Raw genomic sequence first — 57671 nt, forward strand, 5'->3', positions numbered from 1 at the left:
CCATGACACCCAGCCGCTGCAGGCCCTTGAAGCTCCGGTGGAACCCTGGTTTAAACCGCTGGCTTACGCGCTGATTTTACTGCGTGAAAATGGCGTGCCGTCGGTGTTCTATGCCGATCTGTTCGGCGCAAGCTACGACGATGAAGGTGGGGACGGCGAAACTTATCATATCGACATGCCGGTCATTGAGCAGCTCGACGATCTGATTCACGCCCGTGAGCTTTACGCCCACGGCGTACAGACGCTCTATTTCGACCATCCCAACTGCATCGCCTTCAGCCGCAGCGGCACAGACGAAGCGCCGGGCTGCGTCGTGGTATTGTCCAACGGTGATGAGGGTGAAAAAACCATCGAGCTGGGGGATAACTACGGCGGAAAAAACTGGCGGGACTATCTCGGCAATCGCGAAGAGACGATCGCAACCGATGAAAAAGGCACCGCCACCTTTACCTGTAACGGCGGCAGCGTCAGCGTATGGGTGATAGAAGAGGTGCTGTAGCCAAAAAGTTGTCGTCAAAAAAAGCGGGTGTCGCATGATCACCCGCCCTGATTTGTCGATAGCAGGCTGGATAAGCGTATGCGCCATCCACCGCAAAATTATTGGATGTCGCTGTCCAGCGGATGCTTATCCAGGTAATCCGCGCATTCCTGCGTCAGGCGGTCAACGCGTTTCAACGTCATACCCGCATACTCCAGGCGATCGCCTTCACGTTCGATATCATAGATCTCACGCTTATTGGTGATGTTGTAGAGCGTGTCTGAGCGCAGGGTCAGCCTGCCCGGCACCGCAATCACGCGCTGCCACTGGCGGCAATCCAGCGTATCCCCTTGCGGCGTCACCACGAGCGTCGCGATAGCTTCCGGGCTCACCATTTCACTTTGCGGTCCTTCAGACTGCCAGTATCCCGCAAAGCCTGCCGGTGCCGGCGCTTTGACAACTTCACGATAATCATCAACCTGCACGCAACCGCTCAGCGCGAGCAGTGCCACTAAACCTGCAACCTTCTTCATCGTCTATCCTGACTGCGGAGAAAAAAGAATTTTGGCATTAAAGCCCTCTGGCTGCCAGTGTTTCTGCCGCAAACTCCTCACTATACCGCGAGCCTTCTCGTTTTTGTTCTACCCAACTTTTAAGATTTCTGGTCGGTCTGCCACGAAAGTTGCTCTTCCTGCGTCAGCAGGGAATCGTTACCCCCCTCCCGAAGCAGGAGCCCTGATTTGAGTACGGCGTTGCCACGCCAGAAGCTTATCCCGCCTCTTTCTTCAATAAGCAAGATTGGCTATCGAGGTGAAATAATAGCCCGCGATGCGGACCTGAATGAAACTGAAAAATTGAAGCAACTAATATATTTGTTGTGCTTCAGCAGAACGTTCCTGATAAATATTAATAATTTTTCTTGCAATATCAGCACATGCTCTGGTGTTATCCGTTTCGAATAATGTTCTCGCAAGGCTGTCTCTTTTATCAGCTTTTGAATCGCGATAAAACATTTCACTCAGCGTGTCGACAAGATTATCATGGTTAATTTTATAGCGGTATTCATCGTCCCCAGGAATAAGAGAATAATCGAAATCCTCACCTTTATTGATATCAATGGTGGCAACAGGCTTCCCGGTTAATATAAAGTCATAGGCTATAGACGAATAGTCAGTGATCAGCGCATCAAAAGCACTGAGATGTGGGTAGATATCCACATCCGATGGCAGGTTGTACAGGTTTGAGCTTATAATATCATTTATCCCATTATCCTTTATGAAAGGATGCAATTTAATAAATGCCGTTATATTATTTTCCTGACAAAACATAACTATTGCGGATAGCATAGCGATGTTATTTAACCCTGCATTTTTCTCCCAGGTGGGAGCCAGCAAAACCTTTTTATTTTCTTTGTTATATAAAGCCCGGTAGGTGCTTTCATTCAACTCAGAACCTAACAACTCTTTGTCACACGCAGCTCTCAGCATCAGTTCATTTCTTGGATATCCTGCTCTAAGGATTTTTTGTGCACCAAAAAACTTCCGCCATTTTGAATCTATAAAAACAGATGAACTAATGTAATACTCAGGAGATGTTGCACCCAAAATGGAGCGGGTGACATTTATATTTGAGATATCTTTTAATTCAGTCAATGCTAAATCAGCTTCTTTAGGGCCAATGCCATGCCACATTTGAAAGGTCAACGCCCCACGTAAAGATGCCAGCAGCGCCATATTACCGCCAACACTATCCAGAGGGTTGACACAAAATATTGCAATTGCAGACTCTAATAAAAAATCCATTGATTTTCTGGTGTTTTTATTCAAATTGAAACATGGAAGTTCGTTCTTAACCATGTCTTCAATCAAACTTTCATTCGTCGAGCACCATTGTATATCTAAATGACTGTATTCTTTAATCATATAAAGATACAGGTATTTACAATTATCCGAAAACGAGTCCCTGCCAAAAAACAGAATTCTTGTTTTTTTCTGCTTTTTAACTGAAATTTGTTCGATATCTCTGCACAATTCCAAAAACAACTTAACGTCGCTCATTTTTCATCCTGCATATTTTATATTTGATTGATGTGCTAATAATACTAATTCTGAACAGGAGGGCAATGTAAAAGAAGATAGAAGCCTGCGATGAAAACGCGTTAAATAGCCAGGTTGACGCCAGGTCACGATAATCTGAATAACATCGCCGGCCCCCGGAACAGTGCCCATACAGACAGACTGTTAACATGGCAGGGTTTTCTCATGCCCCATCAGGCAATGGCATGGTTGGGAAGTCCCCTGATACTCCACATCAAGCTGAGCTGCTGCACACCTACCCTCATCTGTCTTTTTCGGATCGTCGTGCATGAGCAGCCCGTTAAAAATCGGCTCAGGTGGTCGTCGCTCCAGCCGTTTGCAACAGGCAGCAAGGGCGTTTTCATCAGGGGATCATTGCCAGTTCGGCGGGAAACGTCAGAAGCGTTCATTCCACTATGGGAAAAACGATTAGTCCAAAAGATAGGGGGCTCGCGGGCGGCGAAGTAATACGCCTGGCAGGCGGTGCGATATCGAAAACCTAATCACTCCTGGCGCGCCTGCGCATACTGGTCAATTCGGGTTGGAACAAACCCACATTTCAACGTGTGACAAATGAACCCATCAACTGCACGGATGGATAAAAAAACGACAGTTTGCCATTTGGGACATCAAACTATCATCATTTTCCCATCCCTGCCCTGCGCAAAAGCCGTTTGATAAACCCCATGGAGAGACCAAACAGCCTGATGCACTACACCTGCATATTCATCACTTCTGAGTAAGCTGACACCAGCTTATTACGTACCTGAAGACCCATCTGTAATGACACCGAGGATTTCTGCAAATCGACCATCACATCGTTAAGGGCGACGCCCGGCGTACCTAATGCAAACTTTTGTGCCTGAGTCCGTGCGTTGGTCTGCGTTTCGCTGATGCGGCCGAGGGCAGACTGTAGCTCCCCCGCAAAACTGACCTTAGGTTCATAGCTTTGCGTTTGATTTCCTGCACTTAGCGCCGTTGCCTGTAGCTGCTGAAGAACACCTTCAATTCCCTGAATTGCCATTTTTCTGCTCCAGTGTTGTTAGACGCAGCAAGATTACCATCTTGTCAATAGGACTAAGGCGCTAAATAGACGCAAAAAATAGAGCTAATTCACCAATCGAAATTATCTGAAACGAAAATAATGAATTCGCAATCTATCAGGAACTTTTGTCGTGTTTGTCGACCCGGGAGCTCGTTTTGTTTATCAGTTACACGAATTATTCTCTCTATGCTAAGCCGCGAGGTGCGTTATGACCGCATCGGCTCAAACACAAACACAAACATCTCCTGGTAAAGCACAGGAGTGGCTGGCACGCTTTCGAGCTAACCCTAAACTCCCCTTAATCGTCGCAGGTTCAGCAGCCATCGCTATCATGGTGGCCTTAACCCTGTGGGCCAAACAGCCCGACTATAAGGTGCTTTATAGCAATCTGGCCGACCAGGATGGTGGCGCAATCATTACCCAACTGACCCAAATGAATATTCCCTATCGCTACTCCGACAACGGTACGGCGATAGAAGTCCCGGCAGAAAAAGTTTACGACCTGCGCCTGCGCCTTGCTCAACAAGGTCTGCCAAAAGGCGGTGCGGTTGGCTTTGAGCTGATGGACCAGGAAAAATTTGGTATCAGTCAGTTTAGCGAACAAGTGAACTACCAGCGTGCGCTGGAGGGCGAACTCGCCCGTACTATCGAAACACTAGGCCCGGTGAAGAGCGTTCGCGTTCATCTCGCCATGCCAAAACCCTCGTTGTTCGTCCGCGAACAGAAATCCCCTTCTGCCTCCGTGACCCTGAACCTTGAGCCAGGCCGCGCGCTGGATGAAGGGCAAATCAGCGCCGTGGTGCATATGGTATCCAGCGCCGTTGCGGGCCTGCCGCCGGGTAACGTGACGCTGGTGGATCAGGGCGGCCATCTGCTGACCCAGTCCAATACCGCAGGGCGCGATTTGAATGACGCTCAGCTGAAGTACGCCACCGAAGTGGAAAGCCGTTACCAGCACCGCATTGAAGCCATCCTTGGCCCTATCGTCGGGAACGCTAACGTTCACGCGCAGGTTACGGCCCAGATCGATTTCGCCAATAAAGAGCAGACCGAAGAGCAGTATCATCCGAACAACGACCCGGCTCAGGCTGCGGTTCGTTCGCGCCAGCTCAATCAGAGTGAACAGGTCAACGGCCGTGCGCCGGGCGGCATTCCGGGCGCCCTCTCCAACCAGCCTGCCCCACCGAACAATGCGCCTATTACCACGCCGCCGCCGCAAAACCAGGCTAACGGGCAGCAGGCCGCGAACGGTGGTCAGACGCGAACAGCTTCTACCGCTTCCCAGACCGGTTCGAGCAATACCCAGCGCGATGAGACGACCAACTATGAAGTTGACCGCACTATCCGCCATACCAAGCTGAACGTGGGTGACATTCAGCGTCTGTCCGTGGCGGTCGTGGTCAACTATCGACAGCTGAAAGACGGCAAGCCGCTGCCGCTAAGCAAAGAGCAGATCAAACAGATTGAGAACCTGACGCGTGAAGCGATGGGCTACTCGGAAAAACGTGGCGATACGCTCAACGTCGTGAACTCACCGTTTACCGTCAGCGAAGAGACAGGTGGCGAACTGCCATTCTGGAAGCAACAAGCCTTCTTCGACATGTTGATGTCCGCAGGCCGCTGGTTACTCGTACTGATTGTTGCCTGGCTGCTGTGGCGTAAAGTCGTCCGTCCACAGATTCAGCGCCGTGAAGAGCTACAGAAAGCGCAAATCGAAGCGATGAAGCAGCGCGAAGAGCAGCAGGAAGCCGTCTCGGTACGCCTGAGCAAAGACGAACAGCAGCAGCAGCGTAAAGCTAATCAGCGCCTGAGCGCAGAAGTCATGAGCCAGCGTATCCGCGATATGTCTGATAACGATCCGCGCGTTGTTGCGCTGGTTATCCGCCAATGGATGAGTACCGAAATATGAGTATTACCGGAACAGAAAAGAGCGCCATTCTGTTAATGACTATTGGCGAAGACCGCGCCGCCGAGGTGTTCAAACACCTCTCCCCGCGTGAAGTGCAGCATGTCAGCGCAGCGATGGCGAATGTCCACCACATCTCCAATCAGCAGCTGACTGATGTGCTGGCCGAGTTTGAGCAGGAAGCCGAACAGTTCGCCGCGATGAGCGTCAATACCAACGACTACCTGCGTTCGGTCCTGACTAAAGCCCTGGGCGAAGAGCGTGCTTCCAGCCTGCTGGAAGATATTTTCGATACCCGCGAAACCACATCGGGTATGGAAACGCTCAACTTCATGGAGCCGCAGAGCGCCGCGGACCTTATTCGCGACGAGCATCCGCAGATCATCGCCACCATCCTGGTGCACCTCAAACGCAGCCAGGCGGCGGATATTCTGGCGCTGTTCGAAGAGCGTCTGCGCAACGACGTCATGCTGCGTATCGCCACCTTTGGCGGCGTTCAGCCTGCCGCGCTGGCGGAGCTGACCGAAGTGCTCAACAACCTGCTCGACGGCCAGAACCTCAAGCGCAGCAAAATGGGCGGCGTAAGAACGGCCGCAGAAATTATCAACCTGATGAAAAGCCAGCAGGAAGAAGCCGTTATTACCGCGGTGCGCGACTTCGACGGCGAACTGGCACAGAAAATTATCGACGAGATGTTCCTGTTCGAAAACCTGGTGGCCGTGGACGACCGCAGCATCCAGCGCCTGCTGCAGGAAGTGGAATCCGAGTCCCTGCTGGTCGCCCTGAAGGGTGCCGAGCAGCCGCTGCGCGAGAAGTTCCTGCGCAATATGTCCCAGCGTGCGGCAGATATCCTGCGCGACGATCTCTCCAACCGTGGCCCGGTTCGCCTGTCTCAGGTGGAGAACGAACAGAAGGCCATCCTGCTGATTGTTCGTCGCCTGGCAGAAACCGGCGAAATGGTCATTGGCACCAGCGAGGATACCTATGTCTGATTCACTGCCATGGAAGGCCTGGATGCCGGACGATCTGGCCCCCCCTTCCGTACCCGAGTTCGAAAGAATTACGCTGCCGGAAGGCGAGCACGATGCGGATGAACCGCGAACAGAGAGTGAGCCTGATTTACAGCAGACGCTGGCGATGATGCAGGCCCAGGCCCGGGAACAGGGCCATCAGGCAGGTTTTGACGCCGGCCGCCTGGCGGGCATTGAAGAAGGTCGTAAAGAAGGTATTGAACAGGGTCTGGAGCAGGGCCTCATTGAAGCCCGCCAGCAGCAGGCCCCCGTTCATGCCCGCATGCAGCAGCTGGTGAGTGAATTCCAGAACACGCTGGACGCGCTGGACAGCGTCATTGCCTCACGCCTGATGCAGATGGCTCTGGAAGCAGCACGTCAGGTCATTGGCCATACGCAGGGTATTGATAACTCGGCGCTGATTAAACAGATTCAGGGCCTGCTTCAGCAGGAGCCGCTCTTCAGCGGCAAGCCGCTGCTGCGCGTGCACCCGGACGATCTGGAGCGCGTGGAAGAGATGCTTGGCGCGACGCTCAGCCTGCACGGCTGGCGCCTGCGCGGCGATCCGAACCTGCATCAGGGCGGCTGTAAAGTCTCCGCTGACGAAGGCGATCTGGACGCCAGCGTCGCCACACGCTGGCAGGAACTCTGCCGCCTCGCCGCACCGGGAGTGGTGTAATGACCGCCCGCCTGACGCGTTGGCTCAACACGCTCGACAGCTTTGAAGAGCGTATGTCGCAGCTCCCTGCCGTGCGCCGCTATGGCCGCCTGACCCGTGCCACGGGCCTGGTGCTGGAAGCGACCGGCCTGCAAATGCCGCTCGGCGCCACCTGCATCATTGAGCAGCACAGCCGTGAAGTGGAAGCCGAAGTGGTTGGTTTTAACGGCGACAAACTGTTCCTGATGCCGCTTGAAGACGTGGAGGGGATTTTGCCGGGTGCGCGAGTTTACGCCCGCTCATCCAGTGAAGACGGCCTGCACGGCGGCAAACAGCTCCCCCTCGGCCCTGCCCTGCTCGGTCGCGTACTCGACGGCAGCGGCCGCCCGCTGGATAGCCTGCCCGCGCCCGAGACGACAAGTTTTGGTGCGCTCGGAGCCGCTCCGTTTAACCCCCTCCAGCGAACGCCTATCGAGGATGTGCTGGATGTCGGTGTTCGCCCAATCAACGCCCTGCTCACCGTTGGCCGCGGTCAGCGTATGGGCCTGTTCGCCGGCTCCGGCGTCGGTAAAAGCGTGCTGTTAGGCATGATGGCGCGCTATACCCAGGCCGACGTGATTGTCGTGGGCCTGATTGGTGAACGTGGCCGCGAAGTCAAAGATTTTATCGAAAACATTCTGGGTGCCGAAGGCCGCGCCCGTTCAGTGGTTATCGCCGCCCCGGCGGATGTTTCCCCGCTGCTCCGTATGCAGGGTGCCGCGTACGCCACGCGCATCGCCGAAGATTTCCGCGACCGCGGTCAGCACGTCCTGCTGATCATGGACTCCCTGACCCGCTACGCCATGGCACAGCGTGAAATTGCCCTGGCTATCGGCGAACCTCCGGCAACCAAAGGCTATCCGCCTTCCGTGTTCGCCAAGCTTCCCGCGCTGGTCGAGCGCGCCGGTAACGGCATCCACGGCGGCGGCTCCATCACCGCGTTTTACACCGTACTGACCGAAGGGGATGACCAGCAGGATCCCATCGCGGACTCCGCGCGAGCCATTCTCGACGGCCACATCGTTCTGTCACGTCGCCTTGCCGAAGCCGGACACTACCCGGCCATTGATATCGAAGCGTCGATAAGCCGCGCCATGACCGCGCTTATCAGCGATGAACACTACGCACGAGTCAGGCAGTTCAAACAATTGTTATCCAGTTTCCAGCGTAACCGCGATCTGGTGAGCGTTGGAGCATACGCCAAAGGCAGCGACCCGATGCTCGATAAAGCTATCGTGCTCTGGCCACAGCTGGAAGCCTTTTTACAACAGGGAATTTTTGAGCGCAGCGGGTGGGAAGACGCCTGCACGGCGCTCGATCTTATCTTCCCTACAGTGTGATGAGAGGTAGCCATGAACCAGAGCACGGCGCTGGACACTCTGCACGAGCTTGCGGAAAAAGATGTCGATGACGCGGCCATTCGATTAGGTGAAATGCGCAGGGGATTCCAGCAGGCGGAACAGCAGCTGAACATGCTGATCAACTATCAGTATGAGTACCGCAACAACCTCAACGACAACATGAGTCAGGGGATTGCGAGCAGCCGCTGGCAGAACTATCAGCAGTTTATTCAGACGCTCGAAAAGGCTATCGACCAGCACCGCCAGCAGCTGATGCAGTGGACGAATAAAGTCGATCAGGCGCTGACTTTCTGGCGGGAAAAACAAAAGCGGCTACAGGCGTGGCAAACGCTTCGCGATCGCAAAGCAGCTGAAGCGCTGCTGGTGGCAAACAAGCTCGATCAAAAACTAATGGATGAATACGCCCAGCGGGCAACGATGAGGAAAAGCTAATGATCAAACTGCCTCTGGTGACCACCACCGCCGCAGCCGATGCAGACTCCGGTCTGACAACGGCGGTGACGGGTAAAAGTGGTAAAGGCGCTAATGGAGCAAGCGACGATTTTCTGAGCCTGTTCGGCAAGGCCCTGCCGGGTCAGGTGACTCTTGAAGATGGTCAGACGCTCTCCCTGAGCGCTGCGCTACAGAAAGTGACCGGCAAAGATACGGGTGAGGAAGGCGCCGATAAAGGCAAAACGACCCTCGCCGACCTGCTCAACAAACTGGATACCGACAAACCAGAGGCGCTGTCCGCCCTGTTGGCCAACGCGGGAAAAAACGGTCTTAAAGACAAAACGGCGGTGACCGATGCAGCAAAAGACGGCGCGCATGAGTTAAGCAGTGCAGACATGCAGGCGCTCAGCGCGTTGTTTGCCATGTTGCCGCAGCAGACGCCGGCAACACCTGCCGCGACGTTAGCCAATGCCGCCACGGGTAAAGAGAGCGATGAAACGTCTGCGCTCAGCGCCCTGCTGGGCGGCGGCGCTGCGCAAGCTAAAAACACGACGGGCAAAACGGATAACGATCCGGGCGCGGCCGGCACCGCGAATGACGGCAAGTTTGCGCTAAAAACGACGCCATCTTCTGCGCAGCAGGCAGCAGAAGACTCAGCCTTGCCTGCGGCAGCCGTCGATAAAGACAGCCGCGACAACGCTATCAGCAATAACACCACGCCAACGGTGACGGCTACCCCTACGCTCAGCAGCGCGACCGTCAGCACACCGGTGAGCACGCAGGTCGCCGCACCTGTCGCACCGCAGATTAGCGCCCAGCTTGGCAGCCAGGAGTGGCAGCAGGCGGTCAGCCAGCAGGTCACGATGTTTACCCGTAACGGCCAGCAAAGCGCCGAGCTGCACCTGCACCCTGAAGATCTGGGTCAGATCCAGATCAGCCTGAAGCTTGATGATAACCAGGCGCAGCTGCAAATGGTCTCGCCGCACAGCCACGTCCGCGCCGCGCTTGAGGCTACCCTGCCAACACTGCGTACTGCCCTGGCAGAGAGCGGCATCCAGCTTGGCCAAAGCAATATCAGCGGCGGCGACAACTTCGCCCAGCAACAGCAGCAGTCCAACCAGCAGCAGCCTTCTCAGCGTGCGAACGGCAGCTTCCCGTCGTTTGGCGGTGAGGCAGAACCTGTCGTTGTACCGGCAAGCATCCAGCGCCTTGCTACGGGAAATAACGCCGTCGACATCTTTGCCTGAGCGATGTGACTTAAGTCAAACGTCCGAGGTAGCAACAAATATCCCGTGTTTTCCAGGCTTTGAAGGCCGGGAGAAAACGGGATAATCAGCCAATATGCAGTACCGATAAAGGAATAACGAGTAATATGACCGACACCGCTCAGACCAAAGGCCGCAAGCGCTCCATCTGGATGCCGTTATTGGTCCTGATCACACTCGCCGCCTGCGCCACCGCGGGTTACAGCTTCTGGCGGATGCAGGAACACCCGGCTGCACCTAAGGCTGCACAACCTGCCCCGCCGCCAGCACCGGTCTTTTTTGCCCTCGATACCTTCACCGTCAACCTCGGTGATGCTGACCGCGTGTTGTATATCGGTGTCACGCTGCGCCTGAAAGATGATGCCACTCGCCAGCGCCTGAGCGAATTCCTGCCTGAAGTCCGCAGCCGCCTGCTGCTGCTGTTCTCCCGCCAGGACGCCACCGCCCTTGCTACCGACGAAGGTAAGCAGAAACTGGTCGAAGCGATTAAAACGACGCTGGCACCGCCTCTGGTTGCCGGTCAACCTCAACAGGTGATCAGCAACGTGCTGTTTACCGCCTTCATATTGCGGTAGGGCCATGGGCGATAGCATTCTTTCACAGGCCGAGATTGATGCGCTGTTAAACGGTGATGCCGATAACAGCGATGAACCCAAGGCCGGGGCGGCGACGGAAACCGACATTCGCCCCTACGATCCTAATACCCAGCGTCGCGTGGTGCGCGAGCGCCTGCAGGCGCTGGAAATTATCAACGAACGTTTTGCGCGTCAGTTCCGTATGGGCCTGTTTAACCTGTTGCGTCGTAGCCCGGATATTACCGTTGGCGCGATCCGCATCCAGCCCTACCATGAGTTTGCGCGCAACCTGCCGGTGCCGACCAACCTCAACCTGATGCACCTGAAGCCGCTGCGCGGCACCGGGCTGTTCGTCTTTTCACCAAGCCTGGTGTTTATTGCCGTGGACAACCTGTTTGGCGGTGACGGACGCTTCCCGCTGAAAGTTGAGGGCCGTGAGTTTACGCATACCGAACAGCGCGTCATCAACCGCATGCTGAAGCTGGCGCTGGAAGGCTACAGCGACGCCTGGAAAGCCATCTATCCGGTCGACGTCGAGTATGTGCGTTCGGAGATGCAGGTGAAATTCACCAATATCACCACGTCGCCAAACGACATCGTGGTGAACACGCCGTTCCATGTGGAAATCGGCAACCTGACCGGTGAGTTCAACATTTGCCTGCCGTTCAGCATGATCGAACCGCTGCGCGAACTGCTGGTGAACCCGCCGCTGGAGAACTCCCGTCAGGAAGATCAGAGCTGGCGCGACACGCTGGTGCGTCAGGTACAACATTCCGAGCTGGAGCTGGTGGCAAACTTTGCCGAAATCCCGCTGCGGCTTTCCCAGATATTGAAACTAAAACCTGGCGACGTACTGCCTGCCGACAAGCCGGATCGTATTCTTGCGCACGTCGACGGGGTACCGGTGCTGACCAGTCAATACGGCACGCTCAACGGCCAGTACGCACTGCGCGTCGAACACTTGATCAACCCGATACTGAATTCGCTGAATGAGGAACAGCCCAAATGAGTGATATTAACGACCCGTCCGACGACAATGCAGGCTCCGTGGACGATCTGTGGGCTGATGCGCTAAATGAACAGAAAGTCTCCACGAAAAGCTCGACCGATAACATCTTCCGCGCGATGGAAAGCGGTGACATTGCAGGCTCTATGCAGGATATCGATCTCATCATGGATATCCCGGTCAAACTGACCGTCGAGCTTGGCCGTACCCGCATGACCATCAAAGAGCTGCTGCGCCTGTCACAGGGTTCCGTTGTCGCCCTTGATGGCCTGGCCGGTGAGCCGCTGGATATTCTGATCAACGGTTATCTGATAGCCCAGGGTGAAGTTGTTGTGGTGGCCGATAAATACGGTGTCCGTATCACCGATATCATCACGCCATCGGAACGTATGCGCCGCCTGAGCCGTTGATGCGATGAAGACCCAGACCGCTGTTCAGCAACCGGCCGTCAGTGCCAGCGCCTCTCTCGTGCAGGTGAGCGGGGCATTAACGGCCATCATTCTGTTTATTCTGCTGGCAGCGTGGCTCGTGAAGCGCTTTGGTTTTGGCGGCAAAGTCGGCGCACCAAAAGGCCTGAAAGTCAGCGCGAGCACAAGCGTAGGGCCGCGCGAGCGCGTAGTGATTATCGATGTGGAGGACGCCCGCCTGGTGCTGGGCGTCACCGCTTCACAGATTACGCATCTCCACACCCTGCCCCCGGCAGCGGTGAGCCAGGAGCCTGCTTCTTCTGAGCAGGTTGATTTCCAGAGCGTGATGAAAAATTTGCTTAAACGTAACGGGAAAGCCGAATGAAACGTTTGTTGTCCTTCTCGTTAATGGGTCTGATGGTCAGTTTGTTATTTGTCACGCCGCAGGCGCTGGCACAGCTGCCAGGCTTAGTGAGCCAGCCGATGGCCAACGGCGGCCAGAGCTGGTCGCTGCCGGTTCAGACGCTGGTGTTTATCACCTCGCTGACCTTCCTGCCGGCGATCTTACTGATGATGACCAGCTTTACGCGCATTATCATCGTCTTTGGCCTGCTGCGAAATGCGCTCGGCACCCCTTCAGCCCCACCTAACCAGGTGCTGCTTGGGCTGGCGCTGTTTCTGACCTTCTTTATTATGTCGCCGGTCTTCGACAAAATTTACGCCGACGCCTATTTGCCGTTCAGCGAAAGCAAGATAGAGATGCCGGAAGCCATTGATAAAGGTGCCCAGCCGCTGCGCGAATTTATGCTGCGTCAGACGCGTGAAGCAGACCTTGCGCTGTTTGCTCGCCTGGCCAATACGCCGCCGCTGGAAGGCCCGGAGGTGGTGCCCATGCGTATCCTTCTTCCTGCCTACGTCACCAGCGAACTGAAAACTGCCTTCCAGATCGGTTTCACCGTCTTTATCCCCTTCCTGATAATCGACCTGGTTGTCGCAAGCGTACTGATGGCGCTGGGGATGATGATGGTGCCTCCGGCCTCCATTGCCCTGCCCTTCAAGCTGATGCTCTTCGTGCTGGTCGACGGCTGGCAATTGCTCATCGGCTCGCTTGCGCAAAGCTTTTACAGTTAAGGAAAGACGATGACTCCTGAATCGGTCATGATGATGGGTACGGAGGCGATGAAAGTGGCTCTGACCCTCGCCGCCCCGCTGCTGCTGGTTGCTCTGGTGACGGGGTTAATTATCTCTATGCTGCAGGCCGCGACCCAGATCAACGAAATGACGCTGTCGTTTATACCTAAGATTCTGGCGGTTTTCGCGACGATGGTCATCGCCGGACCGTGGATGCTTAACCTGCTGCTCGACTATATGCGCACCCTGCTGACCAATTTACCGACGATGATCGGCTAACGGGATGATCCACGTTGACAGCACGCAGTGGCTAAATTTGCTGAGCATGGGCTTCTGGCCCTTTCTGCGAATTATGGCGCTTATCAGCACGGCCCCGATTCTTAGCGAGCGCTCTGTTTCCAAAAAAGTAAAAATCGGCCTTGGGCTGATGATTACCTGGATTGTGGCCCCCACGCTGCCGCCAACCGACGTAACAATCTTCTCCGCAGGCGCCATCTGGCTTGGGGCGCAGCAAATTCTTATCGGTATCCTGCTTGGCTTTACGATGCAGTTCGCCTTTGCGGCCATTCGTATGTCGGGTGAAATTATCGGTCTGCAGATGGGCCTGTCGTTTGCCACCTTCTTCGATCCCGCAAGCCACCTGAACATGCCCGTGCTGGCCCGCCTGATGGATATGCTGGTGATGCTGCTGTTCCTGACCTTTAACGGACATCTGTGGCTGATATCCATCCTGGTCGATACTTTCCACACCCTGCCCATGGGCGGCGACCCGATTAACAGCAATGTCTTTATGGCCCTCACCCGCGCGGCCTACTTAATCTTCCTCAACGGGCTGATGCTGGCGCTACCGCTCATCACCCTGCTGCTGACCTTAAACCTCTCTCTCGGCCTGCTAAACCGTATGGCTCCGCAGCTTTCGGTGTTTGTCATTGGTTTCCCGGTGACGCTTTCTATTGGCATGCTGGTCATGGCGGCATTAATGCCGCTAATTGCTCCCTTCTCGGAACATTTATTTAGCGAAATATTTGACTTACTTGCTGATATCGTCAGCGAGATGCCCGCAACATAATCCACACTCTTATTAATGCCTCTCTGAGGTTAATCCTAAAATTAATATTGAATAACATTCACCAGGATATCCCTGACGCGGGATATATGTTTTTATCCACCTCACACATCCAAAAGTTCACATTATTTTGAGATTAGTCTTAGCAAACAATACATAACTTTACGGGATAGTAATCCCGCTCAAAATTACTTTCGAATGCGTAGCCTATGGCTCAACATTCTGGAGTATTAAGGCAGGGTGATTTAGCAGCAGGCGATCGACTCCGATCGCCATAACGAAATGTACACTTAGTGAGGGTTTGCTATGTCAACGATTATTATGGACTTATGCAGTTATACCCGGCTGGGGCTCACCGGTTATCTGGCCAGCCGCGGAGTCAGAAAGCGGCATATAACCGATGTGCAGGACGTGGACCAACTGGACGAAGCCTGCCAGTCGCAGACGCCCAGCGTGGTGTTTATTAATGAAGATTGCTTTATTCATGACCCCCAGAGTAGCCTGCGAATTAAGCAGATCATTAATCAGCATCCGGGTACCTTATTTATTGTTTTCATGGCCATTGCCAATATCCATTTTGACGAATACTTGCTGGTCAGAAACAATCTCTTAATCAGTTCAAAATCTATTAAACCAGAATCGCTAGACCAAATTCTGCAAGAGTATTTAGCAAAAAATGCGCAATGCATTGGCCATATTAATTTACCCACACTTTCTTTAAGCCGTACCGAATCCAGCATGTTAAAAATGTGGATGTCCGGACAGGGTACGATTCAAATATCCGATCAGATGAACATCAAAGCGAAAACAGTTTCATCCCATAAAGGCAATATTAAGCGCAAAATAAAAACACATAATAAGCAGGTGATATACCATGTCGTCCGCCTGACGGATAACGTCACCAACGGGATATTTGTTAATCTTCGTTGAGTCGTCGACCAGACCTCTTCCCTACGTTTTATCGGCTTGCTGTCATTCCTGTACGGTGGATAAACAAAGCGTCATCCACCGGGAACACTGTCAGATGCGGCGGAAGCCCTGTGCTTATCCGCCAACGAACGCCAGAGACTATTCCTGCTGCTCGACGAAAATACCGTCCGGATGCCCAGTCTCGTTAAAGAACCAGATCCCCAGCGGATAATCCTCAAGCGAGACCAGATACATGGTGCCTTCGCTGAACTCCTCTACCGCTAATACTACGCCCGGTCGGCGTGGACCCCCATCGGTCTTAACAGTCACTCGGTCATTGATATGCATAACAAAAAGCCTCCTGATTCATTGTGCCCAGTGTAGATCAAAAACGACTCATTCGCATTGCACAACGCCACCCGCGATGCATTTTCCTGAGCGTCTATACTTAGGGGTGTTGAGTTGCAGGAGGATAACGCATGAAGACCGCAAAAGAGTACAGCGAAACGGTACATCGTGAAATTGGTATCGATGTCGATGCCCTGCTGGCGGCCATCAATGAAATCAGTGAGAGTGAAGTCAAACGTGCGGGTGACGAAGAAGATCCGCACCGGGTCAGCGTCGATGGGCGAACGTGGCATACCTATACCGAACTGGCGGAAGCCTTTGAGCTGGATATCCACGATTTCAGCGTCAGCGAGATTAATCGCTAGCGATTAAACGGCGAAAAAGCATCCCGGCCGGGGAGCCGGGATGTAAAAAGCATGAATCATGCAAGAAGCATTTGAAATTCGCTACATCAGGAAATCTGATGGCGACACTCACCTTACTGCAAATTTTTTGTAAGACAAGGATATATTTTTAATGGATATGAATTGGGCTGCCTGAATTTGATCCACTAATGCCCGGCGAAAACTGGAAAATGAGGAAGGATAATGCCGCACCTGCAAGACTCGTTACTGATTGCCTCCGATCTTGATGGCACTTTACTGGACCATCACACCTACCGCTGGGAAGCGGCAAGCGGCTGGCTGGGCCTGTTTAAGCAGCGCGACATCCCCGTTGCCCTGTGCAGCAGCAAAAGTGCCGCAGAAATGATCGAATGGCAAAAAGAGCTGGGCCTCAGCGGCCAACCATTTATTGCGGAGAATGGCGCTGTCATTCAGCTTCCGGAAAGCTGGCAGGATCATGAAAACGCCCCCCGAATATTGGTAGGGGTGCGCCACGAAGAATTAATCGCCATGCTGGACAATTTACGCCGCCAGTCTGGTTTTAAATTTATCTGTTTTGCCGACGTTGACGACAACACCGTCAGCGAATGGACGGGGCTGACCCGTAAGCAGGCGTCGCTTGCGCGTCTGCGTGAGGCCTCGGAGGCTTTCATCTGGCGTGACAGCGAAGAGATGTTCCGCGCTTTTGCCGCGCAGATTGCTGACCTTGGCCTGACGCTGGTTCAGGGAGGCCGCTTTTGGCACGTTGTGGACAAACAGAGTGATATTGGACAGGCGCTGCGCTGGCTGCTTCAGGAGTACCAGCAGCGGGACGGTGTTACCTACACCTCCATCGGCCTGGGTGATGGACCAAACGACACCACCCTGCTGGATAACGTCGATTACGCGGTGGTTATTAAAGGCTATAGCCGACAGCCCATCGTATTACGTAATGATAACCCCGAGCGGGTCTATCATTCCCTTCACTACGGCCCGGAAGGCTGGAAAGAGGGGCTGGACCATTTTATTCCCACCGAAGCATGACTGATTAATCCTGCGAACAGACCTGGTTACGCCCGTTCCGTATCGCCTTACGCAGAGGTTGACGACTTTTAAAGGCTTTTGAAGCGGCTGACGGCACGCTGCAGGGCTGTTCCTGACACTCCACGCCCCCAATTAGAAACCCGATTCGTTACCTGATTTTTCCGTAAGTGCTCTCTGATTTCGTCCCCGAAGCAACGGCGGGTATTATGCCCGTAATCACAAGTTTTCACCCTGAATTCGCCGTAAGGATCATTTTAAATTGAGGATTTCGCCATGGCGACACTGAACGCTCATCAGGCGCTGGTTTTATCGCTGTGCGAATGGATTGAAAAGCATCTGGATTGCGGTATTGCATTGCCGGAGCTGGCGGCACTGTCTGGGTTTTCCGTGTGGTACATGCAGAGTGTATTTCGTGCCACTACCGGGATAGCCATCGGCCGCTACATCCGCGAGCGCAAGCTGACGGAGGCCGTGTATAAGCTGCGGGAAACCGAACTGCGAATTCTCGATATTGCCGTAGAGTTCGGCTTTAACTCGCAGTCCCAGTTTACTACGTTATTTAAAAAATATTATGGGATAACACCTCAGGCCTGCCGCCAGAACCCCAACCTCGTGTTGCGCCTCACGCCGCCACTGGCCCAGATAACCGCTGACGTGGCATAAAAAAATACCCGGCATATATATATACACCGGGTATTTTTGTTTAACTCTGCTGCTGTGCTCGCGTTGCCGTAGGGGCCAGATCATCCTCACGGAAAGCCTCACGTTTAACGCCAAAACCATCATACCAACGACACTCAACCATGCCGCTGGAAAACCCGGTAACGATCATCCTTGGGCCACCTGTCTTAGGCTGGACTTCATCGCTGACCACATAGACCATATCTGCCTCCGGTATCAGGGTGAAAACTTTTACAGGTATAGCTAATACGCCGCAGTTTTGCCCAGTCGCCAGCGCAAATTTAGGTAAATTCTTAATGTGCCTTCTTGCCACGCAGGTGGTTTATTCCGTTTACAGCCAGCAAAACGATCCCTCCGACAATAAAACCAAGCACGAGATTGGCAAGCGTTGGCCCAACAAGATGCGCCACACCGCCGAGCTGCTGTGCAAAGTTTTCAATGGCGTGGTGTAAAGCTGGAATGCCGTGCACCAGAATACCGCCCCCCACGAGGAACATGGCCAGCGTGCCGACAATAGACAGGAATTTCATCAGCAGCGGGGCCAGTACCAGCAGCGCCTTACCGATCCCTTTCGCCAGCGCAGAGCTTTTCTCCACCAGCCAGAAGCCCAAATCGTCCAGCTTGACGATCATCCCCACCAGGCCATAAACGCCGACGGTGACCAGAATCGCAATGCCGGAGAGGACCAGGACCTGGGTCAGCAGCGGCGCATCGGCCACGATGCCAAGCGTGATAGCGACGATTTCTGCCGACAGGATAAAATCGGTGCGAATAGCCCCTTTCACTTTATCCCGCTCATAAACCATCGGATCCTGTTTCGCTACGGCATCCAGGCGAGCTTTTTTCTCTTCAGGCGTCTCTTTGTGTTTGCGGGCCTGAAGGCTGTGCACGACCTTCTCTACCCCCTCAAAACACAAAAATGCCCCCCCCACCATCAGCAACGGCGTGATTGCCCAGGGTGCAAAGGCGCTGATAATCAGCGCCAGCGGAACCAGAATCAATTTATTAAGAAACGATCCTTTGGCAACGCTCCACACCACCGGCAGTTCACGGTTTGCCCTCACGCCTGACACCTGCTGGGCATTGAGCGATAAGTCATCCCCTAACACCCCGGCGGTCTTTTTTGCCGCCAGCTTGCCCATCAGAGAGATATCGTCCAGCAGCGTGGCAATATCATCGAGAAGCGTTAATAAGCTACTTCCAGCCAAAATTATCATCCTTATTTGTCGGTTTGCTTTTCAGTATGGAGCAAAACGGGAAACACGAAAATCAAAGAGCACCGTCAACTGCAATTAACGGGCTAATCACAAGTCAATTTGTCGGCGGGAGTTGGGCTGCTTAGCCCCGCCGCGCAGACGAAGGAAGAACGAATATGCATACCAATCGAAAAGGAATCAGACAGGAGGCGAGGATTGTTGTCCCTGCACCTCTCTTTCGTGGATCCCGGCGGTATCAATTTCCGCAAAGCGCCCACCGCTGCATATCCACTCCTCCAGCCTCTCTATCAGCGCAGTATCGCTAAGTTTTTCACGTCCTCTTAGCGCACACTCCCAGACCACAAGCACGCGCCATTGCCCCTCCAGCAGATGATGAATATCGCGACTATCCCGCGCAACGTTCTTGCCGATTTTCTCCAGCCAAAACTCAGTGCGCGTCGCAGGCACTTTAAAGAGGTAACAATGATGATGATGCCAGAAACAGCCGTGGGTAAAGATAATGCAGCGGTACGCTTCAACAACAAAATCAGGCCGTCCGGCAAGCGCCGCCTCCTGAGTCCGGAACTCAAATCCGCAGGCGCTCAACAGCCCTGCCAGACGCTTTTCAATGGCCGTGTCACGCGTCGCAATGGCACGCATATTTTTTCTGCGGATTTCTTTGCTGTGAACGTCGGCCATTGCGCCCCCCTTAGCGTTTCTTCACCGCCAGCTTAATTTTCTCTTCAAGCAGCTTCGCCACCGCGGCAAAAGCCGGAACGACAACAGAATTACCAAACTGCCGGTACGCCTGGGTATCTGAAACCGGAATGCGGAACGACCTGCCCTGCACAGCTTCAAACCCCATCAGCCTTGCACATTCGCGCGGCGTTAAACGTCGAGGCCGGCGCAGCTGGTTATCAGGATCGTTAAAATCTTTTTCGCCAAGAGCTTTATCCCAGCCTCTGTCGACCAGAATCTCCGCTCCATCTTTAAAATATCGGGCGGAGAGCGTTCTCGCCACGCTGGCCGGGTTCGTCGGGTCAACCAGACCATAGCCAAAACCGTTGCCTTTGGCCTGGTGCTTTTTGGCATAGTTATACAGGTACTTCCACAGCGTCGGCGTCAGGATATATTTCTCCTCCACCGTCGGCTCCAGCAGTTCACCAAAGGTGATGCGCCGTTTCGGATAAAGTGAATCAAGCGCCCGCAGCGTAAAGTCCTGATGCAAATTGAGATCGCGTCGGAACCCCACCAGCACGATACGTTCGCGGTGCTGAGGCAGGAAGTTCTTACCATCGATAATCTTAGGGTCGCCCGATCCCACAACCGCTGCATCGGCCACCTCATAGCCCAGGCCATCGAGCGTTTCCATAATAATGCGGAAAGTGTTGCCCTTATCGTGGCTCTTCAGATTTTTAACGTTTTCCAGCACAAATATAGCCGGGCGTTTTGCATCAATGATACGAGCGACATCGAAAAACAGCGTGCCCTGAGTTTCACAGGCAAACCCGTGCGCACGTCCTAACGCATTTTTCTTGGAGACACCGGCCAAAGAAAAGGGCTGGCAGGGAAAGCCAGCAAGCAAAACGTCGTGGTCAGGAAGGGTGGCCTTAATATGCGCCGCCGCTTCTTCATCGCTGAGATCGGTGCGGTGGCTTAGGGTGACATCGCGGATATCTTCGTTGAACTGATGCTGTTGGGGGTCACAGAACCAGTTGGCTTTATAAGTGCGCACCGCATACTTATTCCATTCGCTGGTAAACACGCACTGGCCGCCGATGGCCTCAAAGCCGCTGCGAATGCCGCCAATACCGGCAAACAGATCGATGAAACGGAAGGCGTATTTCCCATGATGTAGAGGCGGCGCGGGGAGCATGCTTTTCAGCATCTCGGCCTCAGCAGAAGTTAAGCTGCGCGGGGCTGATTTATGATTAAACCAGCGGTTGAGGGATTCCCGCGTCCAGTGGCCACTGACCTGTCGCAGCCGATACGCAACGGTTTTTTGATCGTAAATTTTGAGGATCTGGCCGACCAGCGCATGATCTGCTTCAGTCTGCTGCTGTAAAGCCTGTTCGGAGAGGTGTTCTGAAATCGCGTCTGGGTCGTTCATCCTGAGCCCTGGAAGGGAAAATAAAGTGTAACTCTATCACCGATTTGACCCAGAGAGAATTGATGCCCGCCTGTCGCGGGCTACGGTTTAGCGATAGAGATAAATTGTTCCAGCACATCGCGATCGAGGTCGTGGTAGTCGCCTTTCAGCTCGGCACAGAGTTTCGCCATGTAATGCACCAGAAAATCGGCATTAAGACGCGCCAGCTCCCTGCCCGCTTCAGTTTGCATCGTTTCAGGAAGCTTAAAGAGTTTTTTCTGAAAATGGTCGAGTGCGTAAGTAGTGTCATCAAGCTCACGCTCCTGAGCCAGCGGATCGCGGCTGTCGAACAACGGCCGCCCAAGCGCCCCTGAGGTATAAAACACCCGAGCCAGACCAATGGCCCCGAGAGATTCCAGCCGATCGGCATCCTGCACAATTTTCGCTTCCAGGGTCTGCGGCGCGATGCCTGCGCTAAAGCTGTGTGCCTGAACGGCATGTGCCACGGCATCATAAAGCTGATGGGGGAAATCGGGGAAATGCGCATCCAGAATACGCAGCGTCTCTTGTGCCGCCTGCGTCGAAGCAAGATGCCTTTGCGGGTGGTTTTTGGGAAGATTAACTATGTCATGAAAATAGCAGGCGGTCAGCACGACCAATCTGTCAGCTTCGGTGCCGGCCATTATTCGCTGCGCGGTTTTCCATACCCGATGAAAATGCGCGACATCATGGGCTTTGTCATCCTGCGCCCAGTTGCCGTGCAGATAGACTTCAAAGCGGTCTTGCCAGTGGGCTATCGGCATACGTACTCCTCAATTCGTTGCTAAACCCGATAACTAATATGAGTACAAGATCACATAATTAGCAAGTTAACGGGCAAAACCTGGCGCGGGAGCTAGCTGCGGTTGGATGAGCGGTGACGGCCCTGATAGTGACGAGGCCTTGTATACCAGACAATCCAGCCTAATACGGCGGCAACAGATCCCAGAACCATCAGCCCCATTAAGGCCCCCATCAGCTTACCGCCCAAAGATCCCAAATCGCCCCCCGTTACGCTGCTGACAACCCAAAAATACTTCACCATCGTCCAGACGATGTAGAGGCAAAAAGCATAAAACAACCACAGCGCTAATTTTCCCCCGGGGCTACGGGTTGGTTTTGCATCCATAAAGTTCAACATCTCACTGTTAACTGACAACATTATTATAGCGACGGCACATCCATCTTCAGAATGTGATTTTTATCACATTTTACTCTGACATTGCTCGGATTTACCGATATTTTTTGTTCCTCATCAAACGCAGCGGGGCATCGGTTACTTTACATGCAGTCCGAGGGACCTTCCTGGTGAAGGGAAAGAGAGGCTTAACGATAAACGCACCGTCTGGAAATGCCTTTCACCTGCACCAGCATCATTGCTTAATTAATAATAAACCCTCACTTAATATAATCGCCCTGGTTGAGTTAACAGTCACCGACGTATTAAAAAATGGAAACAGAACTATCCATGCATATTATTTATATAGATAACAAAATCATAGCCCACTAGAATTAATATATTTATAATATTTTTATAAATTAAATAAAATCAATGCATTAGGCATAAATTACACTGTTACACATCGCAACATTTATTCCATGTAGGTTACATATACAGGCGCAATAACCCTGAACTATTTCGCTACGATGTTGCAGGTTGTTTAGGACTGAAACAATCATTCATTCTAATAATATGAAGAGGGATTCTATATGAAAAGAACAGCATTGGCGTTAATCATTCCTGCAATACTGACGATGGGCGCCGCAAACGCGGCGGAGATTTATAATAAAGATGGTAACAAACTGGACCTCTACGGGAAAGTCGATGCCCGTCACACGTTCTCCGATAATAAAGGAGATGACGGTGACGGCACTTACGCCCAGGTTGGTTTCAAAGGTGAAACTCAAATCACCAGCGAACTCACCGGCTATGGCCAGTGGGAATACAAAATGATGGCCAATAACGTCGAGGGTAGCGATAAGCAGGCATGGACTCGTCTTGCTTATGCGGGCCTGCAGTTCGGCGATTACGGCTCCTTTGATTACGGCCGTAACTACGGTGTGGTTTACGATATTGACGCCTGGACGGATATGCTGCCGGTCTTTGGGGGCGATACTGCTGCCGCCACAGATAACTTTATGATGGGTCGTACGAACGGCGTTGCCACCTACCGTAATAGTGACTTCTTCGGCCTGGTTGAAGGTCTGAATTTTGCAGTGCAGTACCAGGGTAATAATGAAAGCGGCCCGCACGAAGATGAAGATGGCAATGTAATAGATGTCCAGGAAGGCACCAATAATGGGCGCAGCGTCGGCTACCAGAATGGCGATGGCTGGGGTATCTCTTCCAGCTATGACTTCGGCGGTTATGGGTTCAGCGCGGGTGCAGCCTACGCCTCTTCGGACAGAACTAACGAACAACAGCGTTACACCAGCGCAGGCGGGGACAAGGCAGATGCCTGGACCGTGGGCCTGAAATACGACGCGAACAATATTTACCTCGCCACAATGTATGCAGAGACCCGGAATATGACCCGCTTTGGGGGTTCCGATGCCTTTGTTGCTAACAAAACCCAGAACTTTGAAGTCGTCGCGCAGTACCAGTTCGACTTCGGCCTGCGTCCCTCTGTTGCCTACCTGCAATCGAAGGGTAAAGAGCTGAACTCGGCCTACGGTAATGACAAAGATCTGGTGAAATATGTCGACGTTGCCACCTATTACTACTTCAACAAAAACTTCTCAGCCTACGCTGATTACAAAATCAACCTGCTGGATGACAACAGCGACTTCTACAGTGCTGCCGGCATTTCCACTGACGATGTTGTTGGCATCGGCATGATCTATCAATTCTAAAAACCAAGCCTTACCCCCCTTGTTTCATTTAGCCCGCCCGTGCGCTGAGGAATCCCCAGTAATGGGCGGGTAAAAAAAGACAGGCATAGAGTTATGTGATCTACTGGTTGTGCTAACAATTCAGGGAGATCACCTCTATGCCTGCTCGCCGATTATGCCAGAAGTTTTTCCGCAGCGCTTTAGCCCCGTTTCATCAGTACCGCCAGAATGCTCTTCTTGATGCCACTGTTGCTTTAACTCGCGGTGCATCGCTCACTCTGACCAGTATCGGACGCCATCTTCCGGGCAGTGCGCAGGTCAAAAACAAAATCAAACGCGTTGACCGGTTACTGGGCAATACCGCACTGCATCATGACATCCCACTGATATTCAATAATATTATTTCTCTTCTGACCCAGCGATTGTCATGGTGTGTGATTGCCGTTGACTGGAGTGGCTATCCGTCGCAGGAATATCATGTCCTGAGGGCAAGCCTGATCTGCGACGGGCGCGCCATTCCGCTCCTCAGTCAGGTCGTTCCTTCTGCAAAACAACAAAATGCACAGGTACAAAAGGCGTTCCTCAACGCGCTCCGTCAGGCCATTTCACCCGATAAAAAAGTGATTATCGTCACCGATGCCGGCTTTCAGACAGCCTGGTTTCGGCACATCAGAAGCCTGGGCTGGGATTTTATGGGGCGGGTCAGAGGGAACATCCAGCTCAGACTAAAGGAAAAAGGCGAGCAGTGGCTGAGAAGACAGTCTCTTACGGCAAAGAGTAAACCTGAATATCTGGGGCCGGGTACGCTGGCGCGCGCAGAATACGCTCAGTGTGAAGGTCACTTTTATCTTCATAAAAAAGAGGCTAAAGGGCGAAAAAACAAACGGGGCCGTTGCCGTATCTCCCGCTATTCTCAGGAGCGTGACGGACCGGCATCAGCAAAAGAGCCCTGGCTGATTTTTAGTAGCACGGATGAATTTAGTCCTGCAAAAATCATGAAGCTGTACAGCCGGAGAATGCAGATTGAACAGAATTTCCGCGACGAGAAAAGTGAGAGATTTGGTTTTGGTCTTCGGGCAAGCCACAGCAGCACTGAAGGGCGGATACAGGTGCTGAGTCTGCTTGCCACACTGGCGACTGTTGTGCTGTGGTTAATTGGCTATAATGCTGAAAATAAAGGATTACATCTGAGGTATCAGGCCAGCAGTATCAAATCAAGGCGGGTGCTTTCATTTCTGACATTAGCGGAGAATATCCTGCGACATTCTCCGCTAATTTTAACAAGAACGGTACTGGGTACCATCCTTAACCACCTTGCCAGAGCCTACCGAAGTATGGTGCTGGTGTATTAGCGCTGAGTTTTGTGGGGATCCCTCAGCGCCCGTGCGGGCTTTTTTTTGTGCCCGTGTTAGCGACATCCCCGTTTGATTCAACAGCATAATAATCTCATCAAAAGTTATTCATCAACAGCAGGGCCACTTGTGACCCGTGTCGTTGAAGTGAAAATCATTAAGTGCTTGAATAGCGGCCCGCCGAGTGGGATTAATGATACCGAAATCTTCTCTCCCGTAACCATGATGACTTTGTGAGCAAGTACATGATTAAGTGGCCCTGGAAAGTAAGTGATTCATCCGCTGTCTCCGCTTTGCCCTGGGAGCAGGCGTTTGCTATTCCCGTGTTGGCCGCCCTCACCTCTGTAGAGCAAGAAAAGCTTATCCGTCTCGCCGATCGCTTTCTCCAGCAGAAACGGCTGGTCCCCCTGCAGGGCTTTGAGCTTGATGAGCTGAAAAGCGCACGTATTGCCCTGCTGTTTTGTCTGCCGGTCATGGAGCTGGGGCTGGAGTGGCTGGATGGCTTCCACGAAGTGCTGATTTACCCGGCCCCTTTTGTCGTTGACGACGAATGGCAGGATGATTTTGGCCTGGTACATCACCAGCGGGTTGTGCAGTCAGGGCAGAGCTGGCAGCAAGGTCCCGTTGTGCTTAACTGGCTGGACGTGCAGGACTCCTTTGACGCATCGGGTTTCAACCTCATCGTTCACGAAGTAGCGCATAAACTCGACATGCGTAACGGCGACAGAGCAAGCGGTGTGCCGCTTATTGCTCTGCGGGATGTTGCCGCCTGGGAACACGACCTGTTTGCGGCAATGAACAACATTCAGGAAGAAATCGATCTGGTAGGGGAAAATGCCGCCAGCATTGATGCCTATGCGGCAAGCGAACCGGCAGAGTGTTTTGCGGTGCTATCTGAATATTTCTTTAGCGCGCCAGAGCTACTGGCTCCTCGCTTCCCGTCGCTTTACCAACGCTTTCGACTGTTTTACGGTCAGGATCCCCTGCAACGCCTGCGCCGGAATGAAAACCCCCACGAGGCAGACGGAAAAACGGTGCATTAATTCGACAAGTTGAGCTTAATTTGCTCAGTTGAATCAAGGTGTTATTTTTGTCATTGACTCTTTTTAAGCGTGAGGCTACTATTTGCCTCGTTCAAACGATTCCTCTGTAGTTCAGTCGGTAGAACGGCGGACTGTTAATCCGTATGTCACTGGTTCGAGTCCAGTCAGAGGAGCCAAATTCTTGTTTTACCCCCCCATGCATGCCTATATCATTCCGCTTTCATGTTCTAAAGTACAAATCCTCACCGAAGCCAACTCTTTCCGTCATTATCCTGCGCGGGTCGCAAGGCATTTCCTACTCAATTTATCTATTATGTCCATAGCCCGAAAAGACCTGCCGTTAGTCACAAAACCTTCCCCCTGGAGTGCGAGCTATTTAAAAACTTTCATTCGCTTGATCAGCGGTTGCAGGTGCTGTTTTCTTTGCTGAACTAACCGTAATACCTCGCTTTGTTCATCTTTGAATCAGAGTTACACCTAAAAAAGTCAACCCGTCGATCGTCTAGATTTAAATAACTTCGCCGTCCCCCACCGACGCCTATTCCATATAATGGTCCGTTTTCAATTCTCCCAGGCGTGTCGACATGCCATTCAACCGGAACAATTTATAATGGAACCCAATGATTTAATTACCATTGAAAGAAGAATCGTTACCCGATTTCTGGATATGTTCATCAAGTTTGGGCTGATGCTGGCCCTTGCCTCTTTCTGCTTTACCGTATTCTCTCCGTTCCTCAATGTCATCCTGTGGGGATTGATTCTGGCCGTCACGCTCTATCCGCTGCATCAATATTTTGCCAAACGACTGGGGGGCAAACAGGGTCTGGCCTCTACCGTGCTGGTTCTGCTTGGTTTACTGATTATCGTCGTACCGACAATCATTATGATCACTTCCCTGGGTGAGAGCACCAGCGCGCTGGTTGAACATGTCACCCATTCTCAGCTGGTTATTCCGCCGCCAAATGAGCACATCGGCACCATCCCGGTTATTGGCGGCAAACTGTATGCGTTCTGGCTTAAAGCCTCTACGGACCTGCCGGGGCTTATCAGCGTTCACCACACTCAGGTGGCGAAAGCGGCCAGACTGCTGCTTGCCGTCGTGGCGAGTATGGGCGGGAGTTTGTTAGGTTTCGTGGTTTCGCTTATCGCCGCTGGCGTCATGATGGCAATGGGCGCAGCGGGTGCGAACAGCGCCACTCGAATTGCTATGCGTATCACCGATGAAAAGAAAGGCCCGGCGCTAACCAAACTCTGTACCGGCACCATTCGCGCGGTGGCCCAGGGGGTGATCGGCGTCGCACTGCTCCAGTCATTACTGACAGGCATCATTATGATTCTGGCCGGGATACCAGCCGCGGGTATTTTCTTTATCGCCGCGCTGATTCTGGGTATCGCTCAGGTTCCTCTGCTGCTGGTGACGTTACCGGCAATCATTATCATGTGGATGACGGGCGACCACGGCACGGCAATGAACATCGTCTATACCGTCCTGCTGGTTATTGCAGGCATGGTTGATAACGTTCTTAAGCCAATGATGCTCGGTCGGGGCGTGGATGCGCCAATGCCGGTCGTGCTGATTGGTGCGCTGGGAGGCATGGCGGCCGATGGTATCCTCGGCATGTTTATCGGTGCAACGCTGCTCTCTATTGGCTACCTCATCTTTATGGCATGGGTCAATGAAGGCCTGAAAAAAGCCGCACTTGAGCACGCCTCGCTTTAAATAGTTGACCAGACGCCTTGTTAATCAGGGCGTCTGTGACACTTCTGGTCGCCCATCTGGCGAATCAGAGAACATCCATTTCACTGCCAGTACATAATAAATGTAGTGAGCTATAGTCCTTAAAATAATATCTCCCCTCCTTTCAATAAATTTTAAAATTCAGAATCCAGCCAGATAAAATAAATTGTTTTATCTATTGCATTGAATTACCTTTTAAAAAAATCTTAACAGCGTCTTTATTGCCTTATTTCTTAACTTGCACCCGTATTTTTAGTCAATGACGCAGAACATCTCTGGACAAAATAATGAATAAATGGATGTTACCTCTCTGGAGTGCTGCTATTTTGCTCCCGGGGCTGGTTTATTCTGCACCCGATGAACAACGCGACGAACTGCAACCTCTGAACCAACATCAAAGACAAAAATCACAGCAGCAGCAGGTGACGGCTGTGGCTCCGTGTGTATGCGCCAGCCTCCAGATCTTACCGCATCGGCAAAGACCTTCCCCTTTCGTGATGAACAATCTTGCTCCGCCATTTCACAAATAAGGTGAAGCGGTACAGATGATCTATCCCACTGGCTTCAACCGTTCGGGAATGTTGAATTTATTCATGGGCAGAGGCGATCTGCTCACAACTACTAAAAGGAAAGAGTAATGAAAAAAACAATCGTAGCAGCATTGGTCGTGGCGGGAAGTTTGCTGACGTTTCAGAACGCGATGGCAGATAGCCAGACCGTAAGCGTGGGCTGGGCGCACAGCGATGCCGAAAATTTGAATGATCTGGACGGTGTCAATGTTCAGTACCGCTACGAATGGAATTCACCGGTCAGCCTCGTAACGTCCTTCACCTATATGAGCGGCAGCGATGATGATTCCTGGCGCGACGTCTGGGGCAATTCGAACAAGCAAAATGTGGAGACTAAATATTACTCCCTGCTGGCCGGGCCTGCTTACCGCATCAATGAATACGTCAGCCTCTACGGGCTGATTGGGGCGGCTTACACCAAAGCGGACGTCGACTATAAGTGGCGAAGCAGCGTCGCGGCAAATGAGGCTGACGGCCATAAAACCATTCATGGCTCTGATAACTCCACGAACTTTGCCTATGCCGTGGGTGTGAGCATTAACCCGATGGAAAATCTGGCCATCTATCTAGGTTACGAAGGATCCAGCGCAGATATTTACGACGACAGCGTTTCCATCGACGGCTTTAACCTCGGCGTGGGCTACCGCTTCTAGTTCCGCTTTCGCACGCTCCGTAAGGAGCGTCATACTGATGACAAACCCAAAGCGAATGCACTTCGCAAAGATCTCACCGAATAAATAACAAGGAAAATCAATTTATTGATTTTCGCCTGCTTATCACAAAGAAGGAAAAACCACGTTTTTTCCTTCTTTGTCAGTAATCTAACGCTCCGCAAGGAGCGTCATATTAATGACAAATCTAAAGCGAATGCACCGGGCAGCGGTGGCCCCACCACCTGTTAGCAGGACTCGAATAAACACCATATTAAACAGCAGAACATGAGTTTACCCGGCTCGCCACACGAACAATCCTCCCTCTTTCTCTACGGCAGCTTCCCTGCTCTATAGTTAACACACCATTTCTGAATTAGCCGAGGCTGCGACATACGATGACTGCCGCATTTTCCTCTTCCCTGACCTTATTGTTCGCATCGCTGACCTTAAGCCCGCTGAGTTTTGCCGCCGACGGACACAGAATTAAGCAGCGGGCTGATGCGGTGCTGACGTTGATGAGCTACATGGTATTCCCTGATGTGACGGCCAGCGATCTGAACATCGGAACCGGCACCGGTGAAACCAATGAACTCACCATGACCCAGTTTGGCGGCGGAGCAACAATGAGCGACACCTTCCCTGTCTATCTGGAGGGTGCGCTAGGCTATAGCCGCTACGATCCACAGTTTGTTATCAGTAATGGCGCAGAAACGCGGCGTATCCCCACGAGATGGAACAGCCTTACCGCAACAGGCGGAATCGGCTGGGATTTTCATCTCTATCGCGACAGCCGGGGAGGAAACCTGGTCTTGCGCCCTATCGCTAACGTCATGCTGGGAACAATGGCCAGCGATATTCGGATAGGTGCCTGGGCTATTGAGCGTCGTACTAACGCAGATTATGATTTTCTCAATGGCGGCAGGCTCAATGCCTGGGGTCTTGGGGGGTCGCTGATGCTTGACTATGAGCTCATCTCAAAACCGCAGGATATTGATATTGAGCTGCGTTATTCCTCGATGAACTTGCAGACCTTTGCTAATACCTCTCGTGCCGTCGATGGGCATGCGGAGGCGCAGAATCTCGGCATTTATCTGCGTCGTAGAGCGCCCGTCTCAGACTGGACGCTTTTGCAAAGCCCCGTACGATATGTGCTCGAAGGTGCACATACAGAATATCTCGGCGATCAGCGTGGCAGGCTAGGATTCGATAGCCTGAGCTCGGTGGGTTTAGGGCTGGAACTTGATAGCAGCAAATACCCAGTATTCATAACGAGAACTCGCCTGGTGGCGCGGTATATGTTCGGAAATAATACCAGCGGCTACGGAGTGGGTTTAGCGATGAGTTTTTAGACGGCAAATAAATCGTTTTGCTGCATTAAATGAAGGTTAAAAGCCAGCCCAGGAAGCCCCGGGCAGGCTTTGTGATGACAACCAGCAAAACTACAGGTTAGTTTTCTCTATGTGCCAGATTTTTTCTGCGTAGTCCCGGATAGTCCTGTCAGAAGAAAAATAGCCCATATTGGCAATATTAAGCAGCGCCATGGTATTCCACGCCTGCTGGTTGCTATATAGCGCATCCACCCTGCCCTGACATTCTACATAGCTACGATAATCCGCCAGCAGCTGATAGTGGTCACCAAAATTGATCAGCGAATCCACCAGATCACGATACCTTCCCGGTTCGTCCGGGTTGAAGGCACCCGTGCCAATCTGCGTCAGCACCTGATGCAGCTCTTCATCCTGTTCATAATATTCACGCGGATTGTAGCCGTTTCGCCGTAACGTCTCGACCTGCTGCGCGGTATTGCCAAAGATAAAGATATTCTCCTCTCCGACATGTTCCCGCATCTCCACGTTGGCCCCATCCAGGGTGCCGATGGTCAAGGCTCCGTTAAGAGCAAACTTCATATTACTCGTACCTGAAGCTTCGGTGCCCGCCAGAGAGATCTGCTCGGAAAGATCCGCCGCCGGAATAATCAGCTGGGCAAGACTGACGCTGTAGTTGGGAATAAACACTATCTTCAGTTTGTCGCCGGTCTGAGGATCGTTGTTGATGACCTTAGCGACGTCATTAATCAGGTGGATGATATGTTTTGCCGCATAGTAAGCCGACGCGGCTTTGCCGGCGAAAATCACCACGCGCGGCGTCCATTCAGCCTGCGGCTCAGCTTTTATCCGGTTATAGCGGCCAATCACCTGCATCACATTCATTAACTGCCGCTTGTATTCATGGATACGTTTAATCTGCACGTCAAACAGCGCGTGCGGATTCACCACCACGTTCAGTTCCCGGGCGATATAGTCGGCCAGGCGCTGCTTATTCGCCAGTTTGGCTTTCGACACTTCCTGAAGCACTAAGGGATGGTCACTGTACTCTTTCATATCGCTCAGCTGGCTCAAATCAGTACGCCAGGTTTTGCCAATATAATGATCTAACACACCGGAAAGAGGCCGGTTAGCGAGGGCCAGCCAGCGTCGCGGGGTGACGCCGTTAGTGACATTGATGAAACGCCGGGGGAAGATTTTCGCGAAATCTGCAAACAACGACTCCACCATCAGCTGTGAGTGCAGTTCGGAAACGCCGTTGACCTTATGGCTGGCGACTACGGCAAGCCAGGCCATGCGCACCTGACGGCCATTGGATTCATCGATAATGGAGGTGCGGCTCAGCAACCCCAAATCGTCGGGATACTGCTCCTGCAGCGTTTTAAGGAAGTAGTCATTTATCTCGAAGATAATCTGCAAATGGCGCGGCAGAATTTTCCCCAGCATAACGACCGGCCAGGTTTCCAGCGCCTCACTCATCAACGTGTGATTGGTGTAGGAGAAGACCTGGCAGGCTATCTCAAAGGCGCTCTCCCAGCTGAACTTGTGCACATCAATCAGCAGGCGCATAAACTCCGGAATCGACAGCACCGGATGCGTGTCGTTCAGGTGAATAGCGACTTTCTCCGCCAGGTTGTCGTAGGTTTGATAGACCTGATAGTGACGAGCCAGAATATCCTGTACCGTCGCAGAAACGAGGAAATACTCCTGGCGCAGACGCAGTTCACGACCGCAATAAGTTGAGTCGTCCGGGTACAGCACTCGGGAGACGTTTTCCGAATGGTTCTTGTCTTCAACGGCGGCGAAGTAATCCCCCTGGTTAAATTTGCCCAGGTTGATTTCACTGCTGGCCTGAGCACTCCACAGACGCAGCGTATTCATCGCATCCGTATCGTAGCCGGGGATGATCTGATCGAAAGCCACAGCGATTATCTCTTCGGTTTCCAGCCAGCGGGTCTTCTTACCTTCCAGCTGAATGCGCCCGCCAAACTGAACCGCATAGCGAGTTTTATGCCGTTCAAACTCCCACGGGTTACCGTACTCCAGCCAGTAGTCAGGGGATTCCATCTGCTTACCGTCAACAATGTTCTGTTTAAACATCCCATAGTCATAGCGGATACCATAGCCGCGTCCGGGCAGGCCCTGTGTTGCCAGCGAGTCAAGAAAACAGGCCGCCAGGCGGCCAAGGCCACCGTTACCAAGACCCGGATCGTTCTCCTCCCCGATAAGCTCCTCCAGCTCCATGCCCATCTCTGCCAGCGCCGCTTTAACATCGTCATAAATGCCCAGCGACAGCAAAGCATTGGACAGGGTGCGGCCAATCAAAAACTCCATCGACAGGTAATAGACCTGCCGGCCTTCCTGAGAGATCCTCGCCCGATGCGCTTTCAACCAGCGTTCCACCAGCCGGTCGCGGACGGCGAACAGCGTGGCGTTGAGCCACTCATGTTTATTAGCCAGCGCCGGATCTTTACCAAGCGTAAACATTAGCTTATAGGCAATGGCATGTTTCAGTGCCTCTTCGCTCAGCTCAGGGGAGCGATAACTTACACGTGGTTCCATTTTTCTTTCTTCCAGATTATTGTTCAAGATTATCCAGCATCTCTTTTGTGACCAGCACAATACCCTCTTCCGAGCGATAAAAGCGTCTGGCGTCCTCTACGGCATTTTCACCAATGACCGTACCTTCCGGGATGGTGCATCCTCGATCGATAACACAGCGTCTTATGCGACACGAACGGCCGATCCAGACTCCGGGTAATAAAACTGACGAATCAATATTGCAAAAAGAATTAACCCGCACGTTGGAAAATAAAATGGTCTGCACAACAACCGACCCTGAAATAATACAGCCGCCAGAGACCAGTGAATTCATAGTCAATCCGTGACTGCCCGTTCTGTCCTGCACAAATTTGGCGCTGGGCAGCGATTCCATATAAGTCCGAATAGGCCAGTTTTTGTCGTAAATATCAAGATCCGGCAACACTGAAGCCAAATCAAGATTTGCCTTCCAGTAGGCCTCCAGCGTGCCGACGTCTCGCCAGTACGGCTCTGCTTTATTATCAGACTGGACGCAGGAGCGCGGGAAAGGATGGGCGAAAGCTTTTCCGCAGGCCATAATTTTGGGGATGATATCTTTACCAAAATCGTGGCTTGAACTCTCGTCACGGTCGTCCTCTTCCAGTAACTGATAAAGGTACTCAGCATTAAAAATGTAAATTCCCATGCTGGCTAACGATTTAGTCTCATCAGCCGGCATGGTGGGAGGATTCGCTGGTTTTTCAACAAAATCAATAATTTTATCATTTTCGTCAATGGCCATAACGCCAAAGGCTGCGGCCTCTTCCACCGGCACCGGCAGGCACGCCACGGTGCACTGCGCGCCTTTCTCGACGTGATCGAGCAGCATGCGGGAATAGTCCTGCTTATAGATGTGATCCCCGGCCAGAATAACGACAAACTCTGCATCGTATTGCCGGATGATATCCAGATTTTGCGTCACCGCATCCGCCGTTCCGCGATACCAGTTTTCATCATGGCCGCGCTGCTGAGCGGGCAATAAATCAACGAACTCATTCATCTCTTCATTAAAGAATGACCACCCCCGCTGAATATGTTGAACCAGCGAGTGGGATTGATATTGTGTAATGACCCCAATACGGCGAATGCCTGAGTTAATACAATTCGACAGCGCAAAGTCGATAATTCTAAATTTTCCGCCAAAATGTACCGCGGGCTTTGCACGTGACGCTGTCAGATCCTTTAAGCGAGTCCCGCGCCCTCCGGCGAGTATCAGGGCAACCGATTTAAGAGGTAGCTGACGCGACAACATTAACTTGTCATGATTTTCAGGTTTATTCATAATCTGATCCTGCCATAAAATTAAAGCCATAATATAGAGGTTAAATTTATATTGACGCGGGCAATAAACATTCCATTTATCACCTGTGAAAATAATCGTTCATTAATACGTGTTATTAATCTTCAGGCTCCCGTATCAACCAAATAGTTGCCAGTGGTGGTAATGTAAGACAAACAGAATGCTCCCGGTCGTGGCTGGCAATCGGGCTGCTCTCGACCTTACCGCTATTACCCATATTGCTGCCGTGATAGTGCTGCGAATCGGTATTCAATATTTCCCGCCAGCACCCCGGCTGGTTGATACCAAATCGATAACCTTCGCGTGGCTGAGGCGTGAAGTTACTGGCGACAATAATTTCATTGCCGGCTTTATCGCGGCGGACAAAAACAAAAACCGACTGCTGGCGGTCGTCCACGACCAGCCACTCAAAGCCATAAGGGTCAAAATCCAGCTCGTGGAGCGCCCTATGGTGGCGATAGGCATGGTTGAGATCGCGCACCATTCGCTGAACGCCGTGATGCCAGTTATCTTCCCCTTCCAGCAAAGACCAGTCGAGGCTGAAATCGTGGTTCCATTCACACCCCTGAGCGAATTCGTTTCCCATGAACAGGAGCTTTTTGCCCGGAAAGGCAAACATCCAGCCGTAATAGGCGCGCAGGGTGGCAAACTTTTGCCACGTGTCACCGGGCATCCGGTTAAGAATCGATTTTTTCCCGTGGACGACTTCATCGTGTGACAGCGGCAACACGAAGTTCTCGTTGTAGTGGTAAAGCATACCGAAGGTCATCTTGTCATGATGCTCCCCGCGGTGCTCCGGACTTAGCGCCATGTAATCGAGCGTGTCGTGCATCCAGCCGAGGTTCCATTTGAACCAGAAACCGAGGCCGCCCGTCTGTGCGGGACGGGATACCCCGCCGAAATCGGACGACTCTTCTGCCATGGTGACAGCGCCGGGCGTCTGTTCACCCAGCACACGGTTAGTATTACGGAGAAATTCAATCGCTTCGAGATTCTCCCGCCCGCCGTGCTGATTGGCGATCCACTCCCCCTCTTTACGACTGTAATCCCGAAAAATCATCGAGGTCACCGCATCAACCCGCAGGGCGTCGATGCCGAAGCGCTCAATCCAGTACAGCGCGTTGCCCACCAGGAAATTGCTCACTTCACGGCGACCATAATTGTAAATAAGGGTACTCCAGTCCTGATGAAACCCTTCGCGTGGGTCGCTATGTTCATACAGCGAGGTGCCATCAAAGGATGCCAGAGCGAAATCATCCGTCGGGAAATGGCCCGGCACCCAGTCCAGAATGACGTTCAGGCCAGCGGCGTGTACGGCATCCAGAAAATAACGGAAATCTTCCCTGGTACCATAGCGACGCGTTGGCGCATAAAGCCCGGTTGGCTGGTAGCCCCAGCTGCCGTCAAACGGATATTCACCGATCGGCATCAGTTCCAGATGGGTAAATCCCATCTCTTTGGCGTAGGGCACCAGCTGATTAGCCAGATCGCGATAGCTTAGCCAGTCGTTATTTTCAGGATTGCGGCGCCATGAGCCGAGATGCACTTCATAAATTGAAATCGGCGCATCGAACTGGTTGGCCTGTTTGCGCGCCAGAGGCTGTTCAACTTTGTCCGGCAAACCGCAGATAAGCGAAGCGCTTTCCGGCCGCATTTGTGCTTCAAATGCGTAAGGATCGGCCTTCACGCGCAGATTGTCGTGGGCGTCAATCAGCTCAAATTTGTACAGCTGGCCGTACAGCGTGCCGGGAATAAACAGCTCCCAGATACCAGATTCCTGACGCAGACGCATGGGGTGACGGCGGCCATCCCAACAGTTGAACTGGCCGACGACGCTGACGCGCCGGGCATTGGGTGCCCAGACGGAAAAACGAGTCCCGACGACGCCGTCCAAAGTGTCCTGGTGGGCACCCAGTTTTTCATAAGGACGCAGATGGGTTCCTTCCGACAACAGCCACGAGTCCAGCTCCTGCAATAGCGGAGCAAACCGATAGGGATCGTCAAGCAGCTGCTGCTGTTCATGCCAGCTGACGAGGAGTTGGTAGCGAAAAGGTTTTTTACGACGAGGTAGCAAGCCGCTGAAGAATCCACGCGAATCAGAACATGCGAGTCTGGTCACCTTGCGCGTCGTTTTCGCATCAATGACCCAGACCTCGGTCGCGTCAGGAAACAGAGCGCGCACCTCCAGTCCGGCACCAGTGCTGTGCATCCCCAAAACGGAGAAAGGATCAAAAAGCTGCCCGGTGAACAGCGCTGAAATCACATTTGCATCAATAGAGTCAGACATGTCGCCCCCTGCTGTCGTCTATCAGAAAGAACTACTGCACCTCTTTCTGTCCTTTGACTTTGTAATACTCAGGCACGTTGCTATTCATTCTTACCCTTGTGCCTCAAGACATGTCGGTCGTTCACAAATCAAATAGCCTGTCGTGCTCAGTCAATGCCTTTATTCCTCCGTTAACTTTTTTGTTACATACATTCCAGAATAATTACTCCTGAAAATCATTCTGTGAGTGATCCCTCGTTTTTTAAGATCGTGGGAGAATAGAGTTCCTCACTTTAAATTTTAAATTCATCTTTTTAACAAATTTACGTGACACGTTCGTTATCCCTGTGGTTATATTTTTGCACGCTTATTTTTATTTTTTTAAATTACAAATGGTGATAAGTGAAAGTAGCTATTCAGAGCATTCTTACAGAAAGAAAATAACGAGAACACTAGTCTAAAAGTGATAGTAGTTAATTGCACAAGGAATTAATATGAGTGATACAGAAAAGAAAACCAAAAAAGAATATGTCGGTGATGTGGTTTCACAGCTGAAAGAGATTCGCCACTACGCCGAAACCAATACTGAACGTCTGTCCGCTCACTGGCTGGCATTTGATACAGGCGAATATGCGGATAAAGCGTTCGCGGGTAAGGTCAGTGAACTTCTGAACATGCAGGGCAAGCTGCATGATGAACTTGAGCTACTGTTGCAGGACATGGAAATATTTATCAATCAGGAAGATTAATCAATACCGCTTCTGTTAATGCCTTTTATTGATATTAAAATGCCACAAAATAATAACGTTGCCCCCCTCACGGTTATCTTAACCGTGGCAACGTTATGCTATACATGATTTTTGCTCTACACTGGAATGCTTCAATGATAAAGGAATAGATGGCATGTCAAAGTGGCAGTGGTTGCTCAGTCAATTAACACGCAAATTATGGTTCCGCGCCTGTCTGTTCGCCGTACTGGCCGTCCTTTCCGCACTGATTTCTATTGTCTTAAAACCTTATATTCCACCTCACATAGGTGGGATCGTAGGTGCCGATGCGGTCGATAATATCCTCAACATCCTTGCTTCAAGTATGCTGGCCGTAACCACCTTCTCATTAAGTATCATGGTGTCGGCATACGGTGCGGCGACGACAAGCGTGACGCCACGCGCAACACGTCTGGTCATTGAAGACCGTACGACACAAAACGTGCTCGCCACCTTTATCGGCTCGTTTCTCTTTAGCCTGGTTGGCATCATCGCCAGAAGTATGGGGGCCTATGGCGAACAGGGCCGCGTCGTTTTATTTATCGTCACGCTGATTGTCATTGGGTTAATTATTATCACCCTGCTTGCCTGGATCCAGCATCTGTCACTGCTGGGCCGGGTCGGAGAAACCACCTCCCGGGTCGAATTGGTCACGCGCCTCTCATTAGAAACTCGTGTCGAGGTGCCTTATATGGGGGCAAATCCCTGGCCTGCAGAAGCTCAGCCGCCGATAAATGCGATAGCCGTTTACCCGGATGAGATCGGTTATGTACAGAATATTGACCTGCACAGCCTTAACGCCTACGCCGAAAGCATCAACGGTGAACTTTATTTACACTGCCAGGCGGGGGCGTTCGTCCACACAGCACAGCCAATAATTTGGTTAACGTCGTCAGAGGGTGAAATTGATAGCGCTGAAGTTCTGAGCAACATCATTATTAGCGCAGAGCGTTCATTCGACCAGGACCCTCGCTTTGGCTTTTCCGTATTAGCCGAGATTGCATCCCGTGCTTTGTCGCCGGCCGTCAATGACCCCGGAACCGCTATAGATGTCATTGGGCGCGCAGTAAGGTTACTGGCACTGTGGGAAGAAAAAACCGAAGAGCCGGAGAGACGCTATCCCCGGTGCTATGTCAGGCCGATAAAAACTGCAGATTTATTCGATGACATTTTCAACCCTATCGCCCGGGATGGTGCCGCTCTCGTTGAAGTGCAGCTGCGCCTGTTAAAGGCCCTGCAGGCCCTGAATAAGATCAACAGAGCAGCCTTTGCGGCAGATACCAGACGCTATATTTCCCTCATCGCACAGCTGTCTGAAACGGCTATGGTTTCGCCGCAGGATAAGGCCAAAATAAGCAGCTGGGTCAAACAGTATGTGCTGCACGATGAGTAAGTTAATCCAGTTTTAAAGCGTCTGCTTTATGTGACTCTTCTCCCCTTGATGCAGGCCTGCTTATAACAATAAGCAGGCTTTTTGCTTTCCGCATACTTCCCTTCCCCCACGATGACCTCGCACCAACCAAAAGAACCCAAACAGAACATTTGTTACACCCCCTTCTGGCCTGATTAAATGTGATACAGCTCAAAACATCGCCACCAAACCGTCTGTAAGGCGCAAAAAGGCTTTTATGTCGTCTTCATTCTTGTTAAACAATGTATCAAATGCTCGTTAATGGAACTTATGCTCATCACTGCCAGCGTCCACCACATTCGCCGGCGCAGCGCTTAAACCGGCGTTGAAGAAATGAGCAATAATCAGAGGTGAACTTAATGAAGATCGCAATTGGTGCCGATGACGCGGCCACTGAACTAAAAGAGCTGGTGAAAAAACACCTGGAAGAACGGGGGCTTGAAGTGGGCGACTTTAGTCATGATATGGCTGAACCCCGCCTTATCTATCCAGACATTGCGTTTAATCTGGCAACCGCTATTCGCGAGGGAAAGTTTGCTCGCGGCATATTGCTGTGCGGCACCGGCATTGGGATGGCAATTGTCGCTAATAAAGTCGCAGGCATTCGCGCAGCGCAATGCCACGATAGCTACTCCGCCGAGCGCGCCCGGAAAAGCAACAATGCGCAAATTATGACGCTTGGTGCTCGGGTGATCGGCCACCAGCTTGCCCTGACGATAATTGATACCTGGCTTGCAGCCGAATATGAAATTGGCCGCTCTACCCGCAACGTAGAGCGAATCGATTACTACGACGCAATGACGCATTCAGCCTCTCAGGACGACAAATAAAGGGGGCATTCATGCAAACCCCGGCACACCTGCCCGGCGAATGTCACGTCGCGCATCTGTTAATAAAGTGAGGAATGGTTATGACAGTACCCGTAATTGCGCTGGTTCTTGGCGATCCTGCAGGCGTAGGCCCGGAGTTGGTGGCTAAAGTCCTGTCGCAGCAAGCGTTCCGCGCACAGGCAAACATTATTATCGTGGCCGATCGTAAGGAAGTTCAAACAGGGATGGATATCGCCGAACGGACTTTCCCCTACCGGGAGATAAGCCACACGACAGAAGTCGATTTTACGGATGACGAAATCCTGCTTTTGCACCACAGCGGTAGCCATCCTTCCGCCATCGAACACGGTAAAGCGACGCCGCAAAGTGGCGTCTATATTCTTGAGACTTTGCGAAAAGCGCTGGATCTGACGCAGCAGGGCATCGCCGATGCCCTCTGTTTTGCGCCGTTAAATAAAGAAGCCATGCACCTGGGCGGCCTTGAATTCAGCGACGAACTGCACTGGTTTAAGCATCAATTAAACTGGGACAAATTCTGCTGTGAAGTCAACGTAGTCGATGACGTCTGGGCCGGGCGGGCCACCTCCCACATTCCGTTTCGTGATATCGTCGACAATCTGACCACCGATGGCATCCTGGCGACGGTGGAACTGATGCACCAGACTTTGTTGCAGGCAGGATACGAAGAGCCACGCATTGCCGTACAGGCGCTAAATCCGCACGGGGGCGAAAATGGTCTCTTTGGGGATGAAGAACAGACGATTATCAAACCGGCCATTGAACTGGCCAGAGCCAAAGGGCTTGCGGTGTTTGGTCCCTACCCTGGTGACACGACCTGGAAAGCAATGCAGGCGGAGAAGCTCAATGCCGTGGTGGCGATGTACCACGACCAGTTCTCTACGGCGCTAAAAATGCTGAGCTTCGATCGCGGCGTCACCATTCAGGCAGGATTACCGGTGCCGATTGCTACCGCGAATCACGGCACAGCCTATAACCTGTATGGCAAGAACGCAGCCTCCCCGACTGCCTTCGAACAGGCGTTTCTGCTGACGGTACGGATGGCAAAAGGTCATCACCGTCAGTCCACCAGCCAGTAGCATGCCGGCCTGTGCGCAGCCGTGAAACCGGCTGCGCTTCAGCAAGCCGCTGCCGCTCAGGAGTCACCCTATGCATTCACTTATTGTTGGCGTTAATACCGCCATGTTCGATGGTATCGATGCTGATATTGCTTTTCGCACTATCAAGGAAGCGGGTTTTCACTATGTTGAGCTGGCCTACAACCAGGGCTACGTAGGCAATATCACTCGGGAAATGTTCAGCGATAGTCATGCCGCACGCATCACCTCACTGCTTGAAAAATATCAGCTGAACAGCCACACGCTGGGCTCAACCATGGATCTCGGCGCGCCGGATGCCGTTGAACAGTTCCGCTGGCGTATAGAATTTGCCAGCAACATTGGCGCGACCTATCTGGCCGTCTGTATCGGCCGCCGGGCGGATCGCGACAGGATTGTCAGCAACCTGCGTGAACTGGCCCCGGTCGCTCAGGCGCACGGCTGTGTGATATGTATCGAGAATGGCGGCGATCCAAACTACAACCTCTTCAGCGTGGCTGATGACGGTTTTGCTCTACTGGAGGCTATCGACCATCCCGCAGTGGCATTTAATATCGACGCGGGGAATATTGTCTCGCTCTGCCCGGAGGTCGATGCCATTGCAGAAACCATTAAAATGATCCCAGCAGCCAGGCACTGCCATATTAAAGATGTGCTGCGCAAAGAAGAGGGGTATTTTTTCCCGGCGATTGGCGCGGGTGAACTCGATTATCCTCCGCTGTTAAGGGAGCTGGCGCTGAATAATGTGCCGTGCAGCCTTGAAATCCCACTGCGGATGCACCGCCAGCGCGATACCTATCCTCTTCGTCAGGCGCAGCCGGTCGACCCGGCGCAGAGTCTGCAAGTGCTGATTGAGTCACGCGAGACTATTGAAGGCTGGCTGGGTAGAAAGTTAATCTGCTGATGGCGCGCGAGCGATGGGCCGGAGCCGACTTCGGCCCCGGAACACTCATTGCGTCATGCTGAGGATGGTGCGGATATTTCTGGCGCTGGTGGCAATAATATCAATCACGCCGGTACGAAGCGCGCCCATGATGGCCACGGCTTTAGTACTCTCCGAGGCTATCGCGATAACGCAGGGAATGTTACGTAACTCTTCAACGCTCAGGCCAATCACCCGGCTATCCATCATGGTGTTCACATGCTCCCCTTTGGCATTGAAGAAATCATATCCGGCGATATCGCCAATGACCCCCTGATTCATACTCGCGGCATTGATCTCCTGCGGCGTAAACCAGCCAAGCTGAACCATATAGCTGTCTTCATTCATATCGCCGATGCCTACCAGCGCGATATCGGCCTTGCGCGCCCGATCCAGCGTCTGCTTCACGGTGCCCGTTTTCAGCAGCGCTTCTTTTAACTCACTGTCCTCGACGTAGGCCGGGGCGTAGAGCGATTCGCTGGTGCCACCAAATTTTTTTGCCAGCAGCCGGCTGATATGGTCGGCATTAATGACGTCTCCAGGGCGATGCGTGCCACCAATGCCGCAAATAAAGCGGCAGTCGCGCTGCTGGATAGTCCCGCTGGCCTCGGCCACTGCGGCAACGTTTCTCCCCTGCCCAACGGCGACAACCGTATTATCTCGCAGGCTATTGGCGAGATAGCCGGAAACCAGCGTAGCAACCTGGCTGCGCTGTTCGTCTTCGTCAGGGTGATCCAGCGCAATCAGCGCGCGGGAGACAGGAAAACGTTCCAGCATTTGCTGTTCGAGGCGGGTACTGAAAACGGGATGATAACGAACGTTGATCTCAACGATACCGGCTTCTTTTGCTCGCTTCAGCAGGCGGCCAACCTTGATACGCGAAAAACCAAATTTATTGGCTATCTCTTCCTGCGTAACTTCTTCGCAATAATAGGCTACTGCAATTTCTGTCAGTAATTCATAATCTTGCGCAGTACTGGCTCTTTCCATAAAACATTCACCTCATGCGATGTGTATGATTTGCGAACAAAAAATTATTCACCAGTATATCATCCAGAGGATGAGCCGACTCAGGTGAATTTATCCGGGATTGCTCTCGGGGCCATATAACAGCTCAATGGCCTCTTCGAGTACGGCCTGGAAACCGCTCGTGCAGTGCACAAAGCGGCCAAGAAACAGGCCATCTACGTCAGGCCACAGCTGGCTCAGCAACCCTGGCCCCGCGCTGCCACCATAAATCACCCGTGTCGGCATGAGATAGTTCTGGTGCAGATGAGCGCGTAAATTGCGGCAAACGGTGCGGATATAATGCGTATCGGCGCAGGCGTCAGCCCCAATTGCCCACTGGGGTTCCCAGGCAAAAATGAGCGGTGAGCGGTGGCCTTCAGGCAGCCGATCCAGCAGCTCGCAGGCCTGGCGGATCGCTTCCGCCGTTGCAACCTTACCGCTTAGCGGCTGGCTTTCACCGATACAAATAACAGGTATGAGCCGGTGCTCAATGGCCCGAAGCACCTTCTGCTCTATAACATCCACGCTCTCATGGAAATGGTTTCGCCGCTCGGCGTGACCAATCTCGGCGTAGCGGCACCCCATTTCGCTAACCATGGCCGCGCTGCTTTCGCCGGTCCATGCTCCAGGGGGATGGGCTGAAATATTTTGTGCCCCAACCCCCATTGCCGTCCCGCTGAAAGCCTGCACCGCACGGGCTAACGCCGGCATCGCAGGGAAAGTAAAAAGCGAAAGACCTGCGCTGTACCGTTGGTAATAAGGTTGGCTCAGCACCCCGGCAATGTGTTCGCACCAGATCTGTGTCTGCCATGAACCGAGATACGTTTTGTGGCTAACGCCCAGTGTCAGTCGACTCACCCGCCGCCTCCTCTATTGCCGGGAGATCCAGTTTTCATGAACGCTGCGAACGATCATCGCCAGGGAAACCGCGCCAGGATCGGGCGTACCAAGGCTGCGCTCCGCAAGCGGTCTTGCGCGGCCAACTTTCGGCACCAGTTCCGCAGTCTGGTCGGCGTGTTGTTGCGCGACCAGGGAAGCAATCCCCCATGCTTCTACAAAGGATTTTCCTCGGCTCACTTCACCGTTCAGTGATTCACTGAAGGGCAGCAGAACATCGACCAGGGTTTTATCCCCAGGCTTAGCTTTACCGAAATGCATCACGGCTTCGGTGGCGCTTGCCACCGCCTGGGCCATGCGGTGGCTGTCAGGCCGCTCCGTGTTGCCAAGCGCCGTACCAATGGTATTGAGGATCACCCCCCAGATGGCGCCAGAGGTTCCGCCGGCCTTATCCGCCCAGGCGTCAGCGGCAAACTGCAATACCGTCCCGGCCCCGGCGCCACGGCTCCAGGCGTTACAGGCGGATTCATAGGCGGCACTGGCCCCGCGAGCCATACCGATACCGTGATCGCCGTCTCCTGCGATGGCATCGAGCGCGCCCAGCTTTTCCTCATTAAGGAGGATGACCTGCACTAACGCCTCCAGGCTGGCCATCGCCTGGCCGGCAACGTGGCATGAAACTTCGCTGCCGCGAGGGATCTGAACCTGCGCTTTCTCCTGCAATACTTCAGCCGCTAAAGGCAGGCTGGCCTCCGAGGTGCCAACGCGAAACGCGGGTGCCCACGCGGGGGCTTTCCACAGGCCTTCCAGCTCCTCATCGAACCAGACGAGGGTCACTGACAGCCCGGCCATATCCAGGCTGGTCACAAACTCGCCGACTATCACGTCATGGATTGCCAGCTGCTGCTGGTCAAGGAGGGGCTGGAGGCTATGCCAGAAGACAAACAGCTCTTCATATTTTACCGATCCGAGGCCGTTGACGATAACGCCCACCCCTGCATCATCCTGCGTGGGACGACTCTCAAGGATCGCACCCAGCATCATTTTTGCCATATCTTCCGCAGAAGGGACGGGGAATTCGGTAATTCCTGGCTCCCCGTGGATCCCCATACCAAAGCCTAACTGCCCGCCGGGCAAAGAGAACAGCGGCTGTTCAGCACCGGGCATAGTGCATCCCGCGAACGAGACGCCAACGGTACGGGTCCGGCTGTTTGCCTCTTCAGCCAGAGCCAGAACCTGGGTCAGAGAGTCCCCCCGCTCCGCCGCCGCGGCGGCGATCTTAATGACCGCCAGGCCGCCTGCCACACCACGACGCTTGTGGCTCTCTTCCGGGCCTGCGCTGGCAACATCGTCCGTAATCGCGAGGGTTTCGCAGGGGATACCTTCCGCACGCAGACGCTCGCGGGCCAGGCCAAAATGCAGCACGTCTCCGGCATAGTTACCGAAGACCAGCAGCACGCCAGCACCATTGTTTGCCGCTCTGGCCACCGAACAAATTTGTTGGGCCGAAGGCGAGGCAAACATGTTTCCCATCGCGGCACCGTGTGCCAGCCCCTGCCCGACAAGGCCGGCAAAAGCGGGGTAATGTCCGGAGCCCCCGCCGATAACTATCGCTACGGTATTAGGTTTGCTGTGTGTATTACGAACGACGCCGCCGGTCACCTGGCGCACCAGCGTGGCGTTAGCGGCCACAAAACCGGAAACCATCTCTTTGGCAAAATCTGCAGGTCGGTTAAAAAGCCATGTCATTTTATGCTCTCCTGATCGCATATTCATTCTGCCTGTCCCAGAGCTGCGAAAGACTCTGCGGCGGGGAGTGTGCAGAGCCGACCTTAACAGCTCCCCCTCATCCCTCAATGAACAAATATCATTAGTGTGAACAATTGCACAGTTTATAAAACGTACAGCCAAAAAATGCTGCCCTCCAACAAAAGTGGCTGTATAAGCAGAATACGTCATCACATCCCTGGTTGTTTACGCGCTCAGAAAGATGTTTTTGTCATACAAACACCTGTTCTAATGAACGATACCATCTCAAATGTATAAGTACTGATGACGAAGCAGTGAACAACACCAGCAACCGGGCCGTATAAACCATCTTTGATGAAAGTGAGGGGAAACTGATGAGTATTCTGAACAAACTAAAAACGATGACGACGGTCGTTGCCGACAGCGGGGACATCGCCGCCATTGAGCAGTATTCACCAGAAGACGTGACAACCAACCCCTCCCTGTTGTTGAAAGCGCTCAATCAACCTCTGTATGCCCCGCTGATCAAAGAGGCTATACGCTATGCACAGCAGCAGGGAGGTTCGGCACAAACGCAAATTATCAATGCCTGCGATAAGCTCGCCGTCAACGTGGGGGCTGAGCTGGTCAGGCGGGTTCCGGGAAAAATCTCTACCGAAGTCGACGCGCGGCTTTCCTGGGATAAAGGGTTGTGCGTGGCCAAAGCGAGAAAACTGATTCGGCTGTATGAGCTTCAGGGCATCGACCGTTCAAGGGTGTTGATCAAGCTGGCCTCGACCTGGCAGGGGATTAAAGCGGCTGAAGAGCTCAGGGCAGAAGGCATCGCTTGCAATATGACACTGCTGTTCTCATTTGCCCAGGCCCGAGCCTGTGCCGAAGCGGGAGTCTGGCTCATCTCACCTTTCGTAGGCCGCATTCTGGACTGGCACCAGCAGCACCAGCCCGAAGGCATCCAGCCGGACGCTGACGACCCAGGAGTGCAATCGGTCAAAGAGATTTATGACTGGTACAAGCACCATCGCTACAGCACCATTGTCATGGGGGCAAGTTTCCGGAATACATCGCAGATTATCGCGCTGGCGGGCTGCGACCGGCTGACAATATCGCCTCACTTACTTGAAGCGTTAGACCAGATGCATGGCGAAGTCCCACAGCGTCTGAAACCACCGGTCGAAGGTGCCATCCCCCCTTCTCCGCTCACCGAATCAGAATTTTACTGGCAACATCATCAAAACCCGATGGCAGTGGACAAGCTGGCTGAGGGCATTCGCCTGTTTGCCCTCGATCAGGAAAAACTGGAAGCACTGTTAAAACATCAAATGCAGCCTGTGCAGGCACAGATATATTGAGCCTGGCGCCCTTCACTTTGAATACAGGAAATAAGATGAGGTTACATTATATTATTCCGGTGCTATTTAGCGTGCTGGCGCTGGTGTGGATTTATACTGCCATTGAACTTTATGGTTTATGGGATGAAGGCCCGGCCGGTGGCTTTATGCCGACCATTGCGGCTTCTGTATTACTGATATTCAGCATCATGTCATTATGTAAAACAGAACATTCTATTATCAGTCACCACATCGCTGAATTAACACCCGTGGCCATTGTTATTGCCATGCTTGGCATTACGCAGCTAACCGGCATGATCCCGGCAATAATGATTGTCCTGCTCGGCTGGGTGAAATATATCGCCGATTATAGCTGGCGTAAATCGATATCCATCTCGGCGGGCGTCACGCTAACGATCTGGCTGATTTTTTCGCAATGGCTGAACGTTCCCTTTCCAACGGGTTTAGTATAACCGGAGGTAATATGGCAGATATACTTTCATCCTTAGGCTTAGGGTTTTTAGTCGCCTTACAGCCCTTCAACCTGTTAATGGCCTTTCTTGGTGCCGGCATGGGTCTGGTCGTGGGGGCCATGCCGGGCATCGGTTCATTAGCCGGCGTGGCTTTGTTATTACCCTTAACGTTTAAGCTCGACCCAAACGCCGGCATTATCATGCTGGCTGCGCTCTATTACGCGAATATGTACGGCGGCTCCTTCAGCGCGATTTTACTCAATATTCCCGGCGACGCGCCTGCCGTCATGACCGCGATTGACGGCCATAAGCTGACGAAAAAGGGCAAAGCGGGTAAAGCGCTGCTGACCGCAATTACCGCTTCCTTTATTGGCGGCACCATCGGCATCTGCATCCTGACCTTCCTTGGGCTGGGACTCGCCTCTGTCGGCCTGCATTTTGGCCCGGCGGAAATGACGATGATCATTCTGCTGGCGCTGACCTCGATAGGCTGGATCCTCGGCGATAACCCGGTTAAGGGGCTGGTGACAACGGGGTTGGGATTATTACTGGCCACCATCGGTGTCGATCTCTCAACGGGCGCTCCCCGGTATGCGCTGGGTATCCCGGAAATAATGAGTGGCGTTAACTTTATCCCGTTAGTAATTGGCATTTTCGGCTTCTCGCAGGTCCTGCTGCTGATGCGTGAACTGAGGATCAAACCTTCAGACACCCCCGCACCTAAAGCGGAAAAAATCACCATCAAAGAGAGTTTGCTCAGCAAACAAGAGCTGGGCGAAGTGATCCCAACAGCGGCGAAATCAGGCCTGTTCGGGACGTTTATTGGCGTGCTGCCCGGCGCGGGCGCTACCATGGCCAGCTTTATCGCTTACCTTATTGAAAAGAAAACCAATCGCCGCCGCGGGGCCGAAATGGGCCAGGGCACGCTCGTCGGCGTTGCTGCGCCTGAGGCGGGTAACAACGCTGCGGCCGTTGGCGCGTTCGCTCCGCTGCTGTCACTGGGCATTCCAGGTTCGGGCACCACCGCCGTCTTAATGGGTGGCCTGATGATGTGGGGGCTGCGCCCCGGGCCGCTGCTGTTTACCGAAAGCCCGGAATTCACCTGGGGCCTCATCGCCTCAATGTATGTCGGTAACGTGATGTGCGTCATCGTCGCTATCTTAATTATTCCATTTATTATCCGCATCCTGTATGTCCCGAAGAAAATTATTATTCCGGTCATCTCGATGATTTGTATCGTGGGGGCTTATAGCGTTGGTAACAATATGTTTGATGTTGCTCTGATGCTGGCTGCCGGTATTCTCGGCTACTACCTGACGCTCTACTCTTACCCTATTGCACCTCTGCTATTAGCTTTTGTACTGGCACCCATTCTTGAAAAATCCATGAACGCGGCGTTCGAAATATCCGGCGGCGACCCCAGCATCTTTATTTATAGTCCTATTGCCGCCTCTTTCCTGGCCGTTACCGTACTGATTTGTTTAGTTCCACTCTTTAAGAAACTTTTCGCCCTACGTAAAAATACCTCTCAGGAGTGACATAATGAAAATGAAACGCTTAACTACCCTGCAAACTCTATTGCCTTCAACATTGGTTATCTTAATGGCACTGCCGGCAGCAGCCCAGGCCTGGCAACCCGATGGCGATATCGATCTTATTGTGCCCTCTTCCCCTGGCGGAGGCAGTGATTTAAACGCCCGAACGATTGCCGATATTGCCCGTAAAGAAAAGCTCGTCCCCGATGGCATCAAAGTCATTAACAAGCCAGGCGGTTCCGGCGCGGTTTCTTTCTCTTACGTGAACAGTAAAAAAGGTAACGATGAAACGCTGATGATCCTGCACAGCGGCCAGGATTTAGGCTCCTACGTCCTGAACTGGGCGGTGAAAGGCAAAGATCTGACCTATCTTGGCACGGTCGCCTACGACGATTTAATGATCTGCGCCGTTGCCGGTTCCGAATACACCGACATTAAAAAGGTGATTGAGGCCAGTAAAACCAAACGCATCACCTACGGCGGCGCGCAAAAGGGCAATGGCGACCACCTCTCGTATTTGATGCTGAACAACAGTACCGGGTCGAAGTTTAAATACGTCATGTTCAACAGCGCCGGTGAAGTCACCTCAGCCATGCTCGGGGGGCATGTGAATATCGGTATTTTCAACCCCAGCGAATGTATTGCGCAGGCAAGAGCCGGGAAGTTTGTTCCGCTGGCGACCTTCTCAAGCCAGCGTTTAACCGGCGAGTTCTCTGAGGTGCCAACCTTCCAGGAGCTGGGATACCCGAATCTGGTCATTCGTGAAGCCCGCGCCATCGCCGGGCCACCGAAAATGTCGGCCAATGCGGTGAAGTTCTATGAAAAAATGCTTAAAGATGTCACCAGCACCCCGCAATGGCAAAATGAGTACATTGCGAAAAACTTCCTTACGCCGGTTTTCCTTGGTGCCAAAGAGACGCGTGACTACTTCGTAAAAGCCTCCCCGGAAGCGGCGGAACAGATCAAAAAAGATGAGCTGAGCAAGAAAAAATAGGCTTCTTCTCTGCCAGGAGATCTGCAATAAAAAGCCTGCTTAAGTCTCCTTAAGCAGGCTTCAGACTGATGACAAACCTGAACCGAATGGAATTCGAAAAGATCTCACCGAATAAATAACAAGGAAAATCAATTCATTGATTTTCGCCTGCTTCTCACAAAGAAGGAAAAACCACGCTTTTTCCTTCTTTGTTAGCAATCTAAAGCCTGCTTAAGTCTCTTTAAGCAGGCTTTATTGTCTCATTCTCATTTACTTTCTCGTCTGAGAAACGGCGTCCATAACTTTTCCTGAGAACACAACCGCAGCGCCGGCGTTCATATACACGGCAACATTCAGCGCCTCGGCTATCTCTTCGTCAGTCGCCCCGGCCTTCACCGCGGCATCCGCATGAATCGCAATACAGCCTTCACAACGGGTCGTCACGGCACAGGCCAGCGCAATCAGCTCACGTACCTTTTTACCGAGCAAATCCGTACGCTCACTACAGCGCTCAATGGTTCTTACGCCAATCATCGTATTCGGCGTCAGCTTACCCAGCGTTGAGACAGAGTTGAATGTCTCCTGGCGAAAATGATTCCAGTCTTTCATCTCTGCTTCCTTATTTGAATTTAGCTGAACCAATAAACTGTTCAAAACGCTCACACCAGATCTGCACGGTGGTGTACTCATCAAGGTTTACCCCGTTGGGTAAGCTCTTTTTAAAATTCCCGAAGTTTTTGAGATCGCCGATATAGAGCGAGTCATCTTTAATATCCAGGAAAGACTGGCGATCGTCCGCCTGCGTTTTGCTCAGGTAAATCTTGTAATCAGGCCCGGGGGCCACACTCCCCTCAAAGGCGATATCGGTATCCGTGACGTAAAGTTTGCCGTCAACCCAATGCACGGCGTTGCTGCCTTTCTGGTTTTTATCGAATAACCCCGTATAGCGCGCCGCGTCCTTAACCTGCTGTATCTCTACGGTACTGGCATCACTTTCGGCGGTCAGCACCGGCAGAATATAGATCCCTACACCAATCCCCACGCCAAACAGCGCAAGGTGCGAGGCCAACAAAATGACTTTGGTGATTTTTTTCATTTCCGTCTCCTTTACAACAATCAGCACATAAATTCTTTAGCGAACACTAAAATATATAATTCATTTGCTACCTGTAATCAAATATTATTTGAGCGATCGCTAAATTAACTGCTATTATGCGCTGACGATTATGTGAATCCAGAATGGTTAACATCATGACTATTAAGAAGAAAGCGGGAAGACCCCGGCTGGTTTCGGAAGATATCCTTGCCGAGGCGCTGTTTCAGATTTTCGCCTGTAAAGGCTATGCAAACACTTCCATTAATGATTTAACGCTGGCAACAGGTATGAAGCCTGCCTCGCTGTATCTTGCTTATGGCAATAAGCCGGGTATGTACGCCGCCGCGATGGAGTACTACCGTAAAACCTGGCTTTCGGGACTGGTTGAGATACTCAGCGATGAGCGGATCCCCTTCGAGCAACGCATGCGGAAATTCCTGCACGCTGCCTTTGAGCTGTTTAGCTGCGACGGCAAGCCCGCGGGCTGCATGATGACGTTCTCAGCGCTTGCCTTCCAGAACGATAAAGAAGGTTTGGCGGGTCAACTCAGCAATGAGCGTCAGGCATTCACTGAATGGATGGAAAAGGAGGCTGAAAAGGCTCAGCAGGCCGGGGAATTACCTGCTGATATTACGCCGCAAGAGTTTGCCTGTTTTGTTGTCACGCTGGAAAAAGGGCTGGCTCTTGGCGCGCTCGACAAACCAGTACCTGAGGTTATCTCAGCAATGATCGATCGGGTTATGACGCGAATGTTTGCAAAAATTTGAAGGGATTTGGGCTGACGGCAGCGAAAACCACCGCCGTCAGCCTGTCGCTTTACGCTCGTTCTAATCTGAATACCTGCACAACTTCGCGCAAATACTGTGCCTGCTCATTAAGGGAAGCGGCGGCGGCCAGAGACTCCTCCACCAGGCTCGAGTTTTGCTGGGTCGTGGTATCAATCATGCTGATCGCCGTGTTGATCTGCACGATACCATCGGTTTGTTCCTGGCTGGCCAGTTTGATTTCGCCCAAAATGCCGTCCATCTTGCCAACGTTTTCAATCATCTCTGCCATTTGCTGATTAGCCGCTTCCACCATCTCCATACCTTCCCCCGTCTGGGAGGTTGAATCCTGAATCAGGCTGCGGATCTCATTTGCTGAGGAAGCACTTTTTTGTGCCAGCTGGCGCACTTCACCGGCAACAACGGCGAACCCACGCCCATTCTCACCGGCTCTGGCGGCTTCGACTGCCGCATTGAGCGCAAGGATATTGGTCTGGAACGCAATGGAATCGATAAGGTTAATAATGTCGGACATCCGCAAAGAAGTGGCATTCATCATGCGCATCTTCTCGGTCACCTGCGACATCATCTGGCCGTTCTGACTGACCACGTCTGCCGCATCGGCTGAGAGGTTGGTCGCCATAGCCGTATGATCGTAAGTATTTTTTACCGTTGAGGTGATCTGCTCCATCGTGGCGGCAGTCTCTTCTACAGAGCTGGCTTGTTTTTCGGTACGTTCAGCCAAATCCTCATTGCCCGCGACAATTTGCGCAGCGGCGCTGGAGATATTTTCAGAACCTTTCTGCACCTCACGGACGATATCATGCAAGCGGGTCTTCATTCCCATCAGTGCGCTAAGCAGGATGCCAGTTTCATCGCGATGGTGGGTTTCTACGTTCCGGCTCAAATCCCCCTCGGCAATCACCCTGGCGAATTCAACCGCCTGACCTAATGGTTGGGTAATAGACTTGATGATAAACCAGCCCAGAATTGCCGCAGCACCAACGCTCACCAGGTTAGTCAAAATGATCCACATGCGGTTAGTGAGATAACCTTCTTCCACTTCTTCGCCGGCGGCGGTCATTTTGCTGTTCTGAATGGCGATCAGCTCCTGCACTTTCGCTTCGTATTTTGCCTGCACTTTCAGGGTGGTAGTCATTAATTCGTCAAGTGCGGCCGTCCGGTCATTTTGCTGCATGGCTTTCAGAATACGAAAACGAGAGTCCAGATACTCTTTACGTACGGAGAGAAACTCATCGAGTACGCGCTGAGACGCTTGATCATGCAGATTCTTATGGAGATCGTTGTAGAGCTTTGTTATCTCTGCACTGATGGCCAGCAGACGCTTTTCAGAAGAGGCCTGGAACGTGCCTTTGACATCAAGCAGCATCAGTTGCTGGATGTTGGTGAAATCCTGAAAATAATCAATAAGCTGATTCGCTTTTACCGTGGTCGGGTAGTTTTTGTTGATCACTTCCTGAATGCCGTTGTTTGCCCGGTTCAAGCTCAGCAAAGAGAAGCTTGAGCTGCACAGGAGCAGCACGACAAAAAAGACAAAAGCGGCGGTCAGCTTCGTGCGGATTTTTACGTCCCGTAATGACATAGATATTCCCTCTGGTGATTGATAGTGACTCGTGACAACCATCACCCGATATGTTTCCTAAAAAGTAAAATTAACTACGATGTTCTGGAACATCTGCAAATATATCGGCACCAGTGACAGTAACTTTATTTAAAATATGAAAATTTAATAAGTCATTATACTTTAGGAGGATGAAGGTAGACCTCTGATGAAACACACAGACAAAAACCCGCGGGGCATGACCAGCAGGCATTTTATAGCATTAAAATACACAGCAATTAATTAACAATTAATTCACACTGACACCTGTAAAGGCAGAGGCTAGCGCAAGTCTCTTCACCTGGTCTTTCATCGCACGGTTATAATGCAGGTAGCAATCAAACGTCATGGACATTCCCTCAGGTAATGTCACCGCCTTAATTTTGTAATACTGACTCAGGGTCTCGATAAAAACCTTCGGCATCAGCATAATGAAATCGCTGCGGGCGCAAACGTAGGCCATTGACAACAAATTGACGCTCTCGTAACGAATTCTTCTTTTGGTAAATACGGGGGCTGATAAATCCATGCCCTCTACCATTTCGGTGAGATTGTCCGGATCCCAGAACCAGCGCAAATGTCCACATTTGAACCACTCTTCCATCGTCAGACTATCGTCGATAAATGTGTGGTTCTGGCTGGCCATCACACACATTTCAGATTGTAACAACCTGCAGGATATAATGGAGGAGTCGGTGGGTAGCCTGGATCCAATATCCAAATCAATCGTTCTGTTTCTGAGATTTCTTATCCTCTCCTCGGGTGAATAGGCAAGGCTATTAAAGCGTAACAATGTAGATTCATTACTTGCAGAGGTGTTATGGATATAATTCGCCAGGATAACTTCGACAACCGTAGGCGTTGAAATGATCAGTTCCTTTTTAGCCACGCTCAGTGTTTGCAGCTCCTGGAATTTTTTCTGAAGCTTGAGCGCCAGCTTTGTAGGTTTAAAACCATTGTCCCTGGTAAATAAAGGATCATCATAGAATTCCCGGGCCTGCTTGAGGGTATAGCTAATCACCGAGCAGGAAATTTTCAATACTCGGGCAGCTTTAGTGGCCGTTTTATGTTCAATTAAAGCATCAATCACTCTAAGTTGTTTAATATTTATAGCATCCATAACATGACATCCAGATCTGTTGCGCTGTATATTTTATAAAAATCCCGATAGTGATAACTATTTTTATTGCAGCTCAGCCGTCATCTGGCCACTTAGTTTGTCACGTAGGTTTTTCTCGTCGAAATAAATCACACCATCCTCACGAATAAAGTAGGCTTCGGCATACTTATTAAAATCCGCGATAATAGTGTCTACTTTTGCCATCATCGCCGGGTCTTCAGAAAGCTGGGAGTGAAAATGCATATAGCAGTCATACTTCAGCTCTAACTCTGGTGGCGTAGCAATGGATTTGACAGGAAAAGTTTCCAGCGTTAAAGGGATATAAAAATCAGGGATCAGCATCATGCAGTCATTTGTTGCACAAAAAAGAACCATGTTAATGTTGCTGCTGGAGTGAATAACGACATTTCGATTTTCAATATGCTTCAGCGCATGACTGGATTTGGTGACGTTATCGCAGTAGTAATCAATCTGAGATGACCACACTGCGTGCTTTGCAGCATACCAGTCATCGAGAGTGATCTGCTTGCCCACAAACTTACTTTTATCACTCACCAGAAGAGAAGCTTTGCAGGAAAAAAGTTTTACCTGGTAAATAAGCGGGTCGGGAGGGAGCTTACTCCCCACATCCATATTAATAACGTTGCTTTTTAAATCACTTAACCGTTTCTCCGTATCAGACAGATAAGGAACAAAAACATGGCGAAGCTCTTGATAGTCGTATGTTTCGTTAAGGATTTTATCCGCAACCAACATCTCCATAAACGAAATGGTGCGCAGAAAGAAAATATTTCGGCTGTTGTTGTCCTGCCCTGGTTCCTGCGAGGATTCCGTATACTTCTGATACCGCTGGCTTAACTCCAGAGCAAGCGTGTCCGGCTGCATACCCGAGCGGGTACGGATAAACAGGTGCTGTCCGCTAAGTTTACGGGCTTTATTCAGCGCATGACTGATCGCCCCTGGCGTCAGTCCTAATACCTGCGCAGTTTTCGTTACGCTGCCATTAGTGACGAGAAGGTGGATTATTCTGAGTAAATTTACATCAATTTCTTGCGTCATTGTGGATGCCCTTTAATTTTTTAACCGGCCCATCCTTGAGGGGTTAAAGACAGTTAAACCACAACCACACAAAATGTAAATAACTAGTTTCTAAATATCAAAACGCCAGAACAGCAGCACACGCAATAAGCTGAATAACCTGAAATTTAACAGTCTACCATTGCCCTGAATATAATATTTAATGTTTTAAAAAAGGCAAATATACCCTTGAATACTCTTCAAACTCTCAGCAGGGCATTGACACAATCCTGACTACATTCTGAACAGCGCCAGACTATTTCTGTTCTTCAGCATCATCTTGTTAATTATTTTCTGGCGATAGCCGCTAACATTTTTTACAGATATTTTCAGCGTATCCGCAATACAGTTATTACTTAAATGCAAAAGATTAAAGACATACTGCTCGCGAAGCGTAAACTGGATTTGTTCATTCGCGGAGTAACAGACAAAGATCCGTTTGAGACTTTCCAGGTTGTAGTTAGACGATGCGTAGATGATGTCGCCTAATTTGAAGTGATGCCCACTCACGATATCATCGACCATCACTATACATTTCACTTTTTTACGTTGCGCGTTATTAATAAGCTGTGTCCTTAGCTGTTGATTTTTCACCGCGATCACAAAAAAATTGTACTTTTTATTACGTTGAATAATGTCGAAATGCGTCCCTCCCGCTTCAATATGGTAGCTCGACATTCCTGACGGCCTCACCCCCATGCAAAAAAAACAGTTGTCGCTAATAAAAAGTATTTCCATGGCTGAATCTCGTCTATAACTTGTGGAATAGAACAGTGGTTAATTAAAGGCTAGCGAGTGAATTTTCATTAAATAAAAAACGTATCGCTTAAAGCGCTTATGGCAGCGTACTGTCAAAGAGATGCAGTATTCTCGCGGTATTGGGGTTTTGACTAATTTCACGATGGTAATGGATATAACAATGGAATTTCAGCGTTAGCTTCTCAGGTAATGGCCAGGCTTTCACAGGAAATAATATCTGTAGCGGTGCAACAAATGCCTCAGGTACCAGCATGAGACTATTACTGTTCGCACAAAGATGGGCCATTGCCAGAAGGTTCGAGCTTTCGCAGATGATATGACGACCTGAGAGTATCTCGTTCTGTACATCTCCGCTTACCGCACTTTCAATATAGTCTGTCCCCCTGGTCCAGCCGATATGATCATTTTCATTCCAGTCGGCAAGGCTCAGCGACTCCTTGATCGTGGTATGAGCGCTACTGGCCAACGCGCATACCTTTGAAAACAGCCAGGGGTAACAGACGATGGAATTATCGTCAGGTAACTTTCCCCCAATATCGATATCAACGGCGCGATGTTTGAGCTTCTCCAGACGCTCGTTGCCGAAGTCCGACATACTCGCAAACTGCAAATACATATCTTCATCATTACCGACCACCCCATTAAGCTGAAGCACAATAAGGTGTTCCAGCGGAGCGTAGGTCGTGACGATAAATTCACGACGCTGGCCGCTCAGTGCGGCGATTTTGCGATACTGCTCCTGGAGCTCATGGGCATATTTGTCTGGTACCAATTCCCCCCGGCTGCGGGTAAAAAGCTGTTTCCCTGTCATCTGACGAAGCTGTTTAAGCCGGTAACTGATACTGGAATCAGTGACGTTAAAAGCCCTCGCCACTCGCCCTGCTGATTTCATTTCAATCAGCGCATCCACCAGTTTCAGATTACTCATACTGATATCTGAATTATCCATGTTCCTCATCCCCTGGTAGCGATGTTACAGATGGCTGCGCCCACGACCAGGATTGCCCTGGCAATGCAAGCATATTTTGCAGCCTGCCGATCACCGGATGCACCATGTTAAGGACATCAGGCTCGTTGCTCAGATTTTCGTGATAATGCAGATAACAATCCGATCGAAGTTTTAATCCATCAGGCAGCGCCAGACAACGTACGGGGAAGACTTTCATCAGCATGGCCGCCACAAAGTCAGGCACCAGCATAATGTGATCGCTTCTGGCACACAGCGACACCATATTGATCATACTGGCAGAGACCACTTTGATATTCCGCGAATTTAGCAGACGCGACACGCAAAGTGCCTCCTGGATATCACTGTTGTAATAGTCCGTTATCTCTGTCCAGTCCATATGACGCGCAGTTTCCCACTCCTGCTGGCTCAGACATTCGCTTTTACTGCTAAATAGCTCCCCAGCCAGCACTGAAACCCCTGCGGTGAACAGCTTTATCGCTGAAATACCTTTCTGCGCGGGTATCCTGCTACCAATATCTATATCAACGAGATTATTT

The 57671-nt window shown here is 51.8% G+C and carries 58 protein-coding genes and 1 tRNA gene (2 of these 59 cut by a window edge); 35 read left to right on the forward strand and 24 right to left on the reverse strand.

The genetic code is table 11. From position 1 onward, the window contains the following. Positions 1 to 499 carry the 3' end of an alpha-amylase gene (gene amyA, locus HYQ67_RS01335; protein ID WP_202300884.1) on the forward strand. Its footprint begins 989 nt before the window's first position, so 499 of the gene's 1488 nt are visible here — the last part of the coding sequence; its start codon lies off the left edge, out of view; it ends in the stop codon at positions 497 to 499. A gap of 98 nt (positions 500 to 597) precedes the next feature. On the opposite strand, the gene yedD is transcribed toward amyA, so the two are convergent. The 3 genes from yedD to fliE form a co-directional block, all read right to left on the reverse strand. Then, a complete protein-coding gene (gene yedD, locus HYQ67_RS01340; protein ID WP_202300885.1) occupies positions 598 to 1011 on the reverse strand; it encodes a lipoprotein YedD in 414 nt (137 codons plus the stop codon). A gap of 330 nt (positions 1012 to 1341) precedes the next feature. Further along, positions 1342 to 2535, reverse strand: a complete 1194-nt coding sequence (locus HYQ67_RS01345) for a CDP-glycerol glycerophosphotransferase family protein (protein WP_202300886.1) — start codon at positions 2533 to 2535, stop codon at positions 1342 to 1344. A gap of 730 nt (positions 2536 to 3265) precedes the next feature. After that, positions 3266 to 3577 (reverse strand): flagellar hook-basal body complex protein FliE, encoded by a 312-nt coding sequence (gene fliE, locus HYQ67_RS01350; RefSeq protein ID WP_202300887.1) that lies wholly within the window; start codon positions 3575 to 3577, stop codon positions 3266 to 3268. A 229-nt stretch (positions 3578 to 3806) separates the two neighbouring features. Here fliE and fliF point away from each other — a divergent pair, with 229 nt between their 5' ends. The 14 genes from fliF (at position 3807) to rcsA (ending at position 15384) form a co-directional block, all read left to right on the forward strand. Next, on the forward strand, positions 3807 to 5507 hold the full coding sequence (gene fliF, locus HYQ67_RS01355) for a flagellar basal-body MS-ring/collar protein FliF (protein WP_202300888.1): 1701 nt from the start codon (positions 3807 to 3809) through the stop codon (positions 5505 to 5507). Further along, the gene (gene fliG / locus HYQ67_RS01360; RefSeq protein WP_202300889.1) at positions 5504 to 6496 is read left to right on the forward strand and encodes a flagellar motor switch protein FliG; all 993 of its coding nucleotides are present in this window, start codon (positions 5504 to 5506) and stop codon (positions 6494 to 6496) included. The genes fliF and fliG overlap by 4 nt, the downstream gene beginning before the upstream one ends. Further along, positions 6489 to 7193, forward strand: coding sequence for a flagellar assembly protein FliH (gene fliH / locus HYQ67_RS01365; RefSeq protein ID WP_202300890.1), 705 nt, complete (start codon positions 6489 to 6491; stop codon positions 7191 to 7193). Before fliG ends, fliH begins: the two co-directional genes overlap by 8 nt. Further along, positions 7193 to 8551, forward strand: coding sequence for a flagellar protein export ATPase FliI (fliI, locus tag HYQ67_RS01370; protein WP_202300892.1), 1359 nt, complete (start codon positions 7193 to 7195; stop codon positions 8549 to 8551). Before fliH ends, fliI begins: the two co-directional genes overlap by 1 nt. Before the next feature lie 12 nt (positions 8552 to 8563). Continuing rightward, positions 8564 to 9004 (forward strand): flagellar export protein FliJ, encoded by a 441-nt coding sequence (gene fliJ / locus HYQ67_RS01375; RefSeq protein ID WP_202300894.1) that lies wholly within the window; start codon positions 8564 to 8566, stop codon positions 9002 to 9004. Continuing rightward, positions 9004 to 10251 (forward strand): flagellar hook-length control protein FliK, encoded by a 1248-nt coding sequence (locus tag HYQ67_RS01380; RefSeq protein WP_202300895.1) that lies wholly within the window; start codon positions 9004 to 9006, stop codon positions 10249 to 10251. The genes fliJ and HYQ67_RS01380 overlap by 1 nt, the downstream gene beginning before the upstream one ends. Before the next feature lie 125 nt (positions 10252 to 10376). Then, entirely contained in the window at positions 10377 to 10844 is a 468-nt protein-coding gene (fliL, locus tag HYQ67_RS01385) for a flagellar basal body-associated protein FliL (protein ID WP_202300896.1), read from the forward strand. Between the two features lie 4 nt (positions 10845 to 10848). After that, entirely contained in the window at positions 10849 to 11853 is a 1005-nt protein-coding gene (fliM, locus tag HYQ67_RS01390; protein WP_202300897.1) for a flagellar motor switch protein FliM, read from the forward strand. Next, positions 11850 to 12260 carry a flagellar motor switch protein FliN gene (gene fliN / locus HYQ67_RS01395; RefSeq protein ID WP_202300898.1) on the forward strand — a complete coding sequence of 137 codons (411 nt, stop codon included), beginning with the start codon at positions 11850 to 11852 and terminating at the stop codon, positions 12258 to 12260. The genes fliM and fliN overlap by 4 nt, the downstream gene beginning before the upstream one ends. Positions 12261 to 12264: 4 nt before the next feature. Continuing rightward, positions 12265 to 12642 carry a flagellar biosynthetic protein FliO gene (gene fliO, locus HYQ67_RS01400; protein WP_202300899.1) on the forward strand — a complete coding sequence of 126 codons (378 nt, stop codon included), beginning with the start codon at positions 12265 to 12267 and terminating at the stop codon, positions 12640 to 12642. Beyond that, a complete protein-coding gene (fliP, locus tag HYQ67_RS01405) occupies positions 12639 to 13388 on the forward strand; it encodes a flagellar type III secretion system pore protein FliP (RefSeq protein ID WP_202300900.1) in 750 nt (249 codons plus the stop codon). Before fliO ends, fliP begins: the two co-directional genes overlap by 4 nt. 9 nt (positions 13389 to 13397) lie before the next feature. Beyond that, positions 13398 to 13667, forward strand: a complete 270-nt coding sequence (gene fliQ / locus HYQ67_RS01410; protein ID WP_202300901.1) for a flagellar biosynthesis protein FliQ — start codon at positions 13398 to 13400, stop codon at positions 13665 to 13667. 4 nt (positions 13668 to 13671) lie between these two features. Further along, on the forward strand, positions 13672 to 14457 hold the full coding sequence (gene fliR / locus HYQ67_RS01415; RefSeq protein ID WP_202300903.1) for a flagellar biosynthetic protein FliR: 786 nt from the start codon (positions 13672 to 13674) through the stop codon (positions 14455 to 14457). A 303-nt stretch (positions 14458 to 14760) separates the two neighbouring features. Continuing rightward, entirely contained in the window at positions 14761 to 15384 is a 624-nt protein-coding gene (gene rcsA, locus HYQ67_RS01420; RefSeq protein WP_202300904.1) for a transcriptional regulator RcsA, read from the forward strand. Between the two features lie 138 nt (positions 15385 to 15522). Here the strand turns inward: rcsA and dsrB are convergent, their stop codons facing one another. Further along, positions 15523 to 15711 carry a protein DsrB gene (gene dsrB, locus HYQ67_RS01425; RefSeq protein WP_202300905.1) on the reverse strand — a complete coding sequence of 63 codons (189 nt, stop codon included), beginning with the start codon at positions 15709 to 15711 and terminating at the stop codon, positions 15523 to 15525. A gap of 131 nt (positions 15712 to 15842) precedes the next feature. Between dsrB and yodD the strand changes: the two genes are divergently transcribed. From yodD to HYQ67_RS01440, 3 genes are all read left to right on the forward strand, one after another. Then, the gene (gene yodD / locus HYQ67_RS01430) at positions 15843 to 16076 is read left to right on the forward strand and encodes a YodD family peroxide/acid resistance protein (RefSeq protein WP_202300906.1); all 234 of its coding nucleotides are present in this window, start codon (positions 15843 to 15845) and stop codon (positions 16074 to 16076) included. Positions 16077 to 16298: 222 nt separating this feature from the next. Next, complete coding sequence (locus HYQ67_RS01435; protein ID WP_202300907.1) at positions 16299 to 17117, forward strand: mannosyl-3-phosphoglycerate phosphatase-related protein; 819 nt, start codon at positions 16299 to 16301, stop codon at positions 17115 to 17117. A gap of 273 nt (positions 17118 to 17390) precedes the next feature. After that, the gene (locus HYQ67_RS01440) at positions 17391 to 17780 is read left to right on the forward strand and encodes a helix-turn-helix domain-containing protein (protein ID WP_202300908.1); all 390 of its coding nucleotides are present in this window, start codon (positions 17391 to 17393) and stop codon (positions 17778 to 17780) included. Between the two features lie 40 nt (positions 17781 to 17820). On the opposite strand, the gene HYQ67_RS01445 is transcribed toward HYQ67_RS01440, so the two are convergent. From HYQ67_RS01445 to drpB, 6 genes are all read right to left on the reverse strand, one after another. Next, positions 17821 to 18000 (reverse strand): YodC family protein, encoded by a 180-nt coding sequence (locus tag HYQ67_RS01445; protein ID WP_202300909.1) that lies wholly within the window; start codon positions 17998 to 18000, stop codon positions 17821 to 17823. A 91-nt stretch (positions 18001 to 18091) separates the two neighbouring features. Further along, on the reverse strand, positions 18092 to 19006 hold the full coding sequence (locus HYQ67_RS01450; RefSeq protein ID WP_202300910.1) for a DUF808 family protein: 915 nt from the start codon (positions 19004 to 19006) through the stop codon (positions 18092 to 18094). A gap of 186 nt (positions 19007 to 19192) precedes the next feature. Then, a complete protein-coding gene (locus HYQ67_RS01455; RefSeq protein WP_202300911.1) occupies positions 19193 to 19693 on the reverse strand; it encodes a very short patch repair endonuclease in 501 nt (166 codons plus the stop codon). 10 nt (positions 19694 to 19703) lie between these two features. Then, complete coding sequence (locus HYQ67_RS01460) at positions 19704 to 21104, reverse strand: DNA cytosine methyltransferase (protein ID WP_202300912.1); 1401 nt, start codon at positions 21102 to 21104, stop codon at positions 19704 to 19706. Positions 21105 to 21184: 80 nt separating this feature from the next. Then, positions 21185 to 21886, reverse strand: a complete 702-nt coding sequence (locus HYQ67_RS01465) for a phosphohydrolase (RefSeq protein ID WP_202300914.1) — start codon at positions 21884 to 21886, stop codon at positions 21185 to 21187. 92 nt (positions 21887 to 21978) lie between these two features. After that, positions 21979 to 22251 (reverse strand): cell division protein DrpB, encoded by a 273-nt coding sequence (gene drpB / locus HYQ67_RS01470; protein ID WP_202300916.1) that lies wholly within the window; start codon positions 22249 to 22251, stop codon positions 21979 to 21981. Between the two features lie 581 nt (positions 22252 to 22832). Here drpB and ompC point away from each other — a divergent pair. From ompC to HYQ67_RS01505, 7 genes are all read left to right on the forward strand, one after another. Continuing rightward, a complete protein-coding gene (ompC, locus tag HYQ67_RS01475; protein WP_202300918.1) occupies positions 22833 to 23975 on the forward strand; it encodes a porin OmpC in 1143 nt (380 codons plus the stop codon). Between the two features lie 137 nt (positions 23976 to 24112). Further along, on the forward strand, positions 24113 to 25306 hold the full coding sequence (locus HYQ67_RS01480; RefSeq protein WP_202300920.1) for an IS4 family transposase: 1194 nt from the start codon (positions 24113 to 24115) through the stop codon (positions 25304 to 25306). A gap of 245 nt (positions 25307 to 25551) precedes the next feature. After that, positions 25552 to 26349, forward strand: coding sequence for a DgsA anti-repressor MtfA (mtfA, locus tag HYQ67_RS01485; RefSeq protein ID WP_202300921.1), 798 nt, complete (start codon positions 25552 to 25554; stop codon positions 26347 to 26349). Positions 26350 to 26449: 100 nt separating this feature from the next. Beyond that, positions 26450 to 26525 (forward strand) — tRNA-Asn (locus HYQ67_RS01490). Positions 26526 to 26959: 434 nt separating this feature from the next. Further along, entirely contained in the window at positions 26960 to 28069 is a 1110-nt protein-coding gene (locus HYQ67_RS01495) for an AI-2E family transporter (protein WP_202300923.1), read from the forward strand. A 655-nt stretch (positions 28070 to 28724) separates the two neighbouring features. Beyond that, a complete protein-coding gene (locus HYQ67_RS01500) occupies positions 28725 to 29309 on the forward strand; it encodes an Ail/Lom family outer membrane beta-barrel protein (protein WP_202300925.1) in 585 nt (194 codons plus the stop codon). 395 nt (positions 29310 to 29704) lie between these two features. Continuing rightward, entirely contained in the window at positions 29705 to 30658 is a 954-nt protein-coding gene (locus tag HYQ67_RS01505; RefSeq protein WP_202300927.1) for an autotransporter domain-containing protein, read from the forward strand. A gap of 90 nt (positions 30659 to 30748) precedes the next feature. Here the strand turns inward: HYQ67_RS01505 and glgP are convergent, their stop codons facing one another. The 3 genes from glgP to glgB form a co-directional block, all read right to left on the reverse strand. After that, positions 30749 to 33196: a glycogen phosphorylase gene (gene glgP / locus HYQ67_RS01510; protein ID WP_202300929.1), complete on the reverse strand. Its 2448-nt coding sequence runs from the start codon at positions 33194 to 33196 to the stop codon at positions 30749 to 30751. 16 nt (positions 33197 to 33212) lie between these two features. Continuing rightward, positions 33213 to 34496, reverse strand: coding sequence for a glucose-1-phosphate adenylyltransferase (glgC, locus tag HYQ67_RS01515; RefSeq protein ID WP_202300930.1), 1284 nt, complete (start codon positions 34494 to 34496; stop codon positions 33213 to 33215). Positions 34497 to 34611: 115 nt separating this feature from the next. After that, positions 34612 to 36801: a 1,4-alpha-glucan branching enzyme gene (gene glgB, locus HYQ67_RS01520; protein ID WP_202300931.1), complete on the reverse strand. Its 2190-nt coding sequence runs from the start codon at positions 36799 to 36801 to the stop codon at positions 34612 to 34614. Between the two features lie 473 nt (positions 36802 to 37274). Here glgB and HYQ67_RS01525 point away from each other — a divergent pair, with 473 nt between their 5' ends. The 5 genes from HYQ67_RS01525 (at position 37275) to HYQ67_RS01545 (ending at position 41807) form a co-directional block, all read left to right on the forward strand. Next, positions 37275 to 37529 (forward strand): hypothetical protein, encoded by a 255-nt coding sequence (locus HYQ67_RS01525; protein WP_202300932.1) that lies wholly within the window; start codon positions 37275 to 37277, stop codon positions 37527 to 37529. Positions 37530 to 37683: 154 nt separating this feature from the next. Then, positions 37684 to 38940: a DUF2254 domain-containing protein gene (locus HYQ67_RS01530; RefSeq protein WP_202300933.1), complete on the forward strand. Its 1257-nt coding sequence runs from the start codon at positions 37684 to 37686 to the stop codon at positions 38938 to 38940. A gap of 377 nt (positions 38941 to 39317) precedes the next feature. Then, entirely contained in the window at positions 39318 to 39788 is a 471-nt protein-coding gene (gene rpiB / locus HYQ67_RS01535) for a ribose 5-phosphate isomerase B (protein WP_202300934.1), read from the forward strand. Positions 39789 to 39868: 80 nt separating this feature from the next. After that, a complete protein-coding gene (locus tag HYQ67_RS01540; protein ID WP_202300935.1) occupies positions 39869 to 40885 on the forward strand; it encodes a 4-hydroxythreonine-4-phosphate dehydrogenase PdxA in 1017 nt (338 codons plus the stop codon). A gap of 70 nt (positions 40886 to 40955) precedes the next feature. Then, entirely contained in the window at positions 40956 to 41807 is an 852-nt protein-coding gene (locus tag HYQ67_RS01545; RefSeq protein WP_202300936.1) for a sugar phosphate isomerase/epimerase family protein, read from the forward strand. A gap of 45 nt (positions 41808 to 41852) precedes the next feature. On the opposite strand, the gene HYQ67_RS01550 is transcribed toward HYQ67_RS01545, so the two are convergent. From HYQ67_RS01550 to HYQ67_RS01560, 3 genes are all read right to left on the reverse strand, one after another. Next, a complete protein-coding gene (locus HYQ67_RS01550) occupies positions 41853 to 42815 on the reverse strand; it encodes a sugar-binding transcriptional regulator (RefSeq protein WP_202300937.1) in 963 nt (320 codons plus the stop codon). 90 nt (positions 42816 to 42905) lie between these two features. Further along, positions 42906 to 43691: a triose-phosphate isomerase gene (locus HYQ67_RS01555; RefSeq protein ID WP_202300939.1), complete on the reverse strand. Its 786-nt coding sequence runs from the start codon at positions 43689 to 43691 to the stop codon at positions 42906 to 42908. A 12-nt stretch (positions 43692 to 43703) separates the two neighbouring features. Next, entirely contained in the window at positions 43704 to 45419 is a 1716-nt protein-coding gene (locus HYQ67_RS01560) for a dihydroxyacetone kinase family protein (protein WP_202300940.1), read from the reverse strand. A 374-nt stretch (positions 45420 to 45793) separates the two neighbouring features. Between HYQ67_RS01560 and tal the strand changes: the two genes are divergently transcribed. From tal to HYQ67_RS01580, 4 genes are read left to right on the forward strand one after another with little or no spacing between them, the layout of a single operon-like run. Beyond that, the gene (tal, locus tag HYQ67_RS01565) at positions 45794 to 46768 is read left to right on the forward strand and encodes a transaldolase (RefSeq protein ID WP_202300941.1); all 975 of its coding nucleotides are present in this window, start codon (positions 45794 to 45796) and stop codon (positions 46766 to 46768) included. A 35-nt stretch (positions 46769 to 46803) separates the two neighbouring features. Beyond that, positions 46804 to 47220 (forward strand): tripartite tricarboxylate transporter TctB family protein, encoded by a 417-nt coding sequence (locus HYQ67_RS01570; protein WP_202300942.1) that lies wholly within the window; start codon positions 46804 to 46806, stop codon positions 47218 to 47220. Positions 47221 to 47231: 11 nt separating this feature from the next. Continuing rightward, positions 47232 to 48758, forward strand: a complete 1527-nt coding sequence (locus tag HYQ67_RS01575) for a tripartite tricarboxylate transporter permease (protein WP_202300943.1) — start codon at positions 47232 to 47234, stop codon at positions 48756 to 48758. A gap of 4 nt (positions 48759 to 48762) precedes the next feature. Further along, positions 48763 to 49749: a Bug family tripartite tricarboxylate transporter substrate binding protein gene (locus HYQ67_RS01580; RefSeq protein WP_202300944.1), complete on the forward strand. Its 987-nt coding sequence runs from the start codon at positions 48763 to 48765 to the stop codon at positions 49747 to 49749. Positions 49750 to 49998: 249 nt separating this feature from the next. On the opposite strand, the gene HYQ67_RS01585 is transcribed toward HYQ67_RS01580, so the two are convergent. Beyond that, the gene (locus HYQ67_RS01585; protein WP_202300945.1) at positions 49999 to 50337 is read right to left on the reverse strand and encodes a carboxymuconolactone decarboxylase family protein; all 339 of its coding nucleotides are present in this window, start codon (positions 50335 to 50337) and stop codon (positions 49999 to 50001) included. A gap of 10 nt (positions 50338 to 50347) precedes the next feature. Further along, positions 50348 to 50824, reverse strand: a complete 477-nt coding sequence (locus HYQ67_RS01590; RefSeq protein ID WP_202300946.1) for a DM13 domain-containing protein — start codon at positions 50822 to 50824, stop codon at positions 50348 to 50350. Positions 50825 to 50979: 155 nt separating this feature from the next. Here HYQ67_RS01590 and HYQ67_RS01595 point away from each other — a divergent pair, with 155 nt between their 5' ends. After that, on the forward strand, positions 50980 to 51591 hold the full coding sequence (locus HYQ67_RS01595; RefSeq protein ID WP_202300947.1) for a TetR/AcrR family transcriptional regulator: 612 nt from the start codon (positions 50980 to 50982) through the stop codon (positions 51589 to 51591). Positions 51592 to 51640: 49 nt separating this feature from the next. Here HYQ67_RS01595 and HYQ67_RS01600 read toward each other — a convergent pair whose 3' ends face one another. The 6 genes from HYQ67_RS01600 to HYQ67_RS01625 all read right to left on the reverse strand — a co-directional run. After that, positions 51641 to 53191: a methyl-accepting chemotaxis protein gene (locus HYQ67_RS01600; RefSeq protein WP_202300948.1), complete on the reverse strand. Its 1551-nt coding sequence runs from the start codon at positions 53189 to 53191 to the stop codon at positions 51641 to 51643. Positions 53192 to 53459: 268 nt separating this feature from the next. Further along, the gene (locus HYQ67_RS01605; protein WP_202300950.1) at positions 53460 to 54329 is read right to left on the reverse strand and encodes a LysR family transcriptional regulator; all 870 of its coding nucleotides are present in this window, start codon (positions 54327 to 54329) and stop codon (positions 53460 to 53462) included. Between the two features lie 63 nt (positions 54330 to 54392). After that, positions 54393 to 55388, reverse strand: a complete 996-nt coding sequence (locus HYQ67_RS01610; RefSeq protein WP_202300952.1) for a LysR family transcriptional regulator — start codon at positions 55386 to 55388, stop codon at positions 54393 to 54395. Positions 55389 to 55640: 252 nt separating this feature from the next. Further along, on the reverse strand, positions 55641 to 56144 hold the full coding sequence (locus tag HYQ67_RS01615) for a LuxR C-terminal-related transcriptional regulator (protein ID WP_202300954.1): 504 nt from the start codon (positions 56142 to 56144) through the stop codon (positions 55641 to 55643). 97 nt (positions 56145 to 56241) lie between these two features. After that, on the reverse strand, positions 56242 to 57114 hold the full coding sequence (locus HYQ67_RS01620) for a LysR family transcriptional regulator (RefSeq protein ID WP_202300956.1): 873 nt from the start codon (positions 57112 to 57114) through the stop codon (positions 56242 to 56244). Continuing rightward, positions 57107 to 57671, reverse strand: partial view of a LysR family transcriptional regulator gene (locus HYQ67_RS01625; RefSeq protein ID WP_202300958.1) — the 3' portion only. The gene runs 416 nt beyond the window's last position; only the last 565 of its 981 coding nucleotides appear in the window; the start codon falls outside the window, past its right edge — the gene reads right to left on this strand; the stop codon is at positions 57107 to 57109. Before HYQ67_RS01625 ends, HYQ67_RS01620 begins: the two co-directional genes overlap by 8 nt.

Origin of the sequence: Dryocola clanedunensis subsp. sulfonylureivorans (assembly GCF_016756775.1) — a bacterium.
Taxonomy (GTDB): Bacteria; Pseudomonadota; Gammaproteobacteria; order Enterobacterales; family Enterobacteriaceae; genus Dryocola; species Dryocola clanedunensis.

Coding starts and splice junctions, on each gene's coding strand:
- HYQ67_RS01575 (WP_202300943.1), top strand. CDS start 47,232: ATGGCAGATATACTTTCATCCTTAGGCTTAGGGTTTTTAGTCGCCTTA.
- fliJ (WP_202300894.1), top strand. CDS start 8,564: ATGAACCAGAGCACGGCGCTGGACACTCTGCACGAGCTTGCGGAAAAA.
- rpiB (WP_202300934.1), top strand. CDS start 39,318: ATGAAGATCGCAATTGGTGCCGATGACGCGGCCACTGAACTAAAAGAG.
- yedD (WP_202300885.1), bottom strand. CDS start 1,011: ATGAAGAAGGTTGCAGGTTTAGTGGCACTGCTCGCGCTGAGCGGTTGC.
- HYQ67_RS01345 (WP_202300886.1), bottom strand. CDS start 2,535: ATGAGCGACGTTAAGTTGTTTTTGGAATTGTGCAGAGATATCGAACAA.
- fliO (WP_202300899.1), top strand. CDS start 12,265: ATGAAGACCCAGACCGCTGTTCAGCAACCGGCCGTCAGTGCCAGCGCC.
- HYQ67_RS01560 (WP_202300940.1), bottom strand. CDS start 45,419: ATGACATGGCTTTTTAACCGACCTGCAGATTTTGCCAAAGAGATGGTT.
- yodD (WP_202300906.1), top strand. CDS start 15,843: ATGAAGACCGCAAAAGAGTACAGCGAAACGGTACATCGTGAAATTGGT.
- rcsA (WP_202300904.1), top strand. CDS start 14,761: ATGTCAACGATTATTATGGACTTATGCAGTTATACCCGGCTGGGGCTC.
- fliF (WP_202300888.1), top strand. CDS start 3,807: ATGACCGCATCGGCTCAAACACAAACACAAACATCTCCTGGTAAAGCA.
- HYQ67_RS01530 (WP_202300933.1), top strand. CDS start 37,684: ATGTCAAAGTGGCAGTGGTTGCTCAGTCAATTAACACGCAAATTATGG.
- fliI (WP_202300892.1), top strand. CDS start 7,193: ATGACCGCCCGCCTGACGCGTTGGCTCAACACGCTCGACAGCTTTGAA.
- HYQ67_RS01465 (WP_202300914.1), bottom strand. CDS start 21,886: ATGCCGATAGCCCACTGGCAAGACCGCTTTGAAGTCTATCTGCACGGC.
- glgB (WP_202300931.1), bottom strand. CDS start 36,801: ATGTCTGACTCTATTGATGCAAATGTGATTTCAGCGCTGTTCACCGGG.
- HYQ67_RS01540 (WP_202300935.1), top strand. CDS start 39,869: ATGACAGTACCCGTAATTGCGCTGGTTCTTGGCGATCCTGCAGGCGTA.
- HYQ67_RS01435 (WP_202300907.1), top strand. CDS start 16,299: ATGCCGCACCTGCAAGACTCGTTACTGATTGCCTCCGATCTTGATGGC.
- HYQ67_RS01525 (WP_202300932.1), top strand. CDS start 37,275: ATGAGTGATACAGAAAAGAAAACCAAAAAAGAATATGTCGGTGATGTG.
- HYQ67_RS01380 (WP_202300895.1), top strand. CDS start 9,004: ATGATCAAACTGCCTCTGGTGACCACCACCGCCGCAGCCGATGCAGAC.
- HYQ67_RS01615 (WP_202300954.1), bottom strand. CDS start 56,144: ATGGAAATACTTTTTATTAGCGACAACTGTTTTTTTTGCATGGGGGTG.
- fliG (WP_202300889.1), top strand. CDS start 5,504: ATGAGTATTACCGGAACAGAAAAGAGCGCCATTCTGTTAATGACTATT.
- HYQ67_RS01500 (WP_202300925.1), top strand. CDS start 28,725: ATGAAAAAAACAATCGTAGCAGCATTGGTCGTGGCGGGAAGTTTGCTG.
- HYQ67_RS01585 (WP_202300945.1), bottom strand. CDS start 50,337: ATGAAAGACTGGAATCATTTTCGCCAGGAGACATTCAACTCTGTCTCA.
- fliH (WP_202300890.1), top strand. CDS start 6,489: ATGTCTGATTCACTGCCATGGAAGGCCTGGATGCCGGACGATCTGGCC.
- HYQ67_RS01620 (WP_202300956.1), bottom strand. CDS start 57,114: ATGGATAATTCAGATATCAGTATGAGTAATCTGAAACTGGTGGATGCG.
- fliR (WP_202300903.1), top strand. CDS start 13,672: ATGATCCACGTTGACAGCACGCAGTGGCTAAATTTGCTGAGCATGGGC.
- HYQ67_RS01550 (WP_202300937.1), bottom strand. CDS start 42,815: ATGGAAAGAGCCAGTACTGCGCAAGATTATGAATTACTGACAGAAATT.
- HYQ67_RS01605 (WP_202300950.1), bottom strand. CDS start 54,329: ATGGATGCTATAAATATTAAACAACTTAGAGTGATTGATGCTTTAATT.
- HYQ67_RS01600 (WP_202300948.1), bottom strand. CDS start 53,191: ATGTCATTACGGGACGTAAAAATCCGCACGAAGCTGACCGCCGCTTTT.
- HYQ67_RS01480 (WP_202300920.1), top strand. CDS start 24,113: ATGCCTGCTCGCCGATTATGCCAGAAGTTTTTCCGCAGCGCTTTAGCC.
- tal (WP_202300941.1), top strand. CDS start 45,794: ATGAGTATTCTGAACAAACTAAAAACGATGACGACGGTCGTTGCCGAC.
- HYQ67_RS01445 (WP_202300909.1), bottom strand. CDS start 18,000: ATGGTCTATGTGGTCAGCGATGAAGTCCAGCCTAAGACAGGTGGCCCA.
- fliM (WP_202300897.1), top strand. CDS start 10,849: ATGGGCGATAGCATTCTTTCACAGGCCGAGATTGATGCGCTGTTAAAC.
- fliQ (WP_202300901.1), top strand. CDS start 13,398: ATGACTCCTGAATCGGTCATGATGATGGGTACGGAGGCGATGAAAGTG.
- HYQ67_RS01505 (WP_202300927.1), top strand. CDS start 29,705: ATGACTGCCGCATTTTCCTCTTCCCTGACCTTATTGTTCGCATCGCTG.
- dsrB (WP_202300905.1), bottom strand. CDS start 15,711: ATGCATATCAATGACCGAGTGACTGTTAAGACCGATGGGGGTCCACGC.
- HYQ67_RS01610 (WP_202300952.1), bottom strand. CDS start 55,388: ATGACGCAAGAAATTGATGTAAATTTACTCAGAATAATCCACCTTCTC.
- HYQ67_RS01580 (WP_202300944.1), top strand. CDS start 48,763: ATGAAAATGAAACGCTTAACTACCCTGCAAACTCTATTGCCTTCAACA.
- fliL (WP_202300896.1), top strand. CDS start 10,377: ATGACCGACACCGCTCAGACCAAAGGCCGCAAGCGCTCCATCTGGATG.
- HYQ67_RS01545 (WP_202300936.1), top strand. CDS start 40,956: ATGCATTCACTTATTGTTGGCGTTAATACCGCCATGTTCGATGGTATC.
- glgP (WP_202300929.1), bottom strand. CDS start 33,196: ATGGAACCACGTGTAAGTTATCGCTCCCCTGAGCTGAGCGAAGAGGCA.
- glgC (WP_202300930.1), bottom strand. CDS start 34,496: ATGAATAAACCTGAAAATCATGACAAGTTAATGTTGTCGCGTCAGCTA.
- mtfA (WP_202300921.1), top strand. CDS start 25,552: ATGATTAAGTGGCCCTGGAAAGTAAGTGATTCATCCGCTGTCTCCGCT.
- HYQ67_RS01460 (WP_202300912.1), bottom strand. CDS start 21,104: ATGAACGACCCAGACGCGATTTCAGAACACCTCTCCGAACAGGCTTTA.
- HYQ67_RS01570 (WP_202300942.1), top strand. CDS start 46,804: ATGAGGTTACATTATATTATTCCGGTGCTATTTAGCGTGCTGGCGCTG.
- HYQ67_RS01440 (WP_202300908.1), top strand. CDS start 17,391: ATGGCGACACTGAACGCTCATCAGGCGCTGGTTTTATCGCTGTGCGAA.
- ompC (WP_202300918.1), top strand. CDS start 22,833: ATGAAAAGAACAGCATTGGCGTTAATCATTCCTGCAATACTGACGATG.
- HYQ67_RS01590 (WP_202300946.1), bottom strand. CDS start 50,824: ATGAAAAAAATCACCAAAGTCATTTTGTTGGCCTCGCACCTTGCGCTG.
- HYQ67_RS01595 (WP_202300947.1), top strand. CDS start 50,980: ATGACTATTAAGAAGAAAGCGGGAAGACCCCGGCTGGTTTCGGAAGAT.
- HYQ67_RS01455 (WP_202300911.1), bottom strand. CDS start 19,693: ATGGCCGACGTTCACAGCAAAGAAATCCGCAGAAAAAATATGCGTGCC.
- fliE (WP_202300887.1), bottom strand. CDS start 3,577: ATGGCAATTCAGGGAATTGAAGGTGTTCTTCAGCAGCTACAGGCAACG.
- fliN (WP_202300898.1), top strand. CDS start 11,850: ATGAGTGATATTAACGACCCGTCCGACGACAATGCAGGCTCCGTGGAC.
- drpB (WP_202300916.1), bottom strand. CDS start 22,251: ATGGATGCAAAACCAACCCGTAGCCCCGGGGGAAAATTAGCGCTGTGG.
- HYQ67_RS01495 (WP_202300923.1), top strand. CDS start 26,960: ATGGAACCCAATGATTTAATTACCATTGAAAGAAGAATCGTTACCCGA.
- fliP (WP_202300900.1), top strand. CDS start 12,639: ATGAAACGTTTGTTGTCCTTCTCGTTAATGGGTCTGATGGTCAGTTTG.